The organism is Burkholderia sp. BCC1999, from assembly GCF_905339975.1.
In the GTDB taxonomy this organism is placed as follows: domain Bacteria; phylum Pseudomonadota; class Gammaproteobacteria; order Burkholderiales; family Burkholderiaceae; genus Burkholderia.
In genome coordinates, this window is the sequence record NZ_CAJPHP010000022.1 from 1 (window position 1) to 56,940 (window position 56,940).

The 56,940-nt window shown below is 67.1% G+C and carries 53 protein-coding genes and 1 pseudogene (1 of these 54 only partly in view); 36 read left to right on the plus strand and 18 right to left on the minus strand.

Features of this window, described 5'->3' with window-relative positions; translation table 11 throughout:
- The 3 genes from U5809_RS26930 to U5809_RS26940 all read left to right on the plus strand — a co-directional run.
- Positions 1-427, plus strand: a 427-nt coding sequence (locus U5809_RS26930; RefSeq protein WP_322088744.1) for an electron transfer flavoprotein subunit alpha/FixB family protein, incomplete at its 5' end; no start/stop codon positions are given.
- 62 nt (positions 428-489) lie between these two features.
- Positions 490-1,128: a MarC family protein gene (locus U5809_RS26935; protein ID WP_322088745.1), complete on the plus strand. Its 639-nt coding sequence runs from the start codon at positions 490-492 to the stop codon at positions 1,126-1,128.
- A 52-nt stretch (positions 1,129-1,180) separates the two neighbouring features.
- Positions 1,181-2,782, plus strand: a complete 1,602-nt coding sequence (locus tag U5809_RS26940; RefSeq protein WP_322088746.1) for a 5-guanidino-2-oxopentanoate decarboxylase — start codon at positions 1,181-1,183, stop codon at positions 2,780-2,782.
- Positions 2,783-2,860: 78 nt separating this feature from the next.
- Here U5809_RS26940 and U5809_RS26945 read toward each other — a convergent pair whose 3' ends face one another.
- Positions 2,861-3,517: a TetR family transcriptional regulator C-terminal domain-containing protein gene (locus U5809_RS26945; RefSeq protein WP_322088747.1), complete on the minus strand. Its 657-nt coding sequence runs from the start codon at positions 3,515-3,517 to the stop codon at positions 2,861-2,863.
- Positions 3,518-3,755: 238 nt separating this feature from the next.
- Here U5809_RS26945 and U5809_RS26950 point away from each other — a divergent pair, with 238 nt between their 5' ends.
- From U5809_RS26950 to U5809_RS27010, 13 genes are all read left to right on the plus strand, one after another.
- Positions 3,756-4,562 carry an ABC transporter ATP-binding protein gene (locus tag U5809_RS26950; RefSeq protein WP_322088748.1) on the plus strand — a complete coding sequence of 269 codons (807 nt, stop codon included), beginning with the start codon at positions 3,756-3,758 and terminating at the stop codon, positions 4,560-4,562.
- 71 nt (positions 4,563-4,633) lie between these two features.
- A complete protein-coding gene (locus tag U5809_RS26955; RefSeq protein WP_322088749.1) occupies positions 4,634-5,431 on the plus strand; it encodes a transporter substrate-binding domain-containing protein in 798 nt (265 codons plus the stop codon).
- Positions 5,432-5,486: 55 nt separating this feature from the next.
- Positions 5,487-6,203: an ABC transporter permease subunit gene (locus U5809_RS26960; protein WP_322088750.1), complete on the plus strand. Its 717-nt coding sequence runs from the start codon at positions 5,487-5,489 to the stop codon at positions 6,201-6,203.
- Positions 6,204-6,240: 37 nt separating this feature from the next.
- Positions 6,241-6,936 (plus strand): ABC transporter permease subunit, encoded by a 696-nt coding sequence (locus tag U5809_RS26965; RefSeq protein WP_322088751.1) that lies wholly within the window; start codon positions 6,241-6,243, stop codon positions 6,934-6,936.
- 53 nt (positions 6,937-6,989) lie between these two features.
- Positions 6,990-8,183, plus strand: coding sequence for a pyridoxal phosphate-dependent aminotransferase (locus tag U5809_RS26970; RefSeq protein WP_322088752.1), 1,194 nt, complete (start codon positions 6,990-6,992; stop codon positions 8,181-8,183).
- 41 nt (positions 8,184-8,224) lie between these two features.
- On the plus strand, positions 8,225-9,235 hold the full coding sequence (locus tag U5809_RS26975) for a succinylglutamate desuccinylase/aspartoacylase domain-containing protein (protein WP_322088753.1): 1,011 nt from the start codon (positions 8,225-8,227) through the stop codon (positions 9,233-9,235).
- Between the two features lie 159 nt (positions 9,236-9,394).
- Positions 9,395-9,703, plus strand: a complete 309-nt coding sequence (locus U5809_RS26980) for a DUF485 domain-containing protein (protein WP_322088754.1) — start codon at positions 9,395-9,397, stop codon at positions 9,701-9,703.
- Positions 9,700-11,430, plus strand: coding sequence for a cation acetate symporter (locus U5809_RS26985; RefSeq protein WP_322088755.1), 1,731 nt, complete (start codon positions 9,700-9,702; stop codon positions 11,428-11,430). Before U5809_RS26980 ends, U5809_RS26985 begins: the two co-directional genes overlap by 4 nt.
- 451 nt (positions 11,431-11,881) lie before the next feature.
- Positions 11,882-14,257 carry an MCP four helix bundle domain-containing protein gene (locus tag U5809_RS26990; protein ID WP_322088756.1) on the plus strand — a complete coding sequence of 792 codons (2,376 nt, stop codon included), beginning with the start codon at positions 11,882-11,884 and terminating at the stop codon, positions 14,255-14,257.
- Between the two features lie 22 nt (positions 14,258-14,279).
- Entirely contained in the window at positions 14,280-15,008 is a 729-nt protein-coding gene (locus tag U5809_RS26995) for a methyl-accepting chemotaxis protein (protein ID WP_322088840.1), read from the plus strand.
- On the plus strand, positions 15,005-15,586 hold the full coding sequence (locus U5809_RS27000) for a hypothetical protein (RefSeq protein ID WP_322088757.1): 582 nt from the start codon (positions 15,005-15,007) through the stop codon (positions 15,584-15,586). The genes U5809_RS26995 and U5809_RS27000 overlap by 4 nt, the downstream gene beginning before the upstream one ends.
- A gap of 32 nt (positions 15,587-15,618) precedes the next feature.
- Positions 15,619-16,578: a chemotaxis protein CheX gene (locus U5809_RS27005; protein ID WP_322088758.1), complete on the plus strand. Its 960-nt coding sequence runs from the start codon at positions 15,619-15,621 to the stop codon at positions 16,576-16,578.
- A 35-nt stretch (positions 16,579-16,613) separates the two neighbouring features.
- Positions 16,614-16,979 (plus strand): response regulator, encoded by a 366-nt coding sequence (locus U5809_RS27010; protein ID WP_006765703.1) that lies wholly within the window; start codon positions 16,614-16,616, stop codon positions 16,977-16,979.
- A gap of 37 nt (positions 16,980-17,016) precedes the next feature.
- On the opposite strand, the gene U5809_RS27015 is transcribed toward U5809_RS27010, so the two are convergent.
- Positions 17,017-17,538, minus strand: a complete 522-nt coding sequence (locus U5809_RS27015) for a DMT family transporter (protein ID WP_322088759.1) — start codon at positions 17,536-17,538, stop codon at positions 17,017-17,019.
- A 90-nt stretch (positions 17,539-17,628) separates the two neighbouring features.
- Between U5809_RS27015 and U5809_RS27020 the strand changes: the two genes are divergently transcribed.
- From U5809_RS27020 to U5809_RS27030, 3 genes are all read left to right on the plus strand, one after another.
- On the plus strand, positions 17,629-18,534 hold the full coding sequence (locus U5809_RS27020; RefSeq protein WP_322088760.1) for a LysR family transcriptional regulator: 906 nt from the start codon (positions 17,629-17,631) through the stop codon (positions 18,532-18,534).
- A 140-nt stretch (positions 18,535-18,674) separates the two neighbouring features.
- Positions 18,675-19,259, plus strand: coding sequence for a hypothetical protein (locus tag U5809_RS27025; protein ID WP_322088761.1), 585 nt, complete (start codon positions 18,675-18,677; stop codon positions 19,257-19,259).
- A 10-nt stretch (positions 19,260-19,269) separates the two neighbouring features.
- The gene (locus U5809_RS27030) at positions 19,270-19,728 is read left to right on the plus strand and encodes a DUF3592 domain-containing protein (protein ID WP_322088762.1); all 459 of its coding nucleotides are present in this window, start codon (positions 19,270-19,272) and stop codon (positions 19,726-19,728) included.
- Positions 19,729-19,740: 12 nt separating this feature from the next.
- Here the strand turns inward: U5809_RS27030 and U5809_RS27035 are convergent, their stop codons facing one another.
- Positions 19,741-20,622 (minus strand): LysR family transcriptional regulator, encoded by an 882-nt coding sequence (locus U5809_RS27035; protein WP_282511379.1) that lies wholly within the window; start codon positions 20,620-20,622, stop codon positions 19,741-19,743.
- A 135-nt stretch (positions 20,623-20,757) separates the two neighbouring features.
- Between U5809_RS27035 and U5809_RS27040 the strand changes: the two genes are divergently transcribed.
- Entirely contained in the window at positions 20,758-22,167 is a 1,410-nt protein-coding gene (locus U5809_RS27040) for an MFS transporter (RefSeq protein WP_322088763.1), read from the plus strand.
- A 121-nt stretch (positions 22,168-22,288) separates the two neighbouring features.
- Positions 22,289-23,083: an enoyl-CoA hydratase gene (locus U5809_RS27045; protein WP_322088764.1), complete on the plus strand. Its 795-nt coding sequence runs from the start codon at positions 22,289-22,291 to the stop codon at positions 23,081-23,083.
- A gap of 108 nt (positions 23,084-23,191) precedes the next feature.
- On the opposite strand, the gene alr is transcribed toward U5809_RS27045, so the two are convergent.
- Complete coding sequence (alr, locus tag U5809_RS27050; protein ID WP_322088765.1) at positions 23,192-24,313, minus strand: alanine racemase; 1,122 nt, start codon at positions 24,311-24,313, stop codon at positions 23,192-23,194.
- A 301-nt stretch (positions 24,314-24,614) separates the two neighbouring features.
- Here alr and U5809_RS27055 point away from each other — a divergent pair, with 301 nt between their 5' ends.
- Positions 24,615-24,986 (plus strand): MAPEG family protein, encoded by a 372-nt coding sequence (locus U5809_RS27055; protein WP_176045083.1) that lies wholly within the window; start codon positions 24,615-24,617, stop codon positions 24,984-24,986.
- 43 nt (positions 24,987-25,029) lie between these two features.
- Here the strand turns inward: U5809_RS27055 and U5809_RS27060 are convergent, their stop codons facing one another.
- A complete protein-coding gene (locus U5809_RS27060) occupies positions 25,030-25,977 on the minus strand; it encodes a LysR family transcriptional regulator (protein ID WP_322088766.1) in 948 nt (315 codons plus the stop codon).
- A gap of 119 nt (positions 25,978-26,096) precedes the next feature.
- Between U5809_RS27060 and U5809_RS27065 the strand changes: the two genes are divergently transcribed.
- From U5809_RS27065 to U5809_RS27110, 10 genes and pseudogenes are all read left to right on the plus strand, one after another.
- Entirely contained in the window at positions 26,097-29,636 is a 3,540-nt protein-coding gene (locus tag U5809_RS27065) for an ABC transporter ATP-binding protein (RefSeq protein WP_322088767.1), read from the plus strand.
- A 395-nt stretch (positions 29,637-30,031) separates the two neighbouring features.
- Positions 30,032-30,784, plus strand: a complete 753-nt coding sequence (gene glnH / locus U5809_RS27070) for a glutamine ABC transporter substrate-binding protein GlnH (protein ID WP_322088768.1) — start codon at positions 30,032-30,034, stop codon at positions 30,782-30,784.
- Positions 30,785-30,799: 15 nt separating this feature from the next.
- On the plus strand, positions 30,800-31,507 hold the full coding sequence (gene glnP, locus U5809_RS27075) for a glutamine ABC transporter permease GlnP (RefSeq protein WP_322088769.1): 708 nt from the start codon (positions 30,800-30,802) through the stop codon (positions 31,505-31,507).
- On the plus strand, positions 31,504-32,232 hold the full coding sequence (gene glnQ / locus U5809_RS27080) for a glutamine ABC transporter ATP-binding protein GlnQ (protein WP_282510563.1): 729 nt from the start codon (positions 31,504-31,506) through the stop codon (positions 32,230-32,232). Before glnP ends, glnQ begins: the two co-directional genes overlap by 4 nt.
- Before the next feature lie 20 nt (positions 32,233-32,252).
- The gene (locus tag U5809_RS27085; RefSeq protein WP_322088770.1) at positions 32,253-33,302 is read left to right on the plus strand and encodes a C45 family peptidase; all 1,050 of its coding nucleotides are present in this window, start codon (positions 32,253-32,255) and stop codon (positions 33,300-33,302) included.
- A 15-nt stretch (positions 33,303-33,317) separates the two neighbouring features.
- Positions 33,318-34,652, plus strand: coding sequence for an aspartate aminotransferase family protein (locus U5809_RS27090; RefSeq protein ID WP_322088771.1), 1,335 nt, complete (start codon positions 33,318-33,320; stop codon positions 34,650-34,652).
- 29 nt (positions 34,653-34,681) lie between these two features.
- Positions 34,682-35,236: a carboxymuconolactone decarboxylase family protein gene (locus U5809_RS27095; protein WP_322088772.1), complete on the plus strand. Its 555-nt coding sequence runs from the start codon at positions 34,682-34,684 to the stop codon at positions 35,234-35,236.
- A 160-nt stretch (positions 35,237-35,396) separates the two neighbouring features.
- Positions 35,397-36,146: an extensin gene (locus U5809_RS27100; RefSeq protein WP_322088773.1), complete on the plus strand. Its 750-nt coding sequence runs from the start codon at positions 35,397-35,399 to the stop codon at positions 36,144-36,146.
- A 170-nt stretch (positions 36,147-36,316) separates the two neighbouring features.
- On the plus strand, positions 36,317-36,562 hold the full coding sequence (locus U5809_RS27105; protein ID WP_322088774.1) for an AbrB/MazE/SpoVT family DNA-binding domain-containing protein: 246 nt from the start codon (positions 36,317-36,319) through the stop codon (positions 36,560-36,562).
- Positions 36,559-36,954 (plus strand): annotated as a pseudogene (locus U5809_RS27110) (PIN domain-containing protein). The gene U5809_RS27105 and the pseudogene U5809_RS27110 overlap by 4 nt, the downstream one beginning before the upstream one ends.
- A 115-nt stretch (positions 36,955-37,069) precedes the next feature.
- Here the strand turns inward: U5809_RS27110 and ahpF are convergent.
- The 4 genes from ahpF to U5809_RS27130 form a co-directional block, all read right to left on the minus strand.
- Entirely contained in the window at positions 37,070-38,668 is a 1,599-nt protein-coding gene (gene ahpF, locus U5809_RS27115; protein ID WP_322088775.1) for an alkyl hydroperoxide reductase subunit F, read from the minus strand.
- Between the two features lie 119 nt (positions 38,669-38,787).
- Positions 38,788-39,351 (minus strand): alkyl hydroperoxide reductase subunit C, encoded by a 564-nt coding sequence (gene ahpC, locus U5809_RS27120; RefSeq protein ID WP_006488685.1) that lies wholly within the window; start codon positions 39,349-39,351, stop codon positions 38,788-38,790.
- A gap of 245 nt (positions 39,352-39,596) precedes the next feature.
- A complete protein-coding gene (locus tag U5809_RS27125; RefSeq protein ID WP_322088776.1) occupies positions 39,597-39,818 on the minus strand; it encodes a CopG family transcriptional regulator in 222 nt (73 codons plus the stop codon).
- 113 nt (positions 39,819-39,931) lie between these two features.
- Positions 39,932-40,828 carry a LysR substrate-binding domain-containing protein gene (locus tag U5809_RS27130; RefSeq protein WP_027782765.1) on the minus strand — a complete coding sequence of 299 codons (897 nt, stop codon included), beginning with the start codon at positions 40,826-40,828 and terminating at the stop codon, positions 39,932-39,934.
- 177 nt (positions 40,829-41,005) lie between these two features.
- Here U5809_RS27130 and U5809_RS27135 point away from each other — a divergent pair, with 177 nt between their 5' ends.
- Genes U5809_RS27135 through U5809_RS27145 form a run of 3 tightly spaced genes read left to right on the plus strand, consistent with a single transcriptional unit; the run spans position 41,006 to position 43,966 of the window.
- Complete coding sequence (locus U5809_RS27135) at positions 41,006-42,172, plus strand: branched-chain amino acid ABC transporter substrate-binding protein (RefSeq protein WP_322088777.1); 1,167 nt, start codon at positions 41,006-41,008, stop codon at positions 42,170-42,172.
- A gap of 26 nt (positions 42,173-42,198) precedes the next feature.
- Complete coding sequence (locus U5809_RS27140) at positions 42,199-42,723, plus strand: L-2-amino-thiazoline-4-carboxylic acid hydrolase (RefSeq protein ID WP_322088778.1); 525 nt, start codon at positions 42,199-42,201, stop codon at positions 42,721-42,723.
- Complete coding sequence (locus U5809_RS27145; protein ID WP_322088779.1) at positions 42,716-43,966, plus strand: Zn-dependent hydrolase; 1,251 nt, start codon at positions 42,716-42,718, stop codon at positions 43,964-43,966. Before U5809_RS27140 ends, U5809_RS27145 begins: the two co-directional genes overlap by 8 nt.
- Positions 43,967-44,047: 81 nt before the next feature.
- Here the strand turns inward: U5809_RS27145 and U5809_RS27150 are convergent, their stop codons facing one another.
- Together U5809_RS27150 and U5809_RS27155 are read right to left on the minus strand one after the other, a co-directional pair.
- On the minus strand, positions 44,048-44,530 hold the full coding sequence (locus U5809_RS27150; RefSeq protein ID WP_322088780.1) for a GNAT family N-acetyltransferase: 483 nt from the start codon (positions 44,528-44,530) through the stop codon (positions 44,048-44,050).
- Between the two features lie 28 nt (positions 44,531-44,558).
- Positions 44,559-45,395, minus strand: coding sequence for a cytochrome c (locus U5809_RS27155; RefSeq protein ID WP_322088781.1), 837 nt, complete (start codon positions 45,393-45,395; stop codon positions 44,559-44,561).
- Between the two features lie 54 nt (positions 45,396-45,449).
- Here U5809_RS27155 and U5809_RS27160 point away from each other — a divergent pair, with 54 nt between their 5' ends.
- On the plus strand, positions 45,450-46,484 hold the full coding sequence (locus tag U5809_RS27160; RefSeq protein ID WP_322088782.1) for a DUF3626 domain-containing protein: 1,035 nt from the start codon (positions 45,450-45,452) through the stop codon (positions 46,482-46,484).
- Positions 46,485-46,535: 51 nt separating this feature from the next.
- Here the strand turns inward: U5809_RS27160 and U5809_RS27165 are convergent, their stop codons facing one another.
- From U5809_RS27165 to U5809_RS27195, 7 genes are all read right to left on the minus strand, one after another.
- The gene (locus U5809_RS27165) at positions 46,536-47,810 is read right to left on the minus strand and encodes a hypothetical protein (RefSeq protein ID WP_322088783.1); all 1,275 of its coding nucleotides are present in this window, start codon (positions 47,808-47,810) and stop codon (positions 46,536-46,538) included.
- Positions 47,807-49,630, minus strand: a complete 1,824-nt coding sequence (gene glmS / locus U5809_RS27170) for a glutamine--fructose-6-phosphate transaminase (isomerizing) (protein WP_322088784.1) — start codon at positions 49,628-49,630, stop codon at positions 47,807-47,809. The genes U5809_RS27165 and glmS overlap by 4 nt, the downstream gene beginning before the upstream one ends.
- Before the next feature lie 116 nt (positions 49,631-49,746).
- On the minus strand, positions 49,747-50,235 hold the full coding sequence (locus tag U5809_RS27175) for a Biofilm PGA synthesis auxiliary protein PgaD (RefSeq protein WP_322088785.1): 489 nt from the start codon (positions 50,233-50,235) through the stop codon (positions 49,747-49,749).
- Positions 50,213-51,484, minus strand: coding sequence for a poly-beta-1,6-N-acetyl-D-glucosamine synthase (gene pgaC, locus U5809_RS27180; protein ID WP_322088786.1), 1,272 nt, complete (start codon positions 51,482-51,484; stop codon positions 50,213-50,215). The genes U5809_RS27175 and pgaC overlap by 23 nt, the downstream gene beginning before the upstream one ends.
- Complete coding sequence (pgaB, locus tag U5809_RS27185; RefSeq protein WP_322088787.1) at positions 51,481-53,574, minus strand: poly-beta-1,6-N-acetyl-D-glucosamine N-deacetylase PgaB; 2,094 nt, start codon at positions 53,572-53,574, stop codon at positions 51,481-51,483. The genes pgaC and pgaB overlap by 4 nt, the downstream gene beginning before the upstream one ends.
- 15 nt (positions 53,575-53,589) lie before the next feature.
- Positions 53,590-56,259 (minus strand): poly-beta-1,6 N-acetyl-D-glucosamine export porin PgaA, encoded by a 2,670-nt coding sequence (gene pgaA, locus U5809_RS27190; protein ID WP_322088788.1) that lies wholly within the window; start codon positions 56,257-56,259, stop codon positions 53,590-53,592.
- 104 nt (positions 56,260-56,363) lie between these two features.
- Positions 56,364-56,940, minus strand: partial view of a hypothetical protein gene (locus tag U5809_RS27195; RefSeq protein WP_322088789.1) — the 3' portion only. It continues 221 nt past the right edge of the window; the window shows 577 of its 798 coding nt (coding positions 222-798); its start codon lies beyond the right edge, outside the window; the stop codon is at positions 56,364-56,366.

Below are 56,940 nucleotides of genomic sequence, written 5' to 3' on the forward strand. Positions count from 1 at the left end.
AGCCGACGCCGGCAAGTCGCAGTTCGTGAGCCGTGAAGTGACGAAGCTGGACCGTCCGGAGCTGACGAGCGCGAGCATCATCGTGTCGGGCGGCCGCGGTCTGGGCAGCGGCGAAAACTACACGAAGGTGCTGGAGCCGCTGGCCGACAAGCTGTCGGCCGCACTCGGTGCGTCGCGCGCGGCAGTCGATGCAGGCTACGTGCCGAACGACTATCAGGTCGGCCAGACCGGCAAGATCGTCGCACCGCAGCTGTACATCGCGGTCGGCATCTCGGGTGCGATCCAGCATCTGGCCGGCATGAAGGATTCGAAGGTGATCGTCGCGATCAACAAGGATCCGGAGGCGCCGATCTTCAGCGTGGCCGACTATGGCCTCGTCGGCGATCTGTTCGCGACGGTCCCCGAACTCTGCGCCGGGCTCGGCTGACCAAGCCGCGGCCGCGATGCCATTGCATACCTTATTCACCCGACCGCATCCGAGTGCGAACGATGACCCTGACGTCGAGCGACATGCTGCTGTTCCTGACGGGCCTGCTGACACTGTTCTGTCCGCCCGTCGCGATCCCGATGTACGCGGCGGTCACCGGGCATTTCCCGGACGCGACGCAACGACAGATTGCATTCCGGCTGTTCGCGTGGATCGCGACGCTGATGATCGGTGCAGTGTGGAGCGGGCAGTTCCTGCTGCGCATGCTCGGCCTGACGCTCGGCGCACTGACGTTGACGGGCGGTCTCGTGCTGTGCCTGTGGTCGATCCCGATGATGCGCGGGACGGCGAACGACGAGCGCAACGGTGGCGATACGCGGCTCGAGTACGCGCAATGGCGCAACTACATCGCGGTGCCGCTGATCTTTCCGCTGTCGATCGGCAGCGCGGTGATGTCGCTCGTGATCACGACCGCGACGCGCTTCCATACGCCGGCCGACCTGCTGGCATTGAGCGCCGCCTGCGTGCTGCATGCCGGCGTGATCGGGCTCACGTATGCGTGCTCGGCGTCGTGGTGCCGGCGCCTCGGCGAGATCGGCAGGACGCTGGTCGAGCGGCTGTCCGGCATCGTGCTGACCGCGATCGCGTTCCAGATGCTCGCGCAGGGCGTGCGCGAACTGCTGCCGGGGCTCGCGCATTGACGGCAGCGGCCGGCGTACGATCTTCAAACCTGTCCTGAAGGATGGAAACCATATGAAAACAGTAGGCATGTACCTCGTCGACCTGCTTGCCGCCTACGGCGTCGACACGGTGTTCGGCATTCCCGGCGTGCATACGATCGAGCTGTACCGCGGCCTGGCCGGCAGCGCGCTGCGTCATGTGAGCGCGCGCCACGAGCAGGGCCTTGGTTTCATGGCGGACGGCTATGCGCGCGCGACCGGCAAGCCCGGCGTGTGTTTCGTGATCACCGGGCCCGGCATGACGAACATCGCGACGTCGATGGCGCAGGCGTATGCGGATTCGATTCCGATGCTGGTGATCTCGAGCGTCAATGCATCCGGCGACCTCGGTTCGGGCAACGGCCATCTGCACGAATTGCCGGACCAGCACGCGTTCGCCGAGAACGTCGCCGCGTTCAGCTACACGGTGCCGCGCGCCGACGCGCTGCCGCAGGCGATCGCGCGTGCATTCGCGGTGTTTTCGGGCGGACGCCCGCGTCCCGTGCACATCCAGATTCCGCTCGATGTGCTCGCGGCGCCTGCCGATGCATTGCCGCCCGTGCCGGCCGCGCCGCCGCGCATCGCGCCGGGGCCCGCGTCGGCCCAGGGCATTGACGCATTCCGTGCAAAGGCGGCCGCCGCGCGTGCGCCGCTGATCCTCGCGGGCGGCGGCGCGCTCGACGCCGCCGCCGACGTGCGCTGGCTCGCGGAAACGCTCGACGCGCCGGTCGTAATGACGATCAACGGGCGCGGCGTGCTGCCGCCCGCGCATCCGCTCGGCATCGCGTGGTCGGCGTCGAGCGACGCGGTGCGTGCGCTGATGCGCGACAGCGACCTGATCATTGCGCTCGGCACCGAGCTGGGGCCGACCGACTACGATCTGTACGCGACCCGCAGCTTCGCGATGCCCGCGCCGCTCGTGCGGATCGACATCGATCCGCAACAGCTGTGCCGCAACGCGGTGCCCGCGCTGCCGCTGCTTGGCGACGTCGGCGAAACCGTGCGCGCATTCCGGCGTATCTGGCTCGCCGACGCGCACCCGCGCAGGGACGGCGTCGGAAGCGAACGCGCGGCGACGTGCCGCGCGGCGGCACGACAGGAGCTGAACGACGAGATGCGGCGCGACCTCGCATTGCTCGACAGCGTGCGCGACGCGTTGCCCGATGCGGCGATCGTCGGCGATTCGACGCGCATCGTTTATGCGGGCAACGTCGGCTTCGCGGCGCCGCGCCCGCGCAGCTGGTTCAACGCATCGGTGGGATTCGGCTCGCTCGGCTACGGATTGCCGGCCGCCGTGGGCGCAAGCCTCGGCGACGCATCGCGGCCGGTCGTCTGCGTGGCCGGTGACGGTGGGCTCCAGTACACGCTCGCGGAGCTCGGCACCGCGGTGCAGCATCGCGCGCGCGTGATCGTCGTGCTGCTGAACAACGGCGGGTACGGGGAGATCAAGCGCGCGATGGTCGACGTCGGCGTCGAGCCGGTCGGCGTGGATCTGCACACGCCGGATTTCGTCGCGATCGCGCGTGCGTACGGATGGGGAGCGCAGCGGATCGAAGAGGGCACGTCGCTGGCCGGTGCACTGAGCGAAGCGGCGGCCCACGACGCGCCGTACCTGATCGAAATCCGCACGGCCTGAAAATGCGAACGGCCTCGTGTTGTACGAGGCCGTCGTTGCCGCCGCCGGTGACCCGGCGGCGCGTGCGCGCGTGATGCGTTACGCCCGCTTGCGGGCCGTTTTCGTCGGCGGGAGGAACGTATCGACGACGCGCAGGCAGCTCGTCAGCGCGTCTTCCGCGGTGAACGACGTCGGGTCGCGCGCCAGCTCCAGCCAGAAGCCGTCGATCACGGCCGTCAGCGTCAGCGCGGCGAGATCGCTGTCGACGGTGCCGCCGCGCACTTCCGCGATCTGGTCGAACAGCTTCTTCAACGCTTGGCGGTAGCCGCTGTACAGCTCCTTGTGCGCCTTGCGGATCACCGGGTCGCTGTGGGCGACGCTCCAGAAGCCGAGCCATACCTTCACGTTCTTCGGCGCGAACACCGGCGCGGCGAAACAGACCTTGATGATCGCATCGAGCTTTTCCTCGGGGCCCGTCGCGTTCGCGGCCGCCGCGCGCGACACGTCGAGCAGGTCGGTCGCGAGCCGCTTGTAGGTCTGCGCCATCAGTTCGTCTTTCGACTGGAAATGATGATTGATCAGCCCGCGCGAGACCTTCGCTTCCGCGCAGATGCGGTCGATCGTGGTCTCGGAATAGCTGTAGCGCGCGATGCAGCGCATCGTCGCGTCGATGATCGATTGCTGACGCACCGCGGGTGTTTCTCGGATGCCGCGGCTGCGTGCCTGAACCGGTGCCGTGCCAGGAGTCTTTTTCACGTGGTGACCTTACGGAATCGTTATGGTGCCGATTATAGGGGAGTGCCGGACGATTGTTCAATTACGGTGATGGAGGCGTCGCGAAACCCGCGAAAACCCTTGCTCCGGATTATTTTGAAACTGTTGAACCATTGTTCAACAGAGCCTATACTCGACTCCGCATGAGGTTGGTCGGCCATTCAACAAGACGCTGCGATCCCGCGTGGGACGAGCGTGAGAATTCGACACAGGAGACAACATGTTGGCGCGGGTGGAGAGCGTGAAAGCGGACGTCGAGGAGCGTGTGCAGGTGGAAGATCTGCACAAGCGGTTCGGCGACCTGGAAGTGTTGAAGGGCGTGTCGCTGAGCGCGCGCGAGGGCGAGGTGATCTCGCTGATCGGCGCGAGCGGATCGGGTAAGAGCACGCTGCTACGCTGCATCAACCTGCTCGAGACGCCGACCCGGGGGCGCATCGTCGTCGACGGCGAGGAGATCGGGCTGAAAGTCGACCGCAAGGGGCGCACCGTGCCGACCGATGCGCGTCAGGTCGAGCGGATCCGCACACGGCTCGGCATGGTGTTCCAGAGCTTCAACCTGTGGGCGCACCGCACGGTGCTCGAGAACGTGATCGAGATGCCCGTGCATGTACTGCGCGAACCGCGCGCCGAAGCAGTCGCTCGCGCCGAGCAACTGCTCGAACGCGTCGGCCTGGCCGACAAGCGCAACGTCTATCCGGCCTTCCTGTCCGGTGGCCAGCAGCAGCGTGTCGCGATTGCGCGCGCGCTGGCGATGCGGCCGAAAGTCATGCTCTTTGACGAACCGACTTCCGCGCTCGACCCCGAGCGCGTCGGCGAAGTGCTGAAGGTGATCCGCGATCTCGCGTGCGAAGGCCGCACGATGATTCTCGTCACGCACGAGATGGCGTTCGCGCGCGACGTGTCGAGCAAGGTGCTGTTCCTGCACCAGGGGCGCGTCGAGGAGAGCGGCACGCCGGCGGAAATCTTCGACACGCCGCAGAGCGAACGCTGCCGTCAATTCGTCAACGCGCACCGACAGCATCACTGAATCACGGGAGCTGCCCGCGAGCGCGCGGGTAGGCTCGCCCGATCCCTATCTTTCCTGCAAGGAGTCCGACCATGAAACGTGTCGTACGCAGTCTGCTGTGTCTGTTCAGTCTCGTCGTCGCGGTGCTCGCGCCGCTTGGTTCCGCGCATGCGTCGTCGGGCGTGCTGCGCTTCGGTGTCGCCGCCGAACCGTATCCGCCGTTCCTGATGAAGAGTCCGACCGGGCAGTGGAGCGGCTTCGAGGCCGACCTGATCCGCGCACTGTGCGACCAGATGAAGGCGAAATGCGAGATCAAGGAAGTCGCGTGGGACGGCATCATCCCGGCGCTGCTCAGCGACAAGATCGACGTGATCTTCAACTCGATGTCGATCACGCCTGAACGCCAGAAGGTGATCGCATTCTCGCGGCCGTACTACGAGACGCCGGGCACCTTCGTCGGCGCGAAGAACGTGAAGCTTACGCTGACGCCCGACGGGCTGAAGGGCAAGGTGATCGGCGTGCAGGGTTCCACCGCGAATGCCGAGTTCATCAAGACGGCGTATGGCAAGAGCGCGACGGTGCGCCTGTACAACACGCAGGACGACTGCAACGCGGATCTCGTCGCGGGCCGGATCGACACGATGTATCTCGACCAGCTCGGCATCCTCGATTTCCTGAAGTCGAAGGACGGTTCGACGTTCGAGCTGAAAGGCCCCGGCAGCGTGAAGATGGATCCGGCGATCTTCGGCTACGGCGTCGGCGCGGGAATGCGCAAGGCCGATGCGCCGCTGAAGCAGCAGATGGACCAGGCGCTCGAACAGCTGCATGCGTCGGGCAAGTACGCGCAGATCGCGAAGAAGTATTTCCCGATCGACCTCTGGCCGCACTGATCACGCCGCTACCGGCACACGGACACACTGGCGCACGCACGGACGAGGAGGCGGCATGGACGGTTGGGGATGGGTGAGCTACCTGGGCATGGATCCGGACGGCTGGGGCGTCGCACTGTTGCAAGGCGCGACCGTGACGCTCGAGATTTCGCTGGGTGCGTTCGTCGTCGGCATCGTGCTCGGGTTGCTGGGCGCGGCCGCGAAGCTGTCCGGCGTGCGCGCGCTCGAACGGATCGCACAGGGTTACACGACGCTGTGCCGCGCGGTGCCCGAACTGCTGCTGATCCTGCTGCTCTATTACGCCGGCACCGACGCGATCAACCTGCTGATGACGGCGATCGGCGTCGGGCCGGTCGCGGTCAACGGCTTCGCGGCGGCGGTGATCGTGCTCGGTATCGTGCAGGGTGCGTATGCGGCGGAGATCATCCGCGGCGCGATCCTCGCGATTCCGTACGGGCAGATCGAGGCCGGCCGCGCGTTCGGCGCTCCTCCAGGGCTCGTGTTCCGGCGCGTGACGCTGCCGGCAATGGCGCCCTACGCGCTGGCGGGCTTCGCGAACCTGTGGCTGATCCTCGTGAAGGACAGCGCGCTGATCAGCGTGGTCGGCTACAGCGAGCTGCTCTACACCGCGAAGCAGGCGGCCGGCTCGACGCGCGAGTACATGCACTACTACCTGATGGTGGCGGCCGTCTATTTCGCGATCACGTCGCTGTCCGGTGTGCTGTTCCGCGAAATCGAGCGCCGCTTCGGCCGCTGGATGCCGGCATCGTGAGCCGCGCCGCACTTTCCCATCGAACCGGATCAACGTCATGGATCTGAGCGTACTGTCTTCCTACGGGTCGCTGCTGTTGCTCGGCGTGCTGACCACCGTCAAGCTGCTCGTCATCTCGGCCGTATTCGGCTTCGGGCTGGCGATTGCCGTCGCGTTCGCGCGACTGTCGCCGAATCCGATCGTCGCACGCGTGAGCAAGGGATTCACCGAGGTGATACGTGGCACGCCGCTGCTCGTGCAGATCTACCTGATTTACTACGGCGTCGGTTCGCTGTTCTCGGGGTGGCCCGCGCTGCGCGACAGCGTGTTCTGGCCGTTCCTGCGCGACGGCTTCTGGTATGTCGCGTTCGCGCTCGTGATCAGCGTCGGCGCGTATGTCGGCGAGGTGCTGCGTGCAGGCTTGCGCGGCGTGCCGAAGGGCGAGATCGAGGCCGCGCGCGCGATGGGGATGCGTCCGTCGATGATCGCACGCCGCGTATGGCTGCCGCGCGCGATCCAGATCCTGCTGCCGACGCTGGCTGGCGAGACCGTGATGCTGCTGAAATCGACGGCGCTCGCATCGACGGTCGCGGTGATGGACGTACTCGGCGCCGCGAACTACATCCGCGCGCAGACGCTGCGGACCTATGAGCCGCTGCTGGCGATCGCGGTGATCTATGTCGCGCTCGCGTTCGTGATCGAGCGCGCGTTCGGCCGCCTCGAGCGGCGTGTGCCCGTGCGCATGCCGCGCTGAATGAACCCATTGACGGCGCGGCAGCCGGACGGGCGCCGCGCGATGGAGGACGCATGAACTATTCGAAGCTGGTCGATCGCCTGCAGGGCAAGCGCACGACCGCATGGGACATTCACTACGCGGCGCAGCAGGCGGTCGCCGCCGGCGAGCCGGCGATCATCCTGAGCGTCGGCGATCCCGATTTCGCGACGCCCGACGTGATCGTCGAGCGTGCGGTCGCCGCGCTGCGCGGCGGCGATACACACTACAGCGAAGTGCGCGGCCGCGCCGAACTGCGCGAGGCGATCGCGCGCGAGCACACGAAAGCGTCGGGGCAGGCAGTCGGCGCCGAGCACGTGATCGTGACGGCCGGCGCGCAGAACGCGCTGTTCGCGATGGCGATGTGCCTGTGCGAGGCGGGCGACGAAGTGATCGTGCCGGAGCCGATGTACCTCACCTACGAGGCGAGCGTGCGCGCATCGGGCGCGACGCTCGTGCCGGTGCCCGTCGACGCGTCGCGCGGCTTTCATCTCGACTTCGACGCGCTCGAAGCAGCCGTGACGCCGCGCACGAAAGCGATCTTCTTCGCGACGCCATGCAACCCGACCGGCGTCGTGATGCCGCGTGCCGACCTCGAACGGATTGCGCGGCTCGCTTGCGAGCGTGATCTGTGGGTCGTGTCCGACGAGGTGTATGCGGCGCTGACGTTCGAGCGCGACATGGTCAGCATTGCGTCGCTGCCGGGGATGGCCGAGCGCACGGTGACGATCGGCAGCCTGTCGAAATCGCATGCGATGCCGGGCTGGCGGGTCGGCTGGGCGATCGGCCCGACCGAGCTGATGGAGCACGCGGAGCGGCTCGCGCTGTGCATGCTGTACGGGCTGCCGGGTTTCATCCAGCAGGCGGCCGTCACCGCGCTCGACAACCGGGCCGCGATCGTCGCGGACATGCGCGAACTCTACCGGCGCCGCCGCGATCTTGCATACGCGCGCCTGCGCGACGTGCCGGGGTTGCGCTGCCTGCTGCCGGAGGCCGGAATGTTCATGATGGTCGACGTGCGCGGCACCGGGCTGGACGCGCATGCGTTCACGTGGGGGCTGTTCCGCGCGAAACAGGTCGCGCTGCTCGACGCGAGTGCGTTCGGCGACACCGCGTCGGGCTTCGTGCGCTTCGGCTTCGTCGTCGACGACGCGCGGCTGGGCGATGCGTGCGAGCGCATTGCCGCGTTCGTTGCAAGCCTCGACGCCGGCTCGCATTCGTCGTCGTGAATCGTCTTGAATGACACGCCGGTCCTGAAGGAGAAAAGGCGATGATCGAAACGCTGACCTGGCAGGTGCCGGGCGACAATGGGCAGCCGCTCGCGATCCGAGCCTGGCGGCTGTCGGCCGGCGACGGGCCGCGAGTGCACCTGCAGGCCGGCGTGCATGCGGACGAGATCGCGGGCATGCTCGTGCTGCACCGCCTGCTGCCGCAACTGTGCGCGGCGCACGATCGCGGCGCGCTGCGCGGCACGGTGACGGTCGTGCCGCAGGCCAACCCGCTCGGGCTCGCACAGTTCCGGCAGGGGCGGCTGCTGGGTCGCTTCCACGAAACGACGCACCGCAATTTCAACCGGCATTTCCACGAATCGGCGGCCACGCGCCGGCCCGCGACGACGTTCGCCGCGTGGCAGCGCACGCTGCTTGCCGCCGCGTGCGACGCCGATATCGTGCTCGACTTCCATACCGATTCCGAGGCGCTGCCGTACGTGTACCTGCATCGCGACCTGTGGCCGGCCGGACGCGACCTCGTCGCGGCGCTCGGCGCCGATGTCGCGATCCTGTGGGACGAGGACGAAGACGGCGCATTCGAAGGCGCCGTGGCCGCACACTGGATGCGCGACGGCGGGCTGCGCGACCGGCTCGTCGCGACCGTCGAGCTGCGAGGGCAGTCCGACGTGTCGGATGCATTCGCCGAGCGCGACGCCGACGGCGTGCTCTCGTTCCTGCGCGGCCGAGGCGTGATCGCAGAATCGCCTGGCGTGCCCGACTGGCATGGCGAGGCCGTACCGATCGCGCACATGGAAACGATCATCGCGCCGGCATCGGGCGTGCTCGTCTACGAACGCGAACTCGGTGCAACGGTCGAGGCCGGCGAGCGCGTCGCACGAATCGTCGCGCATCCTGGCGTGCCTGGCAGCGAGCATGTGCTGGTTGCACCGCAGGCCGGGCGCATCGTCACGCGTAACCGAGAGCGGCTGGTCGCACAGGGCGACGTCACGTTGAAGCTGACGGGTTCGCGGCCGTCGGCCGGCTGGTCGGGCGGCGCGCTCGATCCATGAACGGTGACGCGGGCCGGCCAAGCATGCCGCCACGCCCCGCACCGCTAGGGAAAACCATAGTGCCCGGAAGGCTGCGTGCGAAAGATCGAGTAAGCGCGTAGTCAGCTTCGCTCTTCAGAATCGCCGAACTCATTCAAAAAGCAAACCAGGAGACAGGCGATGCATGATGGGTTGGTGAAAAAAATCGAAGCGCATCCGAAGTATGCGCTGCTCAAGCGGCGGCGCAACACGCTCGGCATCTGCCTGACCGTGCTGATGCTGATCGTGTACTACGGCTACATCGCACTGATCGCATTCGACAAGTCGTTTCTCGCGAAGCCCGTGAGCACCGGCGTGACGAGTGTCGGCGTGCCGATCGGCATGGCGGTGATCGTGTTCACCATCGTCATCACCGGCATCTACGTGCGCCGCGCGAACAACGAATACGATCAACTGACGCAGGACATCCTGCAGGACGTCGCCCAATGAAGAAGACTCTTTCGACGATGCTGGTCGCGCTGCTGGCCGCGAGCGCGTGCGGCGTGGCCTTCGCGGGCGGCGGCGATGTCGGGCAGACCGCCAAGCAGGCGACCAACACCACGGCCATCGTCCTGTTCGCGCTGTTCGTGGCAGGGACGTTGTGGATCACCAAGTGGGCGGCATCCCGTACGCGTTCCGCGGCTGATTTCTATACGGCCGGCGGCGGCATCACCGGGTTTCAGAACGGCCTGGCGATCTCGGGCGACTACATGTCGGCGGCATCCTTCCTCGGCATTTCCGCCGCGGTGATGACCTCGGGGTACGACGGCCTGATCTACTCGATCGGCTTCCTGGTCGGCTGGCCGATCATCACGTTCCTGATGGCCGAGCGGCTGCGCAACCTGGGCAAGTTCACCTTCGCCGACGTCGCGGGCTACCGCTTCGAGCAGGGCCCGATCCGCAGTTTCGCCGCGGTCGGCACGCTGGTGGTGGTGGCGTTCTACCTGATCGCGCAGATGGTCGGCGCGGGGCAACTGATCAAGCTGCTGTTCGGACTCGACTACTGGGTGGCCGTCGTCATCGTCGGTGCGCTGATGATGGTCTACGTGCTGTTCGGCGGCATGACGGCCACCACCTGGGTGCAAATCATCAAGGCGTGCATGTTGCTTGCGGGCGTGACGTTCATGGCGATCATGGTGCTCGCGCAGTACGGCTTCAGCCCGGAGGCGCTGTTCGCCCATGCCGTGGAGGTCAAGACCGCGATTGCCGCGAACGCGGGCAAGTCGTCGGACGACGCCACGCGTATCGGGTTGTCGGTCATGTCGCCGGGCGGGTTCATCAAGGATCCGATCTCGGCGATCTCGTTCGGCATGGCGCTGATGTTCGGCACCGCCGGCCTGCCGCACATCCTGATGCGCTTCTTCACGGTGCCGGATGCAAAGGAAGCGCGTAAATCCGTGTTCTGGGCCACCACGTGGATCGGCTATTTCTACGTGCTGATCTTCATCATCGGCTTCGGCGCGATCACGCTGGTGCTGACCAATCCGGAACTGTCCGACGTGGCCAAGGGCGTGATCAAGGGCGGAGCGGGTACGGCCAACATGGCCGCGGTGCTGGTGGCCAAGACGGTGGGCGGCGACGTGTTCTACGGCTTCATCTCGGCCGTGGCCTTCGCGACGATTCTGGCGGTGGTCGCCGGGCTCACGCTGTCCGGCGCGTCCGCGGTGTCGCACGATCTCTATGCCACCGTCTTCAGGAACGGCAAGGCCGACAGTGCCGACGAGCTGAAGGTGTCGCGCATCACGACGCTGGTGCTCGGCGTGATCGCCGTGCTGCTGGGCATCGCGTTCGAGAAGCAGAACGTCGCGTTCATGGTGTCGCTGGCCTTTGCCGTCGCGGCGTCGGCCAATTTCCCGGTGCTGTTCCTGTCGATGATGTGGAAGGGCTGCACCACGCGCGGCGCGGTCATCGGCGGGTTCCTGGGGCTGGTCTCGTCGGTGGGGCTGACCATCGTGTCGCCGTCGGTGTGGGAAGCGACGCTCGGTTATCCGAAGGGTTCGGCTTGGTTCCCGTACACGTCGCCCGCGCTGTTCTCGATGACCATCGGCTTCGTGGGCGTGTGGCTGTTCTCGGTACTTGACTCGAGCGCGCGCGCGAAGTCGGAGAAGGGCGCGTTCGCCGCGCAGCAGGTGCGCTCGGAAACGGGGCTGGGGGCGACCCGCGCCAGCAGCCACTGACCGGCCGCCGGCCACGCCCGCCCCGGGGCCGACGATGCAGTGCATCGCATCGTCGGCCCCGGGGCGGGCGGTATCGTTTCATCCGTCCGTCGAATAATTTTCCGGCAATAAAAATCGCGAATTCAACCGGATTCGCCGATAATGCGCAAACGTTTTACGAAAGCCCGATTGCGGTTGAATCGCGGATCAAATAAATAAAAACAAATTATCCGCATCCCGGATTTTCCGGCCGTGCAGCAGCGCCGCGCGAAGCCTTGAGGCAGAAGGTTAACGGCAGATCCCGGTGATACTTTAGGGTTCTTTCGCCACAATTATTCATTGCATTTTTATCAATGAACGATTGATTTCCGGTCATCGGAGCGTCATACACCATCCCCGATAATTCGGCGCTCACATTCTTTCAATAGACCAAAGGGCGATCGAAGCCGGATCGCTGCGGGGAGCTGTACTCATGACCATCCGTCATCGCATTACGCTGCTAGTCGTCCTGACGTTCTTCGCGCTGTCCGCGATCGGCATCTATGCCGTGTACCAGACACGCAAGAGCGCGTCCGAGGTGCGTCAGGTCACCCAGGGCATCGTGCCGAGCGCGCTCGCGTCGGCCGATCTCGTCGCCGATGTGAAGAACATCCAGATCGCGACGATGACGCTCGTCTACGCGCCCGACGCGAACACCGCCGCGCAGGCGCGCGACGAGCTGAAGGCGAAGCAGGCCGCGCTGCGCGCCGCACTCGACGTGCAGGCGAAATCGGCGGTCGGCCGTGCGCAGGAAGGCCTCGTCACGCAGGCGAAGGACAGCGTCGCGAACTATTTCGCGGCGATCGACGACACCGTGAAGATGAAGGCGGACGGCAAGACCGAGATGGCGCAGGCCTACCTGTTCGCGAACGTCGCGCAGTATCGCGACGAACTCGAAAGCATCGTCGGCACGCTGCGCGTCGAGAAGAACCGCCAGAAGGACGATGCGATCAGTGCGCTGAACGGGATGCTCGCGACGACGGCGACGGCGATCGCGGGTGTCGCCGGCACGGTGATCGTGCTGCTGACCGCACTCGGCTTCGTGCTGTATCGCCAGATCACGCGCCCGCTGATCGGGATGCAGACGGCGATGAGCGAGATCGCGACGAGCCAGGATTTCACGCGCCGCGTGCCGGTGGGCAGGATGGACGAAATCGGTCATTCGATCGTCGCGTTCAACGGGATGATCGAGAAGATCCAGGAGAACGCCGCGCAACTGAAGCAGAAGACGGCCGACATCCAGGCGATGCTGCAGAACATGCAGCAGGGGATCCTGACCGTCGTCGAGGGTGGCGTCGTGCATGCGGAGTATTCGGCGTACCTCGAGACCATCTTCGAGACGAACGACATCGCCGGCCGCGACCTGATGGCGCTCGTGTTCGACGATTCGGCGATCGGCGCCGACGCGCGGTCGCAGGTCGATGCGGCCGTGCATGCGTGCCTCGGCGAAGACAGCATGAACTTCGAATTCAACGAGCATCTGCTCGTCAATGAAGTCGCGAAGCGGATGCCGGACGGCCGCGAGAAGTGGCTCGACCTGAGCTGGTCGGCGATCACCGACGAGACCGATACGGTCGTGCGCCTGATGCTGTGCGTGCGCGACGTGACCGAGATCCGCGAGCTGACCGCGCAGGCCGGCGAGCAGCAGCGCCGCCTCGAGATGATCGGCGAGATCCTGTCGATCAGCCAGGACAAGTTCCACGACTTCGTGCACAGCGCGAAGGGCTTCCTCAACGAGAACGAGCGGATGATCCGCCAGCACGAGCGCGCCGATCATTCGATCGTCGCGGCGCTGTTCCGCAACATGCACACGATCAAGGGCAATGCGCGCACGTATAGCCTCCAGCACCTGACGAACATCGTCCACGAGGCCGAACAGGCGTACGACTCGCTGCGCCGCGCGGACGGCGGCCCCGAGTGGAACCGCGACGCGCTGATGGACGATCTGGCGCGCGTGCGCGACGCCGTCGAACACTACGCGACGATCAACGCGGTCACGCTCGGCCGCAACGGCGATCCGGCGCAGGGCGGCGCCGATTTCCTGATGGTCGAACGCGCGCATATCAGCGAGAGCCTGCGCGTACTCGATGGCGCCGATCCGGCGAACGGTTCCGACTGGCACGCGGCACGCGATGCCGTGCGCCGCATGCTGAGCCAGCTCGGTACGCAGGGCATCGGCGATGCGCTCGGCGGCGTGATCGAGTCGCTGCCGTCGCTCGCGGCCGAACTCGGCAAGCCGGCGCCCGTCGTGCATATCGACAGCCACGGCCATCGCGTGCGCAGCGAGATCGCCGCGACGCTGAAGAACGTGTTCATGCACCTGCTGCGCAATTCGATCGACCACGGCATCGAATCGTCCGAAGAGCGGCGTGCGGCCGGCAAGGCGGCGTCCGGCACGATCGACATCGCGGTCGGCGTGGGCGGCGGCGAGCTGTGGTTCGTGCTCGGCGACGACGGCCGTGGCCTCGCGCTCGACCGGATTCGCGGCATTGCACGCGAGCGCGGCTGGATCGACGCCGGCAACGAAGCGGCGCTGTCCGACGAGGATGTCGCCGAGCTGATCTTCCGGCCGGGTTTCTCGACCGCGCAAACGGTGACGGAAGTGTCGGGGCGCGGCGTCGGCATGGACGCGGTGCGCAACTTCCTGAAACGTGACGGCGGCGATATCGCGCTGCGCTTCACCGACGATCGCGCCGGCGCACCGTATCGTGCGTTCGAGACGATCGTGTCGCTGCCGGCGCGCTTCGCGGCGGACGGCGCCGCGCACGAACAGCGTGCGCCCATCGTGGATATCGGCGCAGCGGAGTGACGAAGTGATCGTGCAGGCGTGGATGATTCAGGTGGCCGCTGCGATGGCGGGCGGTGCGGTCGTCGCGGTGGTGGCGGCGGTCGTGTTTCGCGTGACGCGCGGGCGGCTCGTCGCGGCAATGTCGCACGACATGGACACGTTGCGCGGTGCGCTCGACGCGGCCGACGCACGCGCGGAAGCGGCGGCGTCCGCGCACGCGGAGGCGGCCGACGCATGGGCGCAACGCGAGGCGCAGCTCGAGGATGCGCTGGCGCGCGAGGCGTCCGCGACCGGCACGCAGCGTGACGCACTGCAGGCGCTGTCGGCGGATCGCGTCGCGCTGGCGCAGCACGCGCAGAAGATCTCCGACGAAGCCGCGCGCCTGCGCGGGCTTGCCGGCACGTTCGAGCGCTGGCACGAGCAGATGATCTCGCTGACCACGCAGAATCAAGATATGCGCACGAAGAACCAGGAGCTGTCGGCGATCGTCGCGCACGTGTCGATCGTGTCGCTGAACGCGTCGATCGAGGCCGCGCGTGCGGGGTCGGCCGGCCGCGGCTTCTCGATCGTCGCGAGCGAGGTGCGCGGGCTGGCCGCGCGCTCGCAGCAATTGTCGAACAGCTATCGCGACAGCCTGAACCGCAACGATCTCGTGACGGCCGCGACGTTCCAGGACATCCAGGCCGGCGGCAAGATGATCACGGCCGCGCTCGCAACCGTCGAGACGCTGGCCGGACAACTGCACGCGCGTATCGAAGGAGAGGCGGCGTGATCAGCGCGCAGGCGAGGGCCGGCTTCGAGCGGATCTTCTTCGATGCGGCGCGAACGCGACTCGCGTCCGGCGGCGCGTGCGACATCCGGCCGGCCGCCGGCCACGAACACGACGGGGACGATCGTGCGCGCGCGAGGTCGCGGTCGAAGCCGAAGGTGCCCGAGCATGTCGCGGTACTGACGATCTCCGCGCTGCATTTCCGCCTGCTGCTCGCGCTGCGCTTCAGCGACGACGACGCGACGCGCCGCCATTTCGCCGGCGCGAGCGCGGGCACGAGCAGCCAGCGACCGCTGCCTGAAGCATTCATGGAAGTCGCGAACCTGTGTTGCGGCGCGATCAACCAGGCGCTGATCGCGCCGTTCCCCGATCTCGGGATGTCGACGCCGTACCTGCTGAGCGGCGCGAGCATCGACTACCTGCCCGCGCTCGCACCCGACCACGTGGCCGCGTACGACCTGACGCTCGACGGCGACGTGCGGGTCGGCGCGACGCTGTGCGTGTGTGCGAACGCGCCGGTCGATTTCCATCTGCCGGAAGCGGCTGCCGTGGATACCGGCGGCGAGCTCGAACTGTTCTGACCGACCCTGACCGACCATTAGGAATCCGCGAGATGACCGAAGACCAACCCGTCAGCAAGGTGCTCGTCCTCGACGACAGCCGCGCACACGCCGATGCGATCAAGCGCTTCTGCGACGAGCACAACCTGGTCGGCCTGACCGTGCGGCGCAGCCGGCTGCTGAAGGTGCTGCGCTCGAACATCGACCTCGGCGCGATCCTGCTGGCCGAGGATTACGGCGGCTCGCCGGCCGAGAGCGCGATCATCGCAACCCAGATCGATGCGCTGCGCCCCGAGTTGCCGATCATCCTGCGCCGCGAATCGCTCGCGTCGCGCGACGGGCTGCCCGATGCACTCGCGCGCGTTGCGTGTGCGGCTTACGTCGCGGACGACATGACGCCGCTCAAGCGCGCGATCGACGAATACCTGTTCGGCCGCGATTATCCGAACGCGCTCGTGCGCGGCATCTCGGAGATCACCGAGGCGCGCATCGACAGCCTGTTCCCGGGCATGACGATCGAGCACGAGACGCCGTGCATCGTGCGCGACCAGATCATCTTCGGCGAAGTGTTCAGCCTGATCGCGCTCGAAAGCGCGTGGTGCCGCGGCTACATGCTGCTGCAGACGAGCGAGCAGCCGCTGCTCGACATGATCGGCGGCACGCGCGACGACGGCCGCGCGCCGGATTTCCGCGACGTGAACAGCGTGCTCGGCGAACTGACGAACCTCGTGTGGGGCGCGTTCAAGAACCGCTATCTCGGCGACGCCGAGGCACTGGCGCGCCATCCGGTGCAGGTGCCGCTCGTCGTCAATCACAAGCAGAAGTTCATCTCGTTCGGCGGCGACTGTCCGCAGCTCTGTTTCAAGTACCGGATGACCGATCCGGCGTCTAGCCGCTCTGTCTGTCTCGACCAGCGCTTCGTGTTCAGCCTCAGCTGGTCGCCGGAGGATTTCCGCGAATCGGTGCAGGACGTCGGGCCGATGGTCGAATCGGGCGAACTCGAACTGTTTTGAATGTTGAAGTCGCAACAAGGAAAGGGGAATACAGCATGGCAAAGATTCTGGTGGTCGACGATTCGGGCACGGTGCGCGACGAAGTCGCGGGTTTCCTGCGCAATCACGGGCTCGACGTCGCGACGGCCGTCGACGGCAAGGACGGGCTCGCGAAGCTCAAGGCGACGCCCGGCGTGCGCCTCGTGATCAGCGACGTGAACATGCCGAACATGGACGGCCTGACGATGGTCGAGAAGATCCGCGGCGAACTGGCGAACACGTCGGTCAACGTCGTGATGCTGACGACCGAGAGCAGCCCGGCGATGAAGGAGCGCGGCAAGGCGGCCGGCGTGAAGGGCTGGATCGTGAAGCCGTTCAAGGGCGACGCGGTGCTCGATGCGCTGAAGAAGCTCGCAGGCTGACGCGCGTCGGGCCGCCGCGGGCCCGCCACCTGCGCCGTCAAGGCTGCGGTTCGGGTTGCGCGGCCGCCGCGTTGCCTGCCGCAACCGGCGCGGGCGTCTGCCACTGCACGACGATCATCCCCGCGAAGATCAGCGCGACGCCCGCGATGCGGCCGGGCGTCGCGAGCCGCTGCGCGAGCCCCATCAGCCCGTAGTGGTCGATCAGCAGTGACGCGAGCATCTGCCCGGCGACGACGCAGACGATGAAGGTCGTCGCGCCGAGCCGCGGCGTCAGGATCAGCGCGAGCGTGATGTAGATCACGCCCGCGAGGCCGCCGAGCCACATCCACAGCGGGCGCTGCAGTGCGTCGCCGATGAGCGGCGCGTTCGCACGCGTTGCCAGCAGCACCGGCAGCACCGCGAGCAGGCTGACCGTCAGCGACGCGACGCTGGCCCACAGCGGGTGGCCGAGCGCGCGCCCGAGCGCGGCATTGCTGCCGCCTTGCAGCGGCACGAGCGCGCCGGCGACGAACGCCGCGACGGCGAGCGGAAGGGTGGCGAAGGAAAGCGGAGTCGTCATCTTGGTCGGTCTTGAAAGGGTGTCGAAAAGATTGTCATCCATTAAGATGGTGAATGGAAATTCGTCTTTCGGATGCTTTGTATTCGTGCCATGAATAATCTCGCCCGCATTGACCTGAACCTGCTCGTCACGCTGCATGTGTTGCTGAGCGAACGTCACATTTCGCGCGCGGCGCTCCGGCTGCACCGGAGCCAGCCGGCCGTGAGCCATGCGCTCGCGCGGCTGCGCGAGATCTTCGGCGATCCGCTGCTCGTGCGGCGCGCGGGCCGGCTCGACCTGACCGCGCGCGCGAACGAACTGGTCGAGCCGCTGAACGACGTCCTCGGGCGGCTCGGCGCGCTGATCGAGCCGCCCGCGTTCGATCCGTCGGCGGCCACGCGGGTCTTTCGGATCGCGATGTCCGACTACGGTGCGCGGATCGTGCTGCCCGCGCTCGTGAAGACGCTGCGCGCCGACGCGCCGGGCATCGAGCTGATCGTGTCGCAGGCCACGCGCGAGGCGATGCGCATGCAACTGATGGACGGCGAGGTCGATCTCGCGCTCGGCGTGCTGCCAACATTGCAGCGCGACCTGCATGCCCAGCCGCTGTTCGTCGAGTCGTTCGCGTGCGTGGCCGACGCGAGCCGCCTGCCGCGCCGCGGCGAACTCGCGCTCGATGCGTGGCTCGCGCGGCCGCACGCACTCGTCGCGATGCGCGACGGGATGGACAACGAGGTCGATCGCGCGCTCGCGCGGCTGCGGCACGAGCGGCACATCGCGGTGATCCTGCCGTTCTGGGGTGTCGCGAACGACCTGATCGCGGGCACCGATCTCGTGCTGACCGTCGCGCGCCGCAATCTCGATCGCGTGCGCGACGACGTGCGCCTGCGCGTGTTCGACCCGCCGTTCCCGATCGATTCGTTCGAGTTCGCGCAGCACTGGCATGAACGCCGGCACGGCGACGCCGCACACATCTGGCTGCGCCAGACGATCGCACGCGTCGCGAGCGGCGGGTAGTGGCGTCGCATAGCCGGCGGCGCTCGCAATTTACAGCGCACCATGATGTCCGTATCCTGCCGGATGCCGAGGGCGGCGTGCTTGCGTGTCACACGCAGCACGCCCGGCATCCACAACAAGCAGGAACGGGATAGCTTCCAATGAAAATCAAGATCGATCGGGCGACACTCGCGCGCGGCGCATGCGTGACGCTGGTGGCTGCGCTGATGGGCGGATGTGCAGGCACCGGGCAGCAGAACGCACCGCAGGCTGCCGCCGGCAGCGGTTCGTCCTATACGTGCAACCCCACGCAGGTCGATGGGCAGGCGGCGGCCGGAAAGGGCGTCAACGGGTGCTATTTCGTGCTGCACGATCCCGCGACGAAACAGGCGCTGCCGAACACGCACTATGCGTTTGCGCTTTACACGAGCGCGGCCCAGGACAGCCGGGAACTCGAAGTCGAAGGCACGACCGACGGACAGGGGCGCACGGTCTACATGCGTTCCGCCGCGCCGATCGATGCGTCGCGCATGATCCTCGTGCGCATGATCGGCGATGGCCCGACTGGGCGTATCCCGGTGCTGGTCCGGCCGACCGACGGCAAGCGCATTCCGTTCGCGCAATACAAGGTCACGGGCTGCAACGGCCCGTACGAAGGCGTGACCGACGAAACGGGGCGCGGCGTGATGTACCGCTGTAAGACGCAGTCGAAGATCGACGTGTCGTTCTATCAGTCGCGTCCCTGAGGCGAGCGGGATGGCGTCCGAGTCCGGCCGCACCGCGGCGCAGCGCATGGAGACGCTGGTCGCGAAAGGCGTCTTCTTTACCTTGGTGGGCGCGGGCTTGCTGACCGGTGTCGCGCTGTATGCGCAGTCGACGCGCGAATTCCTGCGAACGTCGGTCGTCGTGCCGGGCCGCGTCGTCAAGCTGAATGCAGGCCCGCATCATCCCGAGATCGCATTCACGACGCTCGCGGGCGAGCATGTCGAGTACCCGCAGGGCGGTGAGGTCAGCGAGCAGGACGGTGCGACGGTCGAGGTCCGCTACGCGCCCGACGCGCCCGCGATGACCGCTCGGCTGAATACGTTCGGTGCGATCTGGGGCGACGTGCTGATCTTCGGTGTGATGGGCACCGTGTTTTTCGGCGCGGGCATCGGGCACCTGTGGTCGGGCGTGCGCATGTGGCGCAGCGTGCGCCAGCCGGCCGCGCGCTGACGCGGCGGCCCGCTACCGGGCGGCGGGCCCGGCGGTCGCGAATTCGTCGACCACGGCTTCGATCACGGCCTGCACGCGCGCGGTCTTGTAGAGATCGGCGTGGGCGACGAGCCATACGTCGAAATGATTGCAGCGCCGCGCCATCAGACGCACCAGTTCCGGCTCGGCATCGGCGCGAAAGCACGGCAGCTCCGCCACGCCGAGCCCCGCCAGCGCGGCTTCCACCAGCATCATCGTCGACGATGTCTGGAACATCACGCGGCCGCGCGAAGTCGGTTCGCCGCACAGCGCGTCCCACATCGTCGGCACCACCGGCTGCTGGTACATCACCAGATCGTGTCCGTCGAACGCGCTACCCGCGACCGGTTCGCCGCGCTCGGCCAGATAGCGGCGCGATGCGTAGATGCCCGTTTCGAGATGCCCGAGCCGCCTGACGATCAGGTCCGGCGATTCCGGCCGCAACGTGCGGATCGCGAGGTCGGCTTCGCGGCGCGTGAGGTTGGCGATTTCCGCCGACGTCACGCACACGACGTCGATCCCGGCATGCCGGCGCCGCAGGCGGGCGATCGCCGGCACCACGAAACGCTTGCCGAGTGAATCGGTCGTGGCGATACGCACGGACCCGGCCAACTGCTCGTCGAGCCCCATCACGCGGCGCTCGATCGTGAGCGACGCCCGTTCCATCGTTTCGGCCGGCTCGAGCAGCGCTTCGCCGGCGGTCGTCAGCACATAGAGGGTCGGTGTGCGCAGAAACAGGCGGGCCGAGAGCTCGTCCTCGAGCGCGGCGATCCGGCGTCCCACCGTCGCCTGATCGACATTCAGCTGCGCCGCGGCGCCGCGCAGCGTGCCGGTGCGCGCCAGGGCGAGGAAGAAGCGTGCGTTGTCCCAGTTCATGCGGATCGATTGTGTCATCGGGCGGGCGGCGGCGGACGGGCAGGGAGATGCAGATCTGCATCAGGCAAATGCGAAATTATCACTTTTCTGCATCGCGCACCGTTCCTAGACTCCCGGCATCTGCCTGGAGGTGTCATGTCCGATTGCAATTCCGTTTCCGCTTCCGTTCCTTTGACGGCCGCGCGCCGTCCGACGGTGCGCGAGCAGCGCTTCACGTTGGCGCTGGTCGCGATCGGCATGTTCATGGCGGTCCTCGATTCGACGATCGTCAACGTGGCGCTGCCCGCGATGCGCACGAGCCTGGGCGCGACGGTCGCCGAACTTGCGTGGATCGTCGACGCCTATACGCTCAGCTTCGCCGCGCTGATCCTCGCGGGCGGCGCGCTGTCCGACCGGTTCGGCGCGAAGCAGGTATATCTCGCGGGGCTGGCGCTGTTCGTCGCCGCGTCGGCGGCGTGCGGCGTCGCGCCGTCGGTGGCGATCCTCGTGGCTGCGCGCTTCGTGCAGGGCATGGGCGCGGCGCTCTTTTTGCCCGCGTCGCTCGCGGTCGTGCGCAGCACCTTCGACGTGCCGGCCGAGCGGGCGCGGGCGATCGCGGTCTGGGCCGGCATCGCGTCGGTCGCAGTGGCTGTCGGGCCGGTGCTGGGCGGCATCCTCGTCGACGATTTCGGCTGGCGCAGTGCGTTCCTGATCAATGTGCCGACCGGCGCGGTCGCTTTTGCCGGGGCGGCCATGCTCGTCGCCGCGTCGACCGCGCGGCATGCACACCCGTTCGACTGGGCCGGCCAGGGTGTCGGTGCGGCGGCGCTCGGCGCGCTGTGTTTTGCGGTGATCGAATTGCCGACGCGTGGGCCGGGTGCGGCGGAAGTCCGCTGCGCGCTGCTGGCCGCCGCGTGCGCGGCAGCCGTGCTGGTCGTGGTCGAGCGGCGTGCGCGTCATCCGATGGTGCCGCTGGCGTGGTTTCGCAATCGTGTTTTCGTCGCGATGAACCTGATGGGCAGCCTCGTCTATGTCGGCTACTTCGGGTTGCTGTTCGTGCTGAGCCTGTACCTGCACGGGCGCTTCGGCATGAGTGCGCGGCAAACGGGGATGACGCTGTTGCCGTTCGCGCTGAGCCTGTCGCTCGGCAACCTGCTGTCGGGAAAGCTGCATGGCCGGGTGCGCCCGGTCACGCTGATGGCAAACGGTCTCGGGATAGCGGCGCTGGCCATTCCGGCGATCGCCGTCGCGCTTACGCTGCGTGCGCCGTGGCCGGCGGTCTGGGCGGCCATGGCCGCATTCGGCACCGGAACCGCGTTGTCGGTGGCGCCGATGATCGCGACCGTGCTCGAACAGGTGCCCGCGGATGCGGCCGGCGTGGCATCCGGTTTCCTCAATGCGGCGCGACAGGCCGGAAGCCTGTTCGGCGTGGCCATCGCTGGCGCCGCGACGATACTGTTGCCGGATCTGACCGACGCGCTGTGGGCGGTCGCGGCGCTCGGATGCGTCGCCTATGCGACCGCCGCCTTTGCCGCACGGACGGCCGGCCTGACGAAAGGCGCGTGACTGGACGCGACGCGGAATGTGGAGGACCATTTCATCGCATCGGCCGGCCGCGAACGCGCGTATGTGCCGGCCGCACGTTTGTGCCGAAACGAATCCTGCCGCATTCGACGAGCGAAACACCATGAAACCCGATCAACAGACTGCCGAGCCGATCCTGCTGCGTGAAGATCACGACGGCGTCGTCACGCTGCGGTTGAATCGCCCGCAGCAATTCAATGCGTTATCCGAGGCAATGCTCGCGAGCCTGCATGATGCGTTCGATACGCTGGCGGCCGATCCGCACGTGCGCTGCGTTGTGCTGGCCGCCGAAGGCAAGGCATTCTGCGCGGGCCACGACCTGAGGCAGATGCGCGGCAAGCCGGAACTCGGCTACTACCGCACGCTGTTCGCGCAGTGCAGCCGCGTGATGCTCGCGATGCGTGCATTGCCGGTGCCGGTGATCGCGCGTGTGCACGGCATCGCGACGGCGGCCGGCTGCCAGCTCGTTGCCGCATGCGACCTCGCGATCGCCGCCGATACCGCACGCTTCGCGGTATCGGGCATCAATGTCGGGCTGTTCTGCTCGACGCCGGCCGTTGCGCTGAGCCGCAACGTCGCCGCGAAGCGCGCGTTCGACATGCTCGTGACCGGGCGCTTCGTCGATGCGGCGACGGCTGCCGCGTGGGGGCTCGTCAACGAGGCCGTGCCCGAGGACGCGCTCGACGCGGCCATCGCGCGCAAGGTGGCGGAGATCGTCGCGAAGAGCCCGGCCGCGGTGCGGTATGGCAAGCAGATGTTCTATCGCCAGCGCGAGTTGCCGCTCGACGAAGCCTATGCGTATGCGGGCGATGTGATGGCGCGCAACATGATGGAAGAGGATGCCGGCGAGGGGATCGACGCGTTCCTCGACAAGCGGAAGCCGACATGGCGTTCGTAACGCGTTCCCGGTGACTCGCGCGCCGGTACGCCGGAAGGCCGTACGCCGGAACGCAAACGGGCCGCCCGAGGCGGCCCGCAATCAACGCGGCAGGTGCATCGACGCCGATCAGCGCCCGTAGCTCCCCGTGCGCAGCGCCGGCTGCACGGTCGACGCACCGGGCGGCACGATCACGACCGGCACGCGGGGCGCGAGCGCGCACATCAGCTCGTAGCCGATCGTGCCGCTGGCTTCCGCGACATCGTCCACCTTCACCTGGTCACCCCACAGCTCGACGCTCGACCCGATGCCCGCGTTCGGGCACGGCGTCAGGTCGACGGTCAGCATGTCCATCGACACGCGGCCGACGACGCGCGTCATCACGCCGTCCACCGCGATCGGCGTGCCGGTCGGCGCGTGGCGCGGATAGCCGTCCGCGTAACCGCACGCGACGACGCCGATCCGCATCGGCTGGTCGGCCGTGAAGCGGCGGCCGTAGCCGACGGTTTCTTCCGGCGACAGCGTCTGCACGCCGATGAGCTTGCTCGTCAGCGTCATCGCGGCCATCAGCGGCGTGTCGGCGATATGCCGTGACGCGCCCGTCGGCGATGCGCCGTACAGGATCGTGCCGGGCCGCACCCAGTCGCGGTGCGCGCGCGGATGCCACAGCACGGCCGCCGAATTCGACACCGAGCGCTCGCCCGGAATCCCGGCCGTGGTCGCATCGAACTGGTCGAGCTGCCAGTCGACTTCGCCTTCGTCGGCATTGGCGAAATGCATCATCAGCGTGATCTTGCCGATCGACGGTGCGCTCGCCGCTCGCTCCCACGCCGCACGGAAAACGTCGGGTCGATAGCCGAGCCGGTTCATCCCGGAGTTCATCTTGAGCTGGATGTCGATCGGTTGCTGCGGCTTCGCGGCGATCAGCAGGTCGAGCTGCTCGTCGCAGTGCACGCTCACCGTCAGCCGGTGGCGATCGGCCAGTTCGACGTCGGCCGGCTCGAAGATACCCTCGAGCAACAGCACGGGCTTGTCCCAGCCGAGTTCGCGCACGCGCACGGCTTCGTCGAGATCGAGCAGCGCGATGCCGTCGGCGGCCGCGAGGCCCGGGTAGATGCGCTCGATGCCGTGGCCGTACGCGTTGGCCTTGATCACGGCCCACACGCGCGATTGCGCGGCGGTGCGGCGGATGAAGTCGAGGTTGTGGCGGATGGCGTCAGGGCGGATGTGGGCGACGATGGGACGGGGCATGTGATGGCTCGGCTCGGATGTCGTTCGGCGCGCGGCGGCGCGGATAGAAACGGCGGTCTGGCGCGATTGTGCGTCAGGCCAGTGTCGAGCGCTATCTTATTGGTGTTCGACCAGTTTTAATTAACGTATTTGTCGACGATTTGGTGGAAATTTTGGCGGTCATGCGGATCGGTCGCGGCCGTCCGTGGCCCGTGCGGCCGAGTCTCCCGTCTAGAAAACCGGTGCGCGAACAGCGCGGCGCAATGCTAAGCTCTCGGCGATCTTGTCATTGATCAATGTAATCATAACGGAGGAGACTTTGATGACGACGTCCCAGCTGTGCCTGTTCATCGTGGCGGTGTTGCCGTTCCCGATGACGTTCCTGGCCAAGGCCCGCAAGGGCTACGACAACCGCGCGCCGCGCGATTACCTCGCGAAGCTCGAAGGCTGGCGCGCCCGGGCCCAGGCCGTGCATCAGAATTCATGGGAAGCGCTTGCGCTGTTCACGGCCGCGCTGGTGGTGGCATGGCACAACGGCGCGAACGTGCATCGCGTCGACCAGCTCGCGATGGCGTTCGTCGCGATCCGCATCGTCTATGCGCTGATGTACCTGCTGAACTGGGCGTCGTTGCGTTCGCTGGTGTGGTTCGGCGGGATGGCGTGCGTCGTCGCGCTGTTCTTCGCTACGCCGTAAGCAGCCGGCACGCCATGCGAGGCCGGCTTCACGCGCCGGCCCGTCAGGCGCCGCCCGCACCCCGTGCGTGACTGTCGTTGGATGCGGGCGCAACCATCTTCGCGACGAACGGCGGCGCTTCCGCCTCGCTGCGCAGGAACGCGATCAACGGGTCGAGCAGCCGGTGCCGCGTCGACGGATGGCGGCGCAGCACGAAACACCACGACGCATCGCGTGCGAGGCCCGGCACCAGCGGCACCAGGCGCCCGCTGCGCAGCTCGGGTTCGATCAGCGGCACGCGGCCGAGCGCGATGCCCGCACCGCCAACCGCCGCGCCGATCACCTGGCTGAAGCTGCTGTAACGGACGATCTTCGTTTCGAAATCGCCCGGCAAACCGAATTCCGACGTCCAGTTGCGCCAGTCGATCTCGGGGCTGTCCTCGTGCATTTCCTGCAGCAGCCGCGAGCGGCACACATGTCCCGATGCGTACGGAAACAGTTCGGGGCTGCAGACCGGAAACACGGTTTCCCGCAGCAGCACGTCGTCGTCGGCTCGCAGCCGGTGCGCAGGCACGTGCACGATCGCCAGATCGACGCCGTTGCGCGCGAAATCCGGCTCTTCGTCGAGGACGACGGCATGCAGCGGTGTGTCGGGATGAAGCGACGAGAATTCCGCGAGGCGGCGCGCGAGCCACATCGACGAAAACGGCGCGTTGGCAGACACGGTCAGCCGTTGCGCGGTGCCGCGAATTTCGGCACAGGCGTCGGTGAGACGCGACAGCGCATCGCTGACGGCCGGCAGCAGGCGTGCGCCGGCCGGCGTGAGGCCGATGCCGCCCAACCCCGTGCTGCGTTCGAGCAGCCGCGCACCCAGCGATTCCTCGAGCGAGCGGATCTGGTGACTGACCGCGCTGGTCGACACGTTCAGCTCGACCGCCGCGCGCGCGAACCCGCCGAGGCGGACGGCCGCTTCGAAAGCACGCAGTGCGCTAAGGGGAGGAAGGTGCGACATGCCGGGTATTGTAGTTGACTCAACACCCGTTGAAAAATCATCTTTTGCCGCGTGCGGGCGGCGCGGGTAGCCTCGATCCGGTCAAGAAAAAAGCAACGAATCACTGACCGGAGGGCAACATGTATTTCGACCGACGACTATGGGCAATGATGGCGGGACTGCGCTGGCGCGTGGCCGCGGCCGTCGCGCTCGGGCTGCTCGCGATGGGTGTCGGCATCCTGCGTTTCGTCTTTCTCGGGCGCGTGCTGGCGCTGGTTTTTGCCGGGGCGCCGGTACGCAGCATCGGCGAAGCCGCCGTTGCAACGGCGGCCTGCGTGCTGTTGCGCGCATGGCTCGACCATCGTCGCACGGTGCTCGCGCAGCACACGGCCGGACGCGTACAGGCCACGCTGCGCGCGCGGCTGTTCGACCGGATCGCCGCGCTCGGCCCCGCGTGGTTCAGCGGCGAGCGCACGGGCGGCGTGATGCTGGCCGTCGTCGACGGCGTCGAGCAGCTGCAAACCTTCTTCGGCGTCTACCTGCCGCAGCTCGTGATCGCCGCGTGCGCGCCGGTCATGATCTTCGCGGTGCTCGCATGGTGGGACGTGCCGACGGCCGCGATCCTGCTGGTCGCGGCGCTCGTGACGCTCGCGCTGCCGCAGCTCGTGCATCGTGCCGACAAGCGTGCGGCGCTCGCGCGCTCGGCCGCGTTCAAGGCGTTCGGCGAGGAGTTTCTCGACGCGGTGCAGGGCCTGCCGACGCTGAAGGCGTTCGGGCAGAGCACCGCGTTCGGCGCGAAGCTGGCCGCGAAGGCGCGTGCGCTGTCCGACAGCACGTTCTGGGTGCTCGCGCTCGGCCTGCTGACACGGCTCTTCACCGATCTCGGCACGGGCCTGGGCGCGGCCGCGGCGATCGCGGTGGGCGCATGGCGCGTGCGGCATGGCGACATGAGTCTCGAAGCATTGCTGATCGTGCTGATGGCCGGCAGCGAAATCTTCCGGCCGTTGCGCGACCTGCGTTCCGTATTGCACCAGGGGATGATCGGCCAGTCGGCCGCGAACGCGATCCATGCGCTGCTCGACGCGGGCAGCCAGGTGCCGGCCGCCGATGCGCCGCGCGTGACGGGCTTGCGGCCGGAGATCGCGTTCGACGACGTCAGCTTCGCATATCCGGGGCGCCGCGCGGATGCGCATGCGGCGCTGAGCTTCACGGTGCGCGAAGGCGAGACGATCGCCATCGTCGGGCCGAGCGGCGCGGGCAAGTCCACGATCGTGCGCCTGTTGCTGCGCCAGCACGATGCACAGGGCGGTGCCGTACGGATCGGCGGCCACGACGTGCGTACGCTCGACGCCGACCAGGTGCGCGAAATGATCGCGGTCGTCGCGCAGGACGCGACACTGTTCGATGGCAGCGTGGCCGACAACCTGCGCCTTGGCCGTCCCGATGCAAGCGATGCCGACATGATCGCGGCCGCGCGCGCCGCCAACGCGCACGATTTCATTTCGGCGCTGCCCGACGGCTATGCGACGCGCATCGGCGAACGCGGGCTCATGCTGTCGGGCGGCCAGCGCCAGCGCATCGCGATTGCCCGCGCGCTGCTGCGCGATGCGCCGATCCTGCTGCTCGACGAGGCGCTTTCGTCGGTCGATGCGGAGAATGAAGCGCTGATCCAGCAGGCGCTCGACCGGCTCACGCGCGGCCGGACGACGCTCGTGCTCGCGCACCGGTTGTCCAGCGTGATCGGCGCGGACCGCATCCTCGTGCTCGACCAGGGGCAGGTGGTCGACGAAGGCACGCACACGGCGCTGATCGCGCGTGACGGCCCGTATCGCCGGCTGATGGGGCCGCAACTGGAGGCGGTCGCCGAATCCGTCGGCGCGGCGGCGACGGCAGGCACCACTGCGCGTGCGTCGTCGGGTCCGCAGGTGCGGCCGCTGAACGACGACGCGGCGACGATCGGCTGGCCGGAAACGTTGCAGACGCTGCTGCGCTTCGTGCAGCCGTGGAAGGGCAAGGTGGCGCTGACCGTGCTGTTCGGGATCGGCCGCGTGCTCGCGTTCATCGGCGTCGGCGTGATCGGCGCACGGGTGGTCGGTGCGGTGTCGTCCGGCGACGTGAGCACGGCGCTCGTCGTCGCGCTGCTCGTGATCGCGCCGGTGGCGGCCGTGCTGCACTGGCTCGAATCGTGGCTCGCGCACGACATGGCGTACCGGCTGCTCGCGGAAATGCGTATCGCGCTGTTCGCGACGCTCGAACGCCTCGCGCCGGCCGGGCTGCTGCGCCGCCGTTCCGGCGATCTCGTGTCGCTCGCGACGCAGGATGTCGAGACCGTCGAATATTTCTATGCGCACACGCTCGCGCCCGCGTTCGTCGCGGTATTGGTGCCGGCCGCCGTGCTGGTGCTGCTCGCGTCGATTGCGTGGCCGCTCGCGCTCGTGCTGCTGCCGTTCCTGCTGTGGGCCGGGCTGGCGCCCGTGCTCGCGCGGCGCGACGTCGACCGGCTCGGCACCGGCGCGCGCGAAGCGCTCGGCCAGCTGGGCGCGCACCTGACCGAAACGATCCAGGGGCTCGCGGAACTGACCGCGTTCCAGGCGATCGTGCGCCGGCGGGAAGCGTTCCTGGCCGAGGTCGATGCGTATCGCCGGCAGCGCTCGAAGCTGCTCGACGACCTGTCGATGCAAAGCGCCGCGCTGGAAGTCGCGAGCGGCCTCGGCGGGCTGGCCGTCGCGGCGCTCGGTGCGCTGCTGTGCGCACGCGGCTGGTTTCCGCACGCGTCGTTGCCGCTGCTGGTGCTGGTCGCCGTGGCCGCGTTCATGCCGGTGGCCGAAATCGGCCAGGTTGCGCGCCAGCTGGCCGACACGATCGCGTCGACGCGCCGCTTGCGCGCGCTGGAGAAAGAGCCCGTGACCGTGACGGACGGCACGCACGCGATGCCCGGCAATCCGGCCGTGCGTTTCGAGGCGGCGTCGTTCACCTATCCGGGCCGCGGCGTGCCCGCGATCGATCGCGTGAGCTTCGAGGTGCCGCCGGGCAGTACGGTTGCGCTGGTCGGCGCGTCGGGCGCTGGCAAGTCGACGGTCGCGAGCCTGCTGCTGCGCTTCTGGGATCCGCAGCAGGGCCGCGTGACGCTCGGCGGCGTCGACTTGCGCGACCTGCGGCTCGACGACCTGCGGCAGCACATCGCGCTGGTTGCGCAGGATACCTACCTGTTCAACGACACGCTCGAAGCGAACATCCGGCTCGCCGCCAACGACGCGTCTGGTGCGGACGTGCAGCGCGCGATCGACCATGCGGCGCTCGGCGATTTCGTTGCGCGGCTGCCGGACGGGCTCGCGACGCGCGTCGGCGAGCGCGGCGTGCAGCTGTCGGGCGGCCAGCGCCAGCGCGTCGCAATCGCGCGCGCATTCCTGAAGGATGCGCCCGTGCTGATCCTCGACGAGGCGACGTCCCATCTGGACACGATCAGCGAGCAGCAGATCCGCGCGGCGCTGGAAGACCTGATGACGCAGCGCACGTCGATCATCATCGCGCACCGGTTGTCGACCGTGCGCAATGCCGACCTGATCCTCGTGATCGAGCAGGGCAGCGTGATCGAAGCGGGAAGCCACGTGGATTTGTTGGCGCGGCAGGGCGCGTATGCGCGGCTCGTGTCGCATCAGGCGAGCGGGGTGGCCGCGTGAGCGACGCGGCATCGGCGCATCGCCGTCCGGCAAGGTCACGGTCATCCCGCAACACGCGTTGAGTTGCGCCGGCGGTTGCCGGCTCTGTGCGCACAGGCCATCGCGGCCCGTCGCCGCCATCTTCTCCCCACGCGCTGCCATCCGCGGCAGCGCGATCCGGCGGGGCGTCCTGTCCCGCCATCTTCCCGTTTCCTCCGATCAATTCGCCCCGCGCGGCCCGGGTTTGTCTCGATGCATTTATCCGTTGCGGATTTTTTTGTTGTCGTAGTATCGCGTTTGACAACACATGTTGCACTAAGGTCTAATTCGACATCGCATGTTGCGGTGCGGCCTGATGTCGTCGTTACCGCCGGCCGGCTGGCCGGTTACATCGCTCAATCATGCGGAGAGAAACCATGAGTCGCCGTTCCTTCCTGAAAGTCGTCGCGGTCGCCGCCGCGCTCGGCGCAAGCATCGCCCACGCGGATACCAAGACGCTCGTCGTGGGGACCGATACGTCGTTCATGCCGTTCGAGTTCAAGCAGGGCGACAAGTACGTCGGCTTCGATCTCGACCTGTGGGCCGAGATCGCGAAGGACCAGGGCTGGAAGTACACGATCCAGCCGATGGATTTCGCGGGCCTGATCCCGGCGCTGCAGACGCAGAACATCGACGTCGCGCTGTCGGGGATGACGATCAAGGAGGAGCGCAAGAAGGCGATCGACTTCTCCGCGCCGTACTACGACAGCGGCCTGGCCGCGATGGTGCAGACCGGCAACACGTCGATCAAGTCGATCGACGACCTGAACGGCAAGGTGATCGCCGCGAAGACGGGCACCGCGACGATCGACTGGATCAAGGCGCATCTGAAGCCGAAGGAGATCCGCCAGTTCCCGAACATCGACCAGGCCTACCTCGCGCTCGAAGCCGGTCGCGTCGACGCGGCGATGCACGACACGCCGAACGTGCTGTTCTTCGTGAACAACGAAGGCAAGGGCAAGGTGAAGGTTGCGGGCCAGCCGGTCAGCGGCGACAAGTACGGGATGGGTTTCCCGAAGGGCAGCCCGCTCGTGCCGAAGGTCAATGCGTCGCTCGTGAAGATCAAGGCCGACGGTCGTTACGCGCAGATCTACAAGAAGTGGTTCGGCGCCGAGCCGCCGAAGATGTAAGCGCGACGGCGCGCCATGGCGCGGCCGGGTGGCCGCGCCGGTCTTGAATCGAACGGGGAGCGACAAGTGAATTTCGATTGGTCGGCGATATGGGCGGCGTTGCCGGACCTGATGGACGGGGTCCGGTTGACGGTGTTCATTGCATTTTTCGGGCTGGTGGGCGGCTTCATCGTCGGAATGGTCGCGGGCATGTTCCGCGCATACGGACCGAAGGCGATGAATGTGCTCGCGCAGGTCTATATTGAGTTGATTCGCGGCACGCCGATCGTCGTGCAGGTGATGTTCCTGTACTTCGCGCTGCCGCTGCTCGCGCATATCCGCATCGACGGCCTGACGGCCGCGATCATCGCGATTACGGTGAATTCCGGCGCGTATCTCGCGGAAGTGGTGCGCGGTGCGCTGCTGTCGATCCCGAAGGGGCTGACGGAGGCAGGGCTCGCGATGGGCTTGTCGATGCCGCGCGTGCTGCTCAAGGTGGTCGGGCCGCTCGCGTTCCGGCGGCTGATTCCGCCGCTCGGCAACCAGTGCATCGTGAGCCTGAAGGACACGTCGCTGTTCATCGTGATCGGCGTCGGCGAACTCACGCGCAAGGGGCAGGAAATCATCGCGGGCAATTTCCAGGCGGTCGAGATCTGGAGCGCCGTGGCTGTCATCTACCTGTTGCTGACGGGCGCCATGACGTTGACGCTGCGGCTCGTCGAGAAGAGGATGCGTATCCTATGAGCATGATCGAATTCCAGAACGTGTCGAAGAGCTTCGGTCACGTGCCGGTGCTGAAGCACATCGACCTGAAGATCGATGCGGGCGAGGTGGTCGTCGTGATCGGCCCGTCCGGTTCGGGCAAGTCGACGATGCTGCGCTGTATCAACGCGCTCGAGAAGATCACCGGCGGCGAGCTGCTCGTCGACGGCCAGAGCGTGCGCGGCAACGCGACGACGATCCGCAACATCCGGCTCGAAGCCGGCATGGTGTTCCAGCAGTTCAACCTGTTTCCGCAAATGACCGCGCTCGAGAACGTGATGTTCGGGCCGATCCAGGTGCGCGGCGCATCGCGCGCCGAAGCACGCGACCAGGCGATGGCGCTGCTCGACAAGGTCGGCCTCGAATCGCGCGCGAATCATTATCCGTCGGAGCTGTCGGGCGGCCAGCAGCAGCGCGTCGCGATCGCGCGTGCGCTCGCGATCCGGCCGCGGCTGATGCTGTTCGACGAGCCGACGTCGGCGCTCGATCCGGAATTGCGCCACGAAGTGCTGAAAGTGATGCAGGATCTCGCAAACGAAGGGATGACGATGATCGTCGTCACGCACGAGATCGGCTTTGCGAAGCGGGTCGGCACGCGGCTGCTGTTCATGGATCAGGGCGGCATTGCCGAGGACGGCCATCCGGTCGACCTGATCGACCGGCCGCCGACGCCGCGCCTGAAGGAATTCCTGAAACACGTGTCCTGAACGAAACCGAAATAGCCGACATGCCGCTTTCCCTTTCCCCTGTCATCGCCGGTGCGCCGTTCGACATCGGCGTGCGCCTCGGCGACCTTGCCCGCCCCGTATTCGACACGTACATGCAGCAGAGCAGCGCATGGCAGGCCGTGCGCCGCTGGCGCGGCCATCCGTTCGTCGATGCGCTGCGGCAGGCCGCGCTGGCCGCGTACCCTGATCTCGTGGCGGAACTGGACGGGATCGCGGCGGGCATCGGCTGGCCGGCCGAGGACATCTTCCTGTGGAACTGCCGCGGCGAACTGATCCACAACGCGCCGGACGGTTGCACGACGCTCGCCGCGCGCGACGCGGCCGGCATGCGCTGGATCGCGCACAACGAGGACGGCGATCCGTTCCTGCGCGAGCGGTGCCTGCTCGTCGACGTGCAGCCGGCGGGCAAGCCGGGGTTCATCAGTTTCTATTACCCCGGTTCGCTGCCGGGCCATACGTTTGCCGCGAACCGCGCGGGTATCGCGCAAGCGATCAACAATCTGCGGATCAAGACGCCCGCTCCGGGCGTGCCACGCATGATCCTCGCGCGGGCGGTGCTCGACGCGACATCGTTCGACGCGGCCGTCGACGTGTTGCGCGTGAATGCGTGCGCGAGCGGCTTTCATCACACGCTCGGGGCGACCGGCGACACACGCCTGCTGAGCATCGAGGCGAGCGTCGCGCGTTGCTCGGTCGTCGACGTGGCGAGGCTTGCCGGGCACGCGAATCATCTCGTGCATCCGGGCTGTGAAACAGAAGCTCAGATCGTCACGCAATCGTCGGCCGACCGCCAGCGCCGCGTCGACGCGCTGACACCCGGCATCGACGCGATCGACGAAGCCGCGCTGCTCGACGTGCTCGGCGATCGCGCGCCGGAAGGGCTGCCGATCTACCGCGACGATCCGGCCGATCCCGACGACGAGAACACGCTGGCCACCGCCGTGTTCGCGATCGGTGCGACATCGATCGACTTCACCATTCACCAACACGGCACGCAGCGTTTCGCGACGCGCATCGTGCCGTCCGGACGCGCGCACGACGCGTCCTGATCCATGAGGCAACGCATGACGACCGTTTTCCATCGCGCTCCGCGCGCCACCTTGCCCGTTGCCGTCGCTGGCGACGGCATCGAGATCATCGATTCGACCGGCAAACGCTATATCGACGCCTGCGGCGGCGCGGCCGTGTCGTGTCTCGGCCACAGCAACCAGCGCGTGATCGACGCGATCAAGCGGCAGGTGCAGCAACTCGCGTACGCGCATACGTCGTTCTTCACCACCGACGTGGCCGAGGAACTCGCCGACCGGCTCGTCGATGCCGCGCCGGCCGGCCTCGAACACGTGTACTTCGTGTCGGGCGGCTCCGAAGCGATCGAGGCCGCGCTGAAGCTCGCACGCCAGTATTTCGTCGAGAAGGGCGAGCCGCAGCGCCGGCATTTCATCGCGCGGCGGCAGAGCTATCACGGCAACACGCTCGGCGCACTCGCGATCGGCGGCAACGCCTGGCGGCGCGAGCCGTTCCTGCCGCTGCTGATCGAAGCGCACCACGTGAGCCCGTGCTATGCGTACCGCGACCAGCAATCGGGCGAAACCGACGAAGCGTATGCACAGCGTCTGGCGGACGAGCTCGAACGGAAGATCGTCGAACTCGGCGCGGAAAACGTTGCGGCCTTTGTCGCGGAAACGGTGGTCGGCGCGACGGCCGGCGCGGTGCCGCCGGTGCGCACGTATCTGAAGAAGATTCGCGCGGTGTGCGACAAGTACGGCGTGCTGCTGATCCTCGACGAGATCATGTCGGGGATGGGGCGCACGGGTTACCTGTACGCATGCGAGGAAGACGGCGTCGCGCCCGACCTGCTGACGATCGCGAAAGGGCTCGGTGCAGGCTACCAGCCGATCGGCGCGACGCTGGTGAGCGACCGTATCTACCGGACGATCGTCGACGGCTCGGGCTTCTTCCAGCACGGCCACACGTACCTCGGCCACGCAACCGCCTGTGCGGCCGCGCTCGAAGTACAGCGCGTGATCGCCGAAGAGAAACTGCTCGACAACGTGAAGGCGCGTGGCGAGCAACTGCGTGCATCGTTGCGCGAGCATTACGGCGTGCATCCGCATGTGGGCGACGTGCGCGGCCGCGGGCTGTTCGTCGGCGTTGAACTCGTGCGCGATCGCGACACCAAGGCGACGTTCGATCCCGCGCTGAAGCTGCATGCGGCGGTCAAGCGCGAAGCGATGCAGCGCGGGTTGATGGTGTATCCGATGGGTGGCACGATCGACGGCGTCCACGGCGATCACATCCTGGTGGCGCCACCGTTCATCAGCACCGCGCAGCAGATCGATACGCTCGTCGAGCGACTGTCCGGCGCGATCGGCGCGGCGCTCGCGTCGGCCGGTGCGTGACGGCCTCCGAACTTCACGGGAACATCGACATGACTGACAGATTGCCTCCGTTCGATCCCGCATCGGCCACCGATGAGCAGAAGGCCGTGCTGGCCGACATCCTCAGCGGCCCGCGCGGCAACCTGAACGGGCCGTTCCTCGGCTGGATCGCGAGCCCCGAGCTGGCCCAGCACGCGCAAAAGCTCGGCGCGTTCTGCCGCTATCGCACGGGCCTGCCGCTGCGGCTGTCGGAGCTTGCGATTCTCGTGACGGCCGCACGCTGGCGCTCGCAGGCCGAGTGGCACATCCATCATCCGATCGCGCTCGATGCGGGCGTACCGGCGGCGACGGCCGACGCAATCCGGCTCGGCGTCGTGCCCGCATTCGAATCGGATGACGACGCGCTGATTCATGCATTCGCGAGCGAGCTGTACGATACGCGGCGGGTGAGCGACGCGACGTTCGCACGCGCGCAGGCGCGCTTCGGTCACGAAACCGTTGTGAATCTCGTTGCGTTGCTCGGCTACTACGCGCTCGTTGCGATGACGCTGAACACGTTCGGCATGCGCGCGGACGGGCAGACGGAATTGCCGTTTCCGGAGTAAGGGCGGCGCTTCGATCGTGCCGGAGCAGGGCGGCAATACGTCTGACGAACGTCACGCCGCTCGGCTCCCGGCACAATGCAACCAAATGTATTCATGCGGGATCGACGGCCAATGGCCGCGTATGATGGCTTGTTCACGTCGACATGATCGGTGAGCAAGCATGACGAGTACCCGCAAGACCTTGATGATCGCCGGTGGGCTCCTGGTAGCCGCGGCCGGCACTGCCTACGTGATGCTTCTGCGCGCGGACCACCGTGCGATCGAAGACTCGGGCATTGGCGATTCGGCCGCGCCGGCGGCCGTCGCACCCGCGAACAACGATCACGCGGTGCAGGGCGCCATCGCGCCGTCGGCACCCGCCGCCGCGCTGCCGCAGCAACAGGCCGCTGTTCCGCCGCCTCCATCCGCACCCGCGCGCGTCAGCGCCGCGCCTCCTTCTGCCCCCGCTGTGCCGGTCGTCAGCGATAAAGCCCAGCCGGTGACGAAGCCGAGTGCGCCGCTGCCGAAGGTGAATGTCGTGACGGTCGATGCGCAGGATTCGACCCCGCCAGCGCCGCCACCGACCGCCAAACCGGCCCAGCCGGCCGCACCGGCGCAGGTTACGCAACGCGTGCCGCGCAAGCGCGATGGCCTCGAACGCCATGAGGCCGCTGCACCGGCCGCGACGAAATCCGAAACACCGGAAACGGCTGCCCTCGTCAGGGAATCGGCGAAGCTTGACCCGTCGTTGCCGCCGCCGTCGATGTCGTCGATGTCATCGATATCGTCGAGCGCCGGTTCGTACCGGCAGGGCGGTTCGTCGTCGGGTGCGAACCCGGTTGCCGCTGCGATGACCGAGCAACTGGTCAGGCAGTCGAGTAGTTTCAAGGCGTCGCCCTCGGCAAATGGCGATTCGACAGCGACCAAGTAAGCCGCGCGACCCGAACGTGATTTTTGCGAAGATGATCGAGCATCCGGCATTTGGCTGACGTACTCGTTGCCCGGTGGTCGCAGGCGGGTCGACCTGTTCCGCCGAGGTATCCATCCTTGCGGTTTCCGATTCCTTACCTTAAAGATAAGGAAATCTGAATCGGAGGCGCTATGGCATCGGCAACCGTGACATCGAAGGGGCAGGTCACCATACCCGTGGACGTGAGAACCCGCCTGGGTCTTGCGACCGGGGATCGAATCGAGTTCATTCTCAATGAAAAGACCGGGCGGTACGAAGTCGTTCCCGTTACGGATTCGATTACCTCGCTCAAAGGCATCATTCGCAAGCCGGCAAAACCCGTGTCGATCGAGGACATGAATGCCGCAATCGCGGAGCGGGGAGCGTCTGCGAGATGATCGGGCTCGACACGAATGGGCTTGTGAGATATCTCGTGCAGGATGACCCGGTGCAATCGAAGAAAGCGACCCGGCTGGTCGAATCGCTGACTGCCGAGCATCCCGGCTATATCACGCAGGTTGCGTCAGTTGACGTCGTTTGGGTGCTTGCGCGGGCCTACGGTTCGGATCGTGACGAGATCGCGCAGGTGATCGAGGGGCTATTGTGAACGAAGGAACTGGTCGTCGAAGCCTCGGAAACGGTCTGGAAGGCTCTGCGCGTGTATTCCGGCTCGTCCGCGGATTTCTCCGATTGTCTGATCGAATGGACGTGCCATGAGGCGCAATGCCAATACACGATGACGTTTGACGCGAAAGCGGTGAAGGTTGCGGGAATGCGACTCGTCAGTTAAGGACAAGTCGCCATTCGTCGGTGTGTCCAGGCGTCGACAAAAAAAGGACCCCGCACGCCGACCAAAGCATGCGGGGCCAAGAGAGACAAACTGTTTTACCGACGTGCGACGCAGGTTACGCGGCGACCGCTTCCTCGGCCTGCGGCTGCGTAGCGGCCACCGGCGCGACATCCTGCCGGATCAGGTGGTCGAACGCGCCGAGCGATGCCTTCGCGCCTTCACCCACCGCGATCACGATCTGCTTGAACGGCACCGTCGTCACGTCGCCGGCCGCGAACACACCCGGCACCGACGTCGCGCCGCGGGCATCGACGACGATCTCGCCGTGCTTCGACAGTTCAACCGTGCCTTTCAGCCATTCGGTGTTCGGCACGAGGCCGATCTGCACGAACACGCCTTCGAGATCGATGCGCTGCGTGTCGCCCGAGCGCAGGTCCTTGTAGACGAGCCCGTTCAGCTTGCTGCCGTCGCCGGTCAGCTCGATCGTTTGCGCCTGCGTGACGATCGTCACGTTCGGCAGGCTGCGCAGCTTGCGCTGCAAGACTTCGTCCGCGCGCAGTTGCGCGCCGTATTCGATCAGCGTGACGGCCTTCACGATACCGGCCAGGTCGATCGCAGCCTCGACGCCCGAGTTGCCGCCGCCGACCACCGCGACACGCTTGCCCTTGAACAGCGGGCCGTCGCAGTGCGGGCAGTAGGCGACACCGCGGTTGCGGTATTCGCGCTCGCCCGGCACGTTGATTTCGCGCCAGCGCGCGCCGGTCGCGAGAATGATCGTCTTCGCCTTCAGCACCGCGCCGTTCGCGAGGCGGATCTGGTGCACGTCGCCCGGAATCAGCGCGTCGGCGCGCTGCACGTCCATGATGTCGACGTCGTACTGCTTCACGTGCTGCTCGAGTGCCGTTGCGAACTTCGGCCCTTCGGTTTCCTGCACCGACACGAAGTTCTCGATCGCCATCGTGTCGAGCACCTGGCCGCCGAAACGCTCGGCGACGACGCCCGTCGCGATGCCCTTGCGGGCCGAGTAGATGGCGGCTGCCGCGCCTGCCGGGCCGCCGCCGACGATCAGCGTGTCGAACACCGGCTTGTTTTCGAGCGACTTCGCGGCGCGTTCGCCGGCGCCCGTGTCGAGCTTCGCGAGGATTTCCTTCACGCTGCTGCGGCCCTGGCCGAACGAGGCGCCGTTCAGGAACATCGTCGGCACGGCCATGATCTGGCGCGCCTCGACTTCATCCTGGAACAGCGCGCCGTCGATCGCGACGTGGCGGATGCGCGGGTTGATCAGCGACATCACGTTCAGCGCCTGCACGACTTCCGGGCAGTTCTGGCACGACAGCGAGAAAAACGTTTCGAACGCGTAGTCGCCGTCGAGCGCGCGGATCTGTTCGATCACATCGTCGTCGAGCTTGATCGGGTGGCCGCCCGTCTGCAGCAAGGCGAGCACGAGCGACGTGAATTCATGGCCCATCGGGATACCGGCGAAGCGGATGCCGGCCGGCTTGCCGGGCTCGCCGATCGAGAACGACGGCTTGCGCTCGGCGTCGTCGCGGCGTTCGGTCACGGTCACGCGATCCGTCAGCGACGCAATCTCGTTCAGCAGCGCCAGCAGTTCCTGCGATTTCGCGCTGTCGTCGAGCGAGGCGACGAGTTCGATCGGGCGCGTGATTTTTTCGAGGTATGCTTTGAGTTGGTTCTTGAGATTGGCGTCGAGCATGGCGTTTCGGATTCCGTATTAATGATTATGGTCGGGCACGTCGTGCCGGAGGAGGGTGCGGGCCGCATGCTGCGGCGGCCCGCCATCGCGCGCCTCGTGCGAGGCGCGCGGAGCGATCGTCAGATCTTGCCGATCAGGTCGAGCGACGGGGTCAGCGTTTCCGCACCCGGCGTCCACTTGGCCGGGCACACTTCACCCGGATGCGCCGCGATGTATTGCGCAGCCTGCACCTTGCGCAGCAGTTCGCCTGCGTCGCGGCCGATGCCGTTGTCGTGGATTTCGCACAGCTTGATCTCGCCTTCCGGGTTGATCACGAACGTGCCGCGCAGGGCCATCCCTTCTTCCTCGATCAGCACGTCGAAGTTGCGCGACAGCGTGAGCGTCGGGTCGCCGATCATCGGGTACTTGATCTTGCCGATCGTGTCCGACGTGTCGTGCCATGCCTTGTGCGTGAAGTGCGTGTCGGTCGACACGCCGTAGATTTCGACACCCAGCTTCTGGAATTCCGCGTAACGGTCGGCGAGGTCGCCCAGCTCGGTCGGGCAGACGAACGTGAAGTCGGCCGGGTAGAACACGACGACGGACCACTTGCCCTTGAAGTTCTCTTCCGAGACGGGCACGAAATCGCCGTTGTGGTAAGCGGTTGCCTTGAACGGCTTGATTTGGGTGTTGATGATCGGCATCTGGAGAATTCCTTGTCTTCAGTGGTGAGTGGAGTGTTGCCAGTATCCGGGTTCACCCTGAGTTTGTGAAATTGCTTGTTTCAATCCGGGGCATCGGGATTTTCTATCTGCTTCCGGCCCTTGATTTGTCGGCGTGAGCGCCGGGCACCCGGTGCAGGGGGAGGGGCGTCAGTACGCGAAAGCCATGGGGGTCGACTCCAGGTCGCGCAGACGCCCGATCGGGTAGTCCGTGCCGGGGCGCGCGTTTACCACTCCGACCGAAAATCCTCGTGGCGGGTGACCGTGCGGCCTTTCCAGAGACCGAAAACATTGTCAGCAAATGTTGTCGCGTGCCGAGCGACATAGGCATCGATTGCGTCGCGGATGACGTCGGCGCAGGAGCTGTTCTTGAGCGCTGCGATGAAGGTCGGCGCGGCGTGCTGGTCATCCGATAGATCGACGGGAACTCTGCTTATGGCAATCTCCATTACAAGGAATGGGCATCATGGAGATCCGGCCCGGGATACGCAACGTCGTGGCTTGGCCGATGCGATTGCTGCTTCCCGGGGCGGGCTGAAGTCCCATCGCCGGCCCGCTCCGCTCAAATCCCCGCCATCTTCCTCAACCACGCCGCCAGCCGCCGCGCGCCGTCCGGCATGTCCGCGTCCTCGCGCGTGCACAGGTAGTAGTCGCGCCCGTCGTCGAGTACGTGATCGAACAGCTTCACGAGCTCGCCGTTCGCCAGCTCGCGCTCGACCAGCGGCGCGCGCAGCAGCGCCGCGCCGAGATCCGCGCGCGCGGCGCTCAGCGTGAGTTGCCCATCCTCGAACATCGGCCCCACCGCGTGCGACACATGCCGCACGCCGGCGCCCTGCAGCCAGTTGACCCACGTGCTGCGATCCTCGTCGTGCACGAGCGGTGCGCGCGCGAGATCGGCGGGCGTGCGGAACGGCCCGTGGCGCTTCAGGAACGACGGGCTGCACATCGGCACCATCGCGCCCGGCAGCAGCCGCTCGCAGCGGTAGCCGGGCCAGTCGCCGGTGCCGAAGCGGATCGACAGGTCCGACGCGTCGCTCCGGTAATTGCGGTGATGCGCGTACAGCACCGTGACGTCGACGTCCGTGTTGTCGGCGAGGAACGCGTGCAGCCGCGGAATGAACCAGCCGATGCCGAGCAGCGGGATCAGGCTGACGGTGATCTGCCGCAGCGACGAGCGGTCGCGCACGAAGCGCGTTGCGCTGCGCAGCACCGAGAACGCGGCGCTGATCGAGCGGTAGTAGTCGCGCCCTTCGTCGGTGAGCGCGAGCAGCCGGCCCTCGCGCACCGTCAGCGGCGTCTGGATGAACGCTTCGAGCAGTTGCAGCTGATGGCTGACGGCCGACGGCGTGATGTCGAGCTCGCCTGCCGCCGCGGTGACCGACCCGAGACGCGCAAACGCTTCGAATGCACGCACCGCACGCAGCGGAGGATCGTGCGGCAATTGTTCGATATTTTTCATGTATCGAATTTTATCGAAAAGTCAGGGTAAGCGACAACATGAAAATATCCTTTGTTTACCGGGATATACGTTAATGTGGCGAGAACAGCATAAGCATCCAACAATTGGGTATTTGGGGTTTGGGTGATGAATATTTAATATTTTTCATGTTTTGATCCGATTCGCCGATCCCCGCACATGAAAATCGCATTTCTCCACGCCAGCCTCGCATTCTCGGCCGCCGCCCTGGTCGCCTCCGCTCCCGCGTTCGCACAATCCGCGCCGCAGACGATCCTGATCGGTCTCGCCGCGCCGCTGACCGGCCCGTCCGCGCGGATCGGCAAGGATCTGCAGAACGGCGCGCAACTCGCTATCGACGACGCGAACGCGAAGCATCCCACCATCGGCGGCAAGCCGGTCGTCTACAAGCTCGTCGCGGCCGACGACCAGTCCGATCCGCGCACGGCCGTCGCGGTTGCGCAGCAGCTCGTCGACCAGCACGTGATCGGTGTCGTCGGTCACTGGAACACGGGCTGCAGCGTGCCGGCGTCGCGCGTGTACCGCGATGCGGGCATCCCGCAGATCGCACCGGCATCCACCGGCCATCAATACACGCAGCAGGGCTACGCGACGGCGTTCCGCATCATGGGTCACGACGATGCGGGCGGCAATTTCACCGGCGCGTATGCGGTGAAGACGCTGAAGGCGAAGCGCATCGCGGTGATCGACGATCGCACGTCGTTCGGCGCGGGGCTGGCCGACCAGTTCATCAAGGGCGTGCAGGCGAACGGCGGCGCGATCGTCGATCGCCAGTACGTGAACGACAAGACGACCGACTTCAGCGGCGTGCTGACGGCCATCAAGGGCAAGCGCGCGGATCTCGTGTTCTTCGGCGGCCTCGATGCGCAGGCTGCGCCGATCTCCCGCCGGATGCGCCAGCTCGGCGTGAATGCGCCGCTGCTCGGCGCGGGCGGTTTCGTGAGCCAGACCTTCCTGTCGCTCGCGGGCAAGGACGGCGACGGCGTGACGGCGCTCGAACCGGGCCTGCCGCTCGACCGGATGCCGGGCGGCAAGGCGTTCGACACGCAATACCAGGCGCGCTTCCGCGCACCGATCGAATTGCATGCGCCGTTCGCGTACGACGCGGCCGCCACGCTGATCGCGGCCGCGCAGAAGGCCGGCACGACGCAGCCGGCGAAGCTCGTCGCGGCGGTGCGCGCGATCGACCGGCCGGGCGTGACGGGGCGCGTCGCATTCGACGCCGAAGGCAACCTGAAGGACCCGGCCTTCACGATCTACCAGGTGCGCGGCGGCAAGTGGACCGTCGTCGACGTGCTTGGCGGCGCGCGCACCGCAGCCAAGTAAGTAACAAGACAACCAAGACGATCCCCATGACAGAAGCGAACCCGACATCCGCCACCGCACCCGAGGACACGCGCCTCGGGATCCTCGCGCGGCGCCGCATCGAAGCGGAAATCATCAAGCCGATCTACGAGATCATGAAGCGCGAGTTCGGCACCGAGCGTGCGCAGGCCGTGATCGCGGAAGCCGTGCGCGGCGCGGCCGTCGACGCAGGCCGCACGTTCGCCGCGCAGGAGCCGGACGGCGCGAGCGTGAAGTCGTTCATCGCGCTGCAGGTGCTGTGGGAGAAGGACGATGCGCTCGACGTCGAGGTGCGGCGCGCGGACGACGCGCACTACGACTACGACGTGCATCGCTGCAGTTACGCGGAGATGTATCACGCGATGGGGCTCGGCGAGATCGGGCACCTGCTGAGCTGCGCACGCGACAGCTATTTCATCCAGGGCTATGCGCCGGACGTCGCGCTTACGCGCACGAGCACGATCATGCAGGGTGGCAAGCGCTGCGATTTCCGCTACGCACTGCAGCGCGCGCCGGAGCACGGCGATGCGTGACGACACCGTGAACCTGCCGCGCGTCGACGGCGACCGTCTGTGGGCGTCGCTCGAGCGAATGGCGCAGATTGGCGCGACGCCGAAGGGCGGCGTCTGCCGCCTCGCGCTGACCGATCTCGATCGCGAGTCGCGCGACCTGTTCGTGCAGTGGGCGCGCGACGCCGGCTGCACGGTGCGCGTGGACCAGATGGGCAACGTGTTCGCACGCCGCGCGGGCCGCAATCCCGATGCCGCGCCGGTGATGACGGGCTCGCACGCCGATTCGCAGCCGACCGGCGGCCGCTACGACGGCATCTACGGCGTGCTTGGCGGGCTCGAGGTCGTGCGCGCGTTGAACGACGCGGGCATCGAGACCGAGCGTCCGGTCGACGTCGTGATCTGGACCAACGAGGAAGGCTCGCGCTTCGCGCCGGCGATGGTGTCGGCCGGCGTGTTCTCGGGCGTCTATACGCTCGAATACGGGCTCTCGCGTACCGACAGCGCGGGCAGGACGATCGGAGCGGAACTGGAGCGCATCGGCTACGCGGGCGCCGAACCCGTCGGCGGCTATCCGGTGCACGCGGCGTATGAACTGCATATCGAGCAGGGCCCGATTCTCGAACGGGCCGGCAAGACGATCGGCGTCGTGACGGCCGGGCAGGGGCAGCGCTGGTACGAAGTGACGCTCACCGGCGTCGACGCGCACGCGGGCACGACGCCGATGGAGGTCCGCCGCGATGCGCTGGTCGGCGCCGCGCGGATGATCTCGTTCATCGAAGTGCTCGGCCGTCGTTACGCGCCGTACGCGCGCGCGACGGTCGGGATGATCGAGGCGCGGCCGAACTCGCGCAACACGGTGCCGGGCGGCTGTTTCTTCACGGTCGAATTCCGTCACCCCGACGATGCGGTGCTCGACGAACTGGACGCGGTGCTGCGCGCGGAACTCGCACGCGTGGCGGACGAATCCGGCCTCGGCGCGCAGATCGAGCAGATCTTCACGTATGCGCCGATCCCGTTCGCGCCACGCTGCATCGACACGGTGCGCGACGCGGCCAAGGCGCTCGGGTTGTCGCACATGGATATCGTGTCCGGGGCGGGCCACGACGCATGTTATGTCGCGCGTGTCGCGCCGACCGGGATGATCTTCGTGCCGTGCGTCGACGGGCTGAGCCACAACGAGGCCGAAGCGATTACGCCCGAATGGGCGACGGCGGGCGCCGACGTGCTGTTGCGCGCGGTGCTGCAGAGCGCGCAGGAAGCCTGAGCGCGACACGCCCGGCCTGGCGGGAAGGTGCTCGCCGGGCCGGGTTTGCTTGCCTCTGCCGCAGCGCGCGTGCGATGCGCGTCAGGCCGGCGGTGAATGCCGATCGATATATCGGCGCATCACGTAGAACGCCGTATCGGTGCGCCCGGGCATCGTCATCGGCGCGCCATCGGCCACAAACCCGAGTTTTTCATAGAACCGGTACGCTGCTTCACGCGCCGTACACCACACGAGTGCAGCGCCGCGTGCTTCCGCGTGCCGCACGCAGACCTGCACCAGCACGCGCCCGAATCCCATGCCGCGCACGGCAGGGTCGACGGCCATTCCGCGAAGCCGCCACGCCGGCCGGGCAGGGTCGTCGTCGCGCGGCTCCTCGCAGAGCGATGCGATCGCCACGAGGCTCGACCGGCCGTCGAGCACGCCGACGTGCAGTGTCGTCGGCGCATGGTCGCCGGCCAGTTCGCACGCGTTCAGATCGCCGTTCAGCAGGATCGTCGCCCTGAGCGGGTGCGTCTGCACGGCGTCGATCGGTGCGAGGGTGAACAGCGTGTCGTGTGGCGCCATCAACGTTCCCAGGATGGTCGGTTGCCCGTTACTTGCCGGCCTTGCGCTTTGCCATGTACGCGAGATACGCGACGATCTGGTCGAGTTCGCGGTCGCTCAACTGGTCGGGCGGAAACGCCGGCATGCTGCGGCCCGGCCAGTCGCGTACCGACGCCGGGTTGCGGATATAGCGGCGCAGCGCGGCCGGCTGGAAGTAGTCGACCGGATTCATCGGCGTGTTCAGGTCGGGGCCTGCATGGCTGCTGCCCGCACCGTCGAGCCGGTGGCAGGCGAGGCATTGCGTGACGAACAGCCGCTGGCCCGTGCGGGCCGGATCGTCGGCGGGCAACGCCGCATCGACGGCGAGCGAGGGCCAGCGCGCGAGGGGTGACGATTCGATCGTGACGCGCACGATCTGGTACGGCCACTGCTCGCCGCGCACCGACGACGCGTCGGGACCGAGCCAAACGAGGTAAAACGGCCCGGCGCTGACCTGCTTGCCGGGCAGCTTCGGCCACGGATGGGCCGGATCCTCGATCGCGAGCCACGGGACGGCGCGGGCCGGTGCATGGCGGCGCACGAGATCCATCGGCAGTTGCGCGGCGAAGCCGTCGGCCGCGCGCGTTTCAAGCACGCCGTCGGCCGGCAGCGGCGTGTCGCCGAGCAGAGCGGTGAACGGCACCGCGCGGAACGTCATCGGCCGGCCGTATGCGATGTCGCGCGGCACGTGGATGTCCGTCGCGTCGGGGCGCGCGAGCAGCGTCTGCCGGGTGAGGGCGCGGGCCGTGCCGTCGGTGTCGAGCTTGAGTGTGGACTGCGCCGACGCGCGTTGTCCGAGCAGGCACACCGTCAGCAGCACGAGCGAAAACCACTGGCGCTTCAGCATTCGTTCTCCGGGAAAGGGTGTTCCGGCGGCGGCAGGAGGCGGGCACCGCGGCCGATGGAAGGAATCGGGCGACAGTCTATCCGGTACGCGCGGCGCTGGCGAATCCGGCGAGGGAGGTGCGATCGGAGCAAGCGCACGGTAGTATCGTGCGTCGACCCATGCCGGTGCGGCCATCCACATCCGGTGCCGGGCCGCGCACGCCACGATACCGTCGGCAACGTTCGACGCTACCGGACAACCCGCATGGACACTGCCACAGACCGGGCGCTCGCCCATATCCGACAATCCTGGCCGTCGCCTGAGCGGCGAGGCGCTGCCTTCCCCATTACGCTCAATTTCCATCCCGACACGCTGACTGCCGGCATCGGCACGCTCGAGCGGATCGTCGGCGACGGCCTGTATCGGTCCCAGTTCGAAACGGCGACGAGCAATGGCGGCATGACCGCGTACCCCGGTGGCGACCGCTGGCTGTGGGAAAGCAGGATGTTCGGGCAGGCGTACGACGATGCCGATCCCGCGCTGCGGCCGAAGTACGGTGCGCTGAATCACCGTCTCGATCCCGTTGGCGGATCGAGACGCTTTGGATCGTGTCATTTGCGTCTGCGCAACGATGTGCATCGGCGAACGACCTTCTGCTATCCGGATAGCTATTACCAGCCCGCGCATTTCGCGATTCAGGACTGCACGGCGCTGATCTCGCTCGCGGCTGAAAACCGCGACGGGCTCGATGCGCTGCTCGACAACTACATCGAGGCGCAGGTTCACGGTGTGGTGAGTCTCGGCGACGATGTCGACGCGATCGTGCTCGATCCGAGCTATCGCGATACGGCGGTCGAGGCGGCGGCGGGGCGCTCGGGCTGCCGGGTCGAGTGGCACGGCGGTTTCAGGCTGTCGCTGGATCGGCTGGCCGAGTGCGAGCAATTCCGCGGGCCGGCGGCGGCCGATGCCATTGCGCGGATTGCCGTCGACCGCGTCGTGACGCCGGCCGTGCTCGGCCGTGCGCGCGACGGCGTGCTCGATTATCAGACGGCGAAGTGGGTGTGGCATTGCGTGGCGCGGTTCGGCCAGGATAGCGGGACCACCGGCTGAACGGGGGCAACCGCGCGAGCCATCCGACGTCGCGCGCGCCGTGTCGCGCCGTCAATGACTCGAACAGGGCACGTCACGCTTCGGCACCGGCGTGTCGCGCTCCGGTGCGAAATCGGCTTCGCGCGTGCCTGACGGCGTCAGCGACACGAAATGCATCGCCGTGCCACCGGCCGGGAATCCGGCGATACCGGTCGAACCCCATGGAATCGGCGACCGCTGCGCGCCGCGCACTGAAATGTCCGACGCCCCGAGCGCAAGCGTCAGCAGCCGCCCGTCGCGGGTCGGCACGTACGCATGCGTGCCGGCGACCCCGATGCCCGACTCGCGTACCGACGCGGGCAGGCAGTCGAGCGTCGCCGTGCGACGGCCGTCCGGGGCGATCAGCATCGCGACGCCGCGATCGTCTGCCGTCGTCGTGACGACGATGAAACGGTCGATCTCGGGCACATAGGCCGACGAGTACACGTAGTACCGGATCCTGTCGGTCAGCGTCCCGAGCAGGTCCAGCTTCGCGGTGACGGGATCGAACGTCGCGTATTCGAGCGTCGCGTCGGTGCTGCCTTCGATGAATTTCTGCCAGACGAGCAGGGCGGTGCGTTGCGAGCCCGCGATCACGGGCCACCACTCGCGGCGATGCGGCGCGACCGCGACGTGGTTCAGCACGCGTCCAGTCGCGTCGTAGGTTTTCAGGTAGACGCCGTTGCCGGTGCCGAGATTGTCGACGCCGCCGCCGTCGACCCAGTCGGCCGAATAGAACACGACGAAGTGTTCGCCGACCGTCGCGACGTGCCCGGAGTGGCCGCCCGACTCGACGTCGTTCGGGTAGGGCTTGATCGGCTTCAGGTCGCGGCGGTAGATGCCGTAGCGCTGGCTGACTTCCTGCGGCGCGTTCCAGCCGTCCTCGAACGTAACGAAGATGTCGCCGCGCGCGTTCTGTGCAATCGATACAGGTTCCTGCGCTTCGGGACGGCTGATGAATGTACGAACGTGCAGCAGGCGTGGCTTGCCGGGCAGCCATTCGCCGACGTACACGTCATGCGGCCAGTTGCCGTTGCGCAGTGCGCCGCGCGGCACGGTGCCCGAGCTGCTGAAGAACACCCAGCGTTTGCCGTTGCCGGCGTCGGCCACGCCGATGCCGTGCATGAAGCGTCGCGGGTCGCCGGTGTCCTGCGGCGACGCCGGGGCCGGCACGGCGACCGTATGCACGGCCGGCACGACGGCGAGCGCGGGCAGCGACACCGCGCCGACGCAGCACGCGCCGCAGAGCGCGGCCGTGGCTGCGACGCGCGATGCGGCCGCCTGCGCCGGGCGGGTTCGCTGCTTCATTCGACGGTCACCGATTTCGCGAGGTTGCGCGGCTTGTCGACGTCGGCGCCGCGCGCGCAGCCGACGTGATACGCGAGCAGTTGCAGCGGGATCACGTTGACGATCGGCGACAGCAGGTCGCCCGACTCGCGCACACGGATCAGGTGCGTGTCGCGGTCAGTGTCGATTTCAAGCTGGCTGCCGGCGAGCACGTAGAGCCGGCCGCCACGCGCGCGCACCTCGGCCATGTTGGACTTCAGCTTCTGGAACAGGCGGTCGTCCGGCGCGATCGTGACGACCGGCATCGCGCTCGTGACGAGCGCCAGCGGGCCGTGCTTCAGCTCGCCGGCAGCATAGCCTTCCGCGTGGATGTACGACACTTCCTTGAGCTTCAGCGCGCCTTCCAGCGCGATCGGGAAGTGGATGCCGCGCCCGAGGAACAGCGCGTTCTCGGTGCGCGCGAATTTCGCGGCCCAGCCCATGATCTGCGTTTCCAGTGCAAGCGCGTGACTGATGCGGCCGGACAGCGCGCGCAATTGTTTCAGGTGCATCGCGACCTGCGCCGCATCGAGCCGGCCGCGCAGTTGCGCGAGCGTCAGCGTCAGCACGAACAACGCGACGAGCTGCGTCGTGAACGCCTTGGTCGACGCAACGCCGAGCTCGATGCCTGCCCGCGTGAGGAATCGCATCGGCGCGTTGCGCGCGATCGTGCTGGTCGCGACGTTGCAGATCGCCAACGACAGCTCCTGGCCCATTGCGCGCGCCTGCTCGATCGCGCCGATCGTGTCGGCCGTTTCGCCCGACTGCGAGATGCCGACGACGAGCGTGCGCGGATCGGCCACCGTGTCGCGGTAGCGGAATTCGCTGGCGATCTCGACCTGCGCGGGAATGCCGGCGATGCTCTCCAGCCAGTATTTCGCGGTCAGGCCCGCGTAGTAGCTGGTGCCGCAGCCGAGCAGCAACACGCTCCTGACTTTCGACAGCAGCGCGCGCGTGCCGTCGGTCGCATCGAACAGCGCCGGCGAGATCGTGTCGATGCCGTCGAGCGTGCTGTCGATCGCCTTCGGCTGCTCGAAAATCTCCTTCTGCATGAAGTGCTGGTACGGGCCGAGCGCGGCGTCGCCTTCGCGCGCCTTCACTTCGCACAGCGGGCGCTGCGCCTCGTGTCCGCCCGAGTCGACCACGGCGATGCGTTCCGGCGTGATCAGCGCGACATCGCCGTCTTCCAGGTAGACGAAGCGATCGGTGAGGTCGCCGAGCGCCGCGCAGTCCGACGCCAGGTAGTTCTGCTCGGCGCCGATGCCGATCACGAGCGGCGAGCCGGCGCGCGCGGCGACGAGCCGCTGTGGTTCGCGCGCGCTCAGCACCGCGATCGCATACGCGCCGCGCAGCCGCTTGACGGCGCGCACGACCGCGTCGAACAGGTCGTCGCGATAGACGCTGTGGATCAGGTGCGCGATCACCTCGGTGTCGGTCTGGCCGCGAAACGTGTAGCCGTGCTCGCGCAGCTCCACGCGCAGCGCGTCGTGGTTCTCGATGATCCCGTTGTGCACGACCGCGATCGTGTCGCCGGACATGATCGGATGCGCGTTCATTTCCGACGGCGCGCCGTGCGTCGCCCAGCGTGTATGCGCGATGCAGGTCTGCGCTTCCAGGCCGAGCGTCAGCACGCGCGCCTGCAGGTCCGTCACGCGCCGCAACGTGCGTTCGCTACGCAGGCGCCCGTCGTCCTGCACGGCGATGCCGCACGAATCGTAGCCGCGATACTCGAGCCGGCTCAACGCATTGACCAGTTGCGGTACCTGATTGTTCAGGCCGCTTGCTCCGACGATTCCGCACATGATTCACCTCGTCCAGAAGAAGTTGCCGGCCTGCCGGCGATGCGTGGCGGGCGGCGTCAGGAGCGGCGCCGCGCGGCACGGATGGCACCCGTGCGCGGCAGCGCGTCTCCGCCGACTTACTCGCGGGGCTGCGGCCCCGCGTGGGCTACCCATTCGATACCGGAAATCGACCCGTTCGCGTCGTGCGACGCGACGAGAATGCGCGTCGTGCGCTGCGCGCCGCGCCGGCGGGCGCCGGCCAGCGCGGTGGTTGGCACCGAGCGGACCTTCGCGCTGGCCGAGCGCCGCAGCATCTTCGACACGCGCAGCCGGAAGGCGAGCGGATGCACGACGCGCCCGGCGATCAGCCACGTGACGATCGTGCCCGCGATGGTCGCGATCGAGGTCGCGTAGAACACCATCTGCTCGATCGGCATCTCGGCCTGATTGAACGGCAGCAGGTAGCGGTACGTATAGATGCAGATCGATGCCCATACGGCGCCGACCAGCGCGGGCCGCACGAGGCGGAACCAGACGACCTGCACGGAGCCGACGATGCGGCCGCGTTCGGCGATCATTTCGCGCGGGGTGCGCAGGGAAAGGTCAATAATCGGCGCGTTCTTCATGGTGAATGCCTCGGTCGGGGCTGACCCATACGGCCCGCTTGCCGCGGCCCCGCAGCACGACGGCCGGCAGGGCGACGACGGTGGTGATCATGCTGATCAGCCAGAAAGCAACGGGGTACCAGATGGTGTCCAGGAAATACATCAGGAGTTTTTCGTCATACTGACGATCGATCATGCTGCCGATGATCAGCTGCAGGATGCAGGTCGCAACCAGCAACATCCCGTGCCAGTGCGGCACGACCGATACGTGCCAGCTCGGCGGCAGCGGATAGACGACGTCCACCAGTGCGAGCAGCAGAATGAACGACATCGAATAGGCCCACGCGATGCCGATCAGGTACTCGACGAACAGCGGCCACATCATCAGCTGCGTCGGCCGCGCGAGCGTGCCCGCATATTTCATCAGCACCTGGATGCCGCCTTTCGACCAGCGCAGCCGCTGCCGGTAGAGCCCCTTCAGCGTCTCGGGCATCAGGATCCAGCTCAGCGCGTGCGGCTCGTACACGACGCGCCAGTCGCGGCATTGCAGCTTCCAGCTGATGTCGATGTCCTCGGTCAGCATGTCCGAACTCCAGTAGCCGACGTCGGCGAGCGCGGTCTTGCGGAACATCGTGACGACGCCCGACACCGTGAAGATGCGGCCGTACACCTGCTGCGTGCGCTTGATCAGCCCGACGATCGACGAGAATTCGCCGACCTGCATGCGGCCGAGCAGCGACGTGCGCGTGCGGATGCGCGGGTTGCCGGTGACGGCGCCGACACCCGGATCGGTCAGGAAGTGCTCGAGCATCCAGCCGATCGCGTCGTGCCCGAGCAGCGAATCGCCGTCGATGCAAAGCAGATACTCGGCGTTGGATACCGCTGCCGCGGTGGTGAGCCCGACCGCCTTGCCTTCGTTGCGCGCGTGATGGATCACGAGCAGCCGCGGGATCTCGACGGCCAGTTCGTTGAGGATCTCACCGGTGCGATCCTGGCTGCCGTCGTTGACCGCAATGATGTCGTAGTTCGGATACTGCATCCTGTTCAGGTGGCCGATCACGCTGCGCGCGTTCGCGGCTTCGTTGAAGCAGGGCACGACGATCGAGATCTTCGGGATGCCGCTCGATGCGATCGTCCGTGTCGACAGCTCGCGACCTTCTTCGAGCAGGAAGTAGTGCACCACACCGCCGATCATCCACAGATACGACATGAAGAACGGGTAGTAGAAGACGAAATCCTGCAGGCGCGTGATGAGGCTGTGGGTGGTCATGGCGTCTTCACCCCCTTCGATTGTTGCATCTGCATCAGCGCGTTGATCGAGGTCGGATCGAGGCGCGACTTCAGCGACATCACGTCGCGCATCGCGTCGAGCTCCGGCTGGCCGTTCAGGAAGTTGTCCGGGTAGTAGCCGAAATTCACGGCGCCTTCGCTGCGCAGCCGCCGCATCTGGGCGAGCAGCGTGCTGGCCGGCACGTCCTTGTGCGCGTGCCAGTCGTACGATTGCAGTTCGAACACGGTGCGCTGCAGCCCGCGCTGTTTCGCGCGCACGGCCCGCACGAGCTGGTCCAGCCAGCCTTCGGGGTCCTTCGCCTGCTCCATGTACGGCATCGCCATCAGTGCGACGTAGTCGTAGGCGGCGAGGAAATCGTCGTAGTTCTGCGCGTACCACGCTTCCGACTCGGGCTTGAGCACCGGCAGCGCGAAGATGTTGCGCACGGTCAGCACGTCGCCGACGTTCTGGTGGGCCAGCACGATCTGCTCGAGCTGCCGGGTCAGGTCGATCAGGTAGCGCGACTTCTGGCGCGTCCAGCGCTTCATCAGGTCGGGGTTCTCGCGGATCTTGCCGACGTCGGCCGGCAGCCCCCACTGCGCATAGGTGCTCAGCGCATGCCGGCCCGCATCCTCGTAGTCGTCGAGCACGGCGTCGTCGCTGAACAGGATGCCGCTGAACGACGCGTGCTTGCTGAGGTCCTCGTAGATTTGCTGGATCATCAGCCGTGCATCGGGATCGAACGGGCTCAGCCGGAACATGCGCGTGCCGTTCTCGCGGGCCGGCGCGCCGCCATATGCGCTGACGGCCTCGAGCCCGCGCTGCTTGTCGGCCGGCGGCCGGAACGCGAGCACCGGCATCCACGCGTACACCTGCACGTTGGAGCGCGTATTGAGCTGCCATGCGGCACGCGAGAACAGGTCGGCGCGCATCGGCAGGTGCCGGTTAGGGAAATACACCGATTCGGCCACGCCGGTGCCCTTCGGGTCCGCATAGGCCTGCAGATAGACCGATTTCGGCTGCATCCGGTAGATGCGCTCGATCAGCTTGCCGAGATTCGCTTCCTGCCGCGCGGGATCGGGATCGTAGACCTGGTCGAGATCGACCTGCACGGTGCGCTCCGGCACGTCGACGTCGCCACGGTTGGACGCCGGCTCGCGCATCGAGCGCTCGAACCCGCCGATATCGACGTCGTACATCATCAGGATCCGCCTCAGCCGGTCCAGCGGCACTTCCGGCGTATTCGGGCCGGCGTCGAGGCTGAACTGGATATCCATGCCGAGCGACGTCGATATCTGGCGCACGGGCTGGTTTTCCGCGCCGTATGGCCACACCATCGAGCGGGCGACGATGCCGGTGTGTTCGCGGATCTGCCGCACGCATGTCTGCAGGTCGTCGTGCACCCGCGCCGCGAATTCGGCGTCGGTTTCATAGCGTTTCTGGTCCTGCAGGTAGAGGTGCGACGTGGTCGCCGGCAACTCGTTGCCTTGCGGATTCGCGATCGCGCCATGATGGAGGTTGTGGGTGTGGCAGCCGAGCTCGACGAGGTGCGACTGACCGAGCTGCTTCACCTCGTCCCACGACATGAAGTAGTCGCGCGGTACCTGGACCTTGTCGCTGATGCGGATTGGCGTATCCGCCGGCGTATCGATCCACGCGGTGACGATGCCCATCACGGCCGGATACTTGAAGCGCTCGAGCAACGGCAGCACCTTCGTGTAGTGACTGCGAAAGCCGTCGTCGAACGTGAGCAGCACCGCGCGCGGCGGCAGCGGCTTGCCGCCGTGCCGCGACTCCTCGATCTGCTTGACGGTGATGGTGTGGTAGTTGTTGGTTTGCAGCCACGAGAAGATCGCGGTCAGCGTACCGGTATCGACCGCGAACGGATCGACCATTGCGGACGGTGACGAAAACGACGCCATCAGGTTGTCGCGCACGTCGTGCATGCAGATCACGCGGAACGTCTTGCCGTCGGCCGGATCGGACGGCGGCAGCAGGTCGATCATCCTGGCGTTCGTCACGCCCGGGAACAACGAACAGGCGGCAAACGTGCCCAGGCATCCGCACATGAAGGTCCGTCTGGTTTGCATTGCGCGATCTCCTTGCTAGAACGGCAGGTTGACCGACAGGAAGCCGGTTTCGGAGCGCTCGCGCTGGCCGTCGTACGCGTGACTGCTGACTTCGACGCCGTAGGTCAGCGTGATGTCGTGCTTGAACGTCCACGCGTGTTCGAGGCGCACGCTCCACAGCGGGCTGGTGCCGAAGCCGCGCTCGTTGTACACGCCGCCGGACGCCGACACGCGTTGCTGCAGCGACATGTCGCCCTTCTTCCACAACGTCAGCTGGTGCATCACGGTTGCCGCGGCCGCATAGTCGCGACCCGGGCTGAAGTAGGGCGCGTCCTGGCGTGTGTTGCTGTCGGTGCCGAGATCCAGCGATACGTTGACGAGCTGGTTGGCGGACGTGTACACGCGCTGCGTGGCGCTCGCCGCGATTTCCTGGTGCAGGTTCGAATCGCTGTAGCGGCTGACGCCGTAGCTCAGCTTGACCTCGCGGCGATCGTTCTGGCGATAGACGACCGCGACGTTCGCGGAGCGTCCCCAGACGTGCGCGGCATAGGCCTTCCACGGCAGCGAGTTGTCGTTGGTGTCGAGCCCGGCGCTGACTGTCCAGTAGTCGTTCAGCGCGTAGGCGATCGACCCGCGGCCGCCGGTTCGGCCGTCGGTGCCGAACGAGCGCGTGACCTCGCCCTGCACGGTGAGCGGGCCGTGCCGGTAGTCGCCGCCGACGCCCGTGCGCGTGCGGCTGACGTTGCCGCCGTCGGTTTGCGCGTAACCGAAGAACGTATGCGAGAAGACCCGCCAGTTGTCGCCGAACGGTTGCGAATACACATAGCTGTCGGACGAGAAGCTGTTGTCCGCCAGTGCGCTGTTGCCGTGCTCGAAGCTCAGGTCGGTCGTGAAAATGGGGCTGCGGTACGCGTTGTAGTCGCGCTTGAAGCCGCGCACGGCGCCGCTGTCCGGGAACGTGTTGTCGAGGGTCTGGTCGACGGTCTTCGCGGACGCGTAGTCGTCCGCCGTGAGCGACGCGCGGCCGAGGCCCGCGAGCATTTCGACGCTGTCCGGATGATCGGTCAGCGACGCGCGATACATCGCGATGGCCTGGCGCGGATGCGACTGGCCCGATACCGCGTCGGCGTGGGCGGCACGGATCTCCGCGTTGAACGGCACCTGTTGCTCGAGCTGTTCGAGCGCGGCGATTCCTTCGTCGACACGACCTGTGAAGATCAGGTATTGCGCGCGTAGCCGGTAGTAGCGCAGGTAATCGCTTTCTTCCGGGCCGACGCTCGTCACCTGTTTGGCGGGCGGCAGCGACTTGCCCATCTCGTCGAGCACCTGCTTCGCGTCCGCCGCGCGCCCCTGGTCGACGTATGACCAGAACAGCCCCTCGCGCAGTTCGATCGGACGCGTGCGGGCGCCGTACTGGAAGCCGCGGGTCGCACGGTCGGTCGGCGACGCGGTGGCCTGCTGCAGCGCGCGCTGGTACACGGCGTTTGCCTTCACCGGTTCGCTCAGGTACAGGTAGGCATCACCGACGGCCGCGAGCGCGTCGATCGAGATTTCCGCGTTGGAGGGAATCGTCTCGAACGTCGCGACGGCCAGCTTCATGTCGCCGCGTGCCGCGTAGGCGACCGTGCGGTCGCCCGCGAGCGCCGTCCTGACCGGCGTGTACTCCGGCGTGGCCGGCATCCGCTTGTCGAGGTCGTCGGCCGCGCGTAGCGCGCTGTCGAGACCGTCGAAGCGGTCCGAACTCGTCATTGAACGCGACTTGTCGCGTCCGCCGCGCACTTGCTGGCGAATCGACAGCTCTTCCAGTTGCGCGATGTCGACCGCCGAGAATGCATCGGGCCGCGCTTTCGCTTCGTCGAGCGCCTTGATCGCGCCGCCGCTCGCCGCGAGGCCGAACACGTCGTTGCGCACGGTCGCGACATCGGCGGTGCGGAGATTCGGCGCCTGCGGATTCGGCGTTTCGACGTCGGGTCCTTGCGATCGCCGGATCGGTTCGCCGGGGAGCTGGGCGCCGGGCGTCTGCGAATTCGGCGCCTGGGGCGACGGTGGTTGCGAGCCGGGTGTCTGCGTGACGGGGGCGGGCGAGTTCGGCATCGGGGTGCCGGCTGCCTGTGCGGTCAGCGTCGTTGTGGCGGGCGGTGCGGCTGGCGGCGGCGTGCCCGACGTGTGCGCGACCGGTGCTGGCGTATTCGGCTGCGCGGTACCGGATGCTTGCGCAAGCTGCATCGGGGCATTCGACGTGCGCGCGTGCGATGCGGGCGGATTCGGGGGCGCGGCGTCGAATGCCTGTGCAAGCTGCATCGGCGCGTGCGACGCCTGCGCGACCGGGGTCGGTGTATTCGGCGATGTTGTACTCGGCGGCGGCGCGTCCGGGTCCACCACGACCGTGGTCGGCATGGCCGGTTTCGGTGCCTGCGCGATCTGCATCGACGCATCCGATGCCTGTGCGATCAGTGTCGGCGCATGGGGGGGCAGCGTGCCCGAATCCTCGGCGATCTGTATCGACGTCACGCTCGTTTGCCGGGTGGGCGCAAGTGCATCCGGTGCGGATCCGGCGATTTCGCTCGCGCCACGCGGTTCCGCGTCGCCTTCGGCGGAGAAGCAGGGGCCCGACGCGACGAGCAGCAACACCAACGGCGCATGCAGGAGGATCCGCCGGTTGGACGGAGTGACGGCAGTGCATGGTTGTTTCCGATTGTTGTCCACGGTGAGTCCTCACTCTGAAACGATCACATCGGTTGCACGCCCGACGCCGCGCTTCACCGGCCGCCGCCCCGCCGGGCGGCGAGGCCCGGCGGCATCCGGCCGGTTCACAGGCGATTGCGGATCGCTTGCCCGAGCAGCGCACGCGATTCACTGTTCTTCGGGTCGATCGCGAGCGCACGGCTCGCGTTTTGCTCCACACAGTTCCATTCGTCGATCACCGCGCACGAGCGGGCCTTCGCCAGCGCACGTGCGCCTTCCAGTTCCGCGTGCGTGACGCTTGCCGTCTGCATGCGCGCCGCATCGGCGCCGTACGAACGCGGCTTCGGCGCGTCATCCAGACGCTTTCTCGTGCTCGCCAGCGTTTCGATTCGCGACGGATGATGCACGGCGCCGTGCCGTGCGATGGCGCGACCGGAGGCCGGCGCGGCATGTGTATTGGCTGCCAGTGCCACGGGCGCCGCACGGGGCGGTTGCCGGCGTTTTGCAACGGTGCCTGACGGAGTTCGCTGGGCGGCTTCCGGTTCCACCGCGACCGTGACGGGCGGCACGGTCGACACCTCGCGTCCCGTCGAAGCGGACGGCTGCGGAATCGGCGCGGGCGGCGTGACCTGTTGTGCATACGTCGATGCGGGTGCGGCCGCGACCGTCGTGCCGGAAGCACCGGTTGCGCGGGATGTCGCG

Bases quoted from the DNA above. Each gene is read 5' to 3' on its own strand.
- U5809_RS26955 (WP_322088749.1), top strand. From the start codon at position 4,634: ATGAAACGTGTCGTACGCAGTCTGCTGTGTCTGTTCAGTCTCGTCGTC.
- U5809_RS26970 (WP_322088752.1), top strand. From the start codon at position 6,990: ATGAACTATTCGAAGCTGGTCGATCGCCTGCAGGGCAAGCGCACGACC.
- glnH (WP_322088768.1), top strand. From the start codon at position 30,032: ATGAGTCGCCGTTCCTTCCTGAAAGTCGTCGCGGTCGCCGCCGCGCTC.
- U5809_RS26940 (WP_322088746.1), top strand. From the start codon at position 1,181: ATGAAAACAGTAGGCATGTACCTCGTCGACCTGCTTGCCGCCTACGGC.
- U5809_RS27140 (WP_322088778.1), top strand. From the start codon at position 42,199: ATGACAGAAGCGAACCCGACATCCGCCACCGCACCCGAGGACACGCGC.
- U5809_RS26965 (WP_322088751.1), top strand. From the start codon at position 6,241: ATGGATCTGAGCGTACTGTCTTCCTACGGGTCGCTGCTGTTGCTCGGC.
- U5809_RS27085 (WP_322088770.1), top strand. From the start codon at position 32,253: ATGCCGCTTTCCCTTTCCCCTGTCATCGCCGGTGCGCCGTTCGACATC.
- U5809_RS27055 (WP_176045083.1), top strand. From the start codon at position 24,615: ATGACGACGTCCCAGCTGTGCCTGTTCATCGTGGCGGTGTTGCCGTTC.
- U5809_RS27165 (WP_322088783.1), bottom strand. From the start codon at position 47,810: ATGAAGCAGCGAACCCGCCCGGCGCAGGCGGCCGCATCGCGCGTCGCA.
- U5809_RS26985 (WP_322088755.1), top strand. From the start codon at position 9,700: ATGAAGAAGACTCTTTCGACGATGCTGGTCGCGCTGCTGGCCGCGAGC.
- U5809_RS26960 (WP_322088750.1), top strand. From the start codon at position 5,487: ATGGACGGTTGGGGATGGGTGAGCTACCTGGGCATGGATCCGGACGGC.
- pgaC (WP_322088786.1), bottom strand. From the start codon at position 51,484: ATGACCACCCACAGCCTCATCACGCGCCTGCAGGATTTCGTCTTCTAC.
- glnQ (WP_282510563.1), top strand. From the start codon at position 31,504: ATGAGCATGATCGAATTCCAGAACGTGTCGAAGAGCTTCGGTCACGTG.
- U5809_RS27175 (WP_322088785.1), bottom strand. From the start codon at position 50,235: ATGAAGAACGCGCCGATTATTGACCTTTCCCTGCGCACCCCGCGCGAA.
- U5809_RS26980 (WP_322088754.1), top strand. From the start codon at position 9,395: ATGCATGATGGGTTGGTGAAAAAAATCGAAGCGCATCCGAAGTATGCG.
- ahpF (WP_322088775.1), bottom strand. From the start codon at position 38,668: ATGCTCGACGCCAATCTCAAGAACCAACTCAAAGCATACCTCGAAAAA.
- U5809_RS26990 (WP_322088756.1), top strand. From the start codon at position 11,882: ATGACCATCCGTCATCGCATTACGCTGCTAGTCGTCCTGACGTTCTTC.
- U5809_RS27155 (WP_322088781.1), bottom strand. From the start codon at position 45,395: ATGCTGAAGCGCCAGTGGTTTTCGCTCGTGCTGCTGACGGTGTGCCTG.
- pgaB (WP_322088787.1), bottom strand. From the start codon at position 53,574: ATGCAAACCAGACGGACCTTCATGTGCGGATGCCTGGGCACGTTTGCC.
- U5809_RS26995 (WP_322088840.1), top strand. From the start codon at position 14,280: ATGATTCAGGTGGCCGCTGCGATGGCGGGCGGTGCGGTCGTCGCGGTG.
- U5809_RS27125 (WP_322088776.1), bottom strand. From the start codon at position 39,818: ATGGAGATTGCCATAAGCAGAGTTCCCGTCGATCTATCGGATGACCAG.
- U5809_RS27065 (WP_322088767.1), top strand. From the start codon at position 26,097: ATGTATTTCGACCGACGACTATGGGCAATGATGGCGGGACTGCGCTGG.
- U5809_RS27025 (WP_322088761.1), top strand. From the start codon at position 18,675: ATGAAAATCAAGATCGATCGGGCGACACTCGCGCGCGGCGCATGCGTG.
- U5809_RS27090 (WP_322088771.1), top strand. From the start codon at position 33,318: ATGACGACCGTTTTCCATCGCGCTCCGCGCGCCACCTTGCCCGTTGCC.
- U5809_RS27160 (WP_322088782.1), top strand. From the start codon at position 45,450: ATGGAAGGAATCGGGCGACAGTCTATCCGGTACGCGCGGCGCTGGCGA.
- U5809_RS27135 (WP_322088777.1), top strand. From the start codon at position 41,006: ATGAAAATCGCATTTCTCCACGCCAGCCTCGCATTCTCGGCCGCCGCC.
- U5809_RS26975 (WP_322088753.1), top strand. From the start codon at position 8,225: ATGATCGAAACGCTGACCTGGCAGGTGCCGGGCGACAATGGGCAGCCG.
- U5809_RS27100 (WP_322088773.1), top strand. From the start codon at position 35,397: ATGACGAGTACCCGCAAGACCTTGATGATCGCCGGTGGGCTCCTGGTA.
- glmS (WP_322088784.1), bottom strand. From the start codon at position 49,630: ATGTGCGGAATCGTCGGAGCAAGCGGCCTGAACAATCAGGTACCGCAA.
- U5809_RS27040 (WP_322088763.1), top strand. From the start codon at position 20,758: ATGTCCGATTGCAATTCCGTTTCCGCTTCCGTTCCTTTGACGGCCGCG.
- U5809_RS27030 (WP_322088762.1), top strand. From the start codon at position 19,270: ATGGCGTCCGAGTCCGGCCGCACCGCGGCGCAGCGCATGGAGACGCTG.
- U5809_RS27060 (WP_322088766.1), bottom strand. From the start codon at position 25,977: ATGTCGCACCTTCCTCCCCTTAGCGCACTGCGTGCTTTCGAAGCGGCC.
- ahpC (WP_006488685.1), bottom strand. From the start codon at position 39,351: ATGCCGATCATCAACACCCAAATCAAGCCGTTCAAGGCAACCGCTTAC.
- U5809_RS27045 (WP_322088764.1), top strand. From the start codon at position 22,289: ATGAAACCCGATCAACAGACTGCCGAGCCGATCCTGCTGCGTGAAGAT.
- U5809_RS27015 (WP_322088759.1), bottom strand. From the start codon at position 17,538: ATGACGACTCCGCTTTCCTTCGCCACCCTTCCGCTCGCCGTCGCGGCG.
- U5809_RS26935 (WP_322088745.1), top strand. From the start codon at position 490: ATGACCCTGACGTCGAGCGACATGCTGCTGTTCCTGACGGGCCTGCTG.
- U5809_RS27020 (WP_322088760.1), top strand. From the start codon at position 17,629: ATGAATAATCTCGCCCGCATTGACCTGAACCTGCTCGTCACGCTGCAT.
- U5809_RS27035 (WP_282511379.1), bottom strand. From the start codon at position 20,622: ATGAACTGGGACAACGCACGCTTCTTCCTCGCCCTGGCGCGCACCGGC.
- U5809_RS27095 (WP_322088772.1), top strand. From the start codon at position 34,682: ATGACTGACAGATTGCCTCCGTTCGATCCCGCATCGGCCACCGATGAG.
- U5809_RS27145 (WP_322088779.1), top strand. From the start codon at position 42,716: ATGCGTGACGACACCGTGAACCTGCCGCGCGTCGACGGCGACCGTCTG.
- U5809_RS27105 (WP_322088774.1), top strand. From the start codon at position 36,317: ATGGCATCGGCAACCGTGACATCGAAGGGGCAGGTCACCATACCCGTG.
- U5809_RS27005 (WP_322088758.1), top strand. From the start codon at position 15,619: ATGACCGAAGACCAACCCGTCAGCAAGGTGCTCGTCCTCGACGACAGC.
- U5809_RS27130 (WP_027782765.1), bottom strand. From the start codon at position 40,828: ATGAAAAATATCGAACAATTGCCGCACGATCCTCCGCTGCGTGCGGTG.
- U5809_RS27010 (WP_006765703.1), top strand. From the start codon at position 16,614: ATGGCAAAGATTCTGGTGGTCGACGATTCGGGCACGGTGCGCGACGAA.
- U5809_RS27150 (WP_322088780.1), bottom strand. From the start codon at position 44,530: ATGGCGCCACACGACACGCTGTTCACCCTCGCACCGATCGACGCCGTG.
- alr (WP_322088765.1), bottom strand. From the start codon at position 24,313: ATGCCCCGTCCCATCGTCGCCCACATCCGCCCTGACGCCATCCGCCAC.
- glnP (WP_322088769.1), top strand. From the start codon at position 30,800: ATGGCGCGGCCGGGTGGCCGCGCCGGTCTTGAATCGAACGGGGAGCGA.
- U5809_RS26950 (WP_322088748.1), top strand. From the start codon at position 3,756: ATGTTGGCGCGGGTGGAGAGCGTGAAAGCGGACGTCGAGGAGCGTGTG.